The sequence below is a fragment of the Streptomyces sp. BE303 genome, assembly GCF_036290945.1.
GTDB lineage: Bacteria > Actinomycetota > Actinomycetes > Streptomycetales > Streptomycetaceae > Kitasatospora.
In genome coordinates this window covers 1-57,671 of the sequence record NZ_JAQYWZ010000468.1, presented here as the reverse complement: position 1 = coordinate 57,671, position 57,671 = coordinate 1, and the positions used below count along the sequence as shown (strand labels likewise).

Genomic DNA, 57,671 nt, shown 5'->3' with positions numbered 1-57,671 from the left:
TCCGGTCCCCGGCCCGCGCCACCCGCCGGATCGCCGGCACCTCGCCGCCGCCCGCCGTCCCCTGCCCCGCCGGGCGGCCCGCCAGCTCGCCGGCCACCTGCTCGGCCAGGCCGCGGACGGTCGCGCCCTTGAGGAAGTCGGCCACGGTCACCTTGATCCCGAGTCGGCTCTGGACCTCGTTCCTGAGCTCCACCGCCATCAGCGAGTCCAGCCCGAGACCGGACAGCGGCGCGTCGGGATCGACGGTGGCCGCCCTCGAACCCAGGGCCGTCCGCACGCTCGACGACAGCCGCTCGACCAGCGTGCCGACGCGTTCCCCGGCGGGCACCCGCAGCAGCTCCTCGGCCGTGGGGAGCCCGCTCGCCGCGGACCGGCCCGGCGCGCCGGGGACCCGGCGCGGCGCGGGCTGCCGGGCCGGCCGTTCCTCGACGCGCCGTTCCTCGCCGGTCCGTGTCTCGGCGCCCCGGCCGGGGCCTGGCCGCTGACCGCCGGGGCGATCCCCACCGCTGCCGTGGGCTCCGCCGGGGCGGGCCCGGCCGGCCCCGGCCGGAGCACCGCGGTCGGTCATCGGCGCCCCGCCGCCGTCCGGTTCGTGCCAGCAGCGGGTGGCGGCGAAGGGATAGTGCGGCAACGGCGCCCGGGAGCGGGCGTAGTCACGGTCGAAGCCGGCCCAGTCGACCTCGGCGCCGTCGGCGTACAGCCGGCCGAGGCTGCCGAGGAGGACCTCCCAGTCGTCGTACGAGGGCCGCAGGCTGGGCAGCGTCCGCACGTCGTCGCCGGTCAGGACCTCGCGCACCAGGCCCAGCAGGGTCGGCGCCGGACCGATCTCCAGGAAGGTGCGGTACCCCAGGTCGTACAGGGCCCGGACCCCGTCGGCGAAGAGCACCGGCTGCCGGGCGTGACGGAGCCAGTAGCCGGTGTCCAGGGCTTCGTCCCACGGCCACAGCCGGCCGGTCAGGTTGGACAGCAGCGGGATCCGGGGCGCGCCGAAGGAGACCTCGTCCAGGGCCTTGCGCAGCGGTTCCAGGACCGGTTCGACCAGCGGGGAGTGCGACGAGGTGGAGATGCGCAGCCGCTTGACCTCCGCGCCGCGGGCGGTGAACGTCCCGCAGACCGCGTCGACCACCTCCCGCACGCCGGAGACCGTGGTGTTGGCCGGGCCGTTGACGGCGGCGACCGAGATCAGGGCGGCGTCGTACCGGGCGAGCTCCTCGGCGACCTCCTCGACCGGGGCGGAGACGGCCGCCATGGCGCCCGACCCGGCGAGCCGCTGGAGCAGCCGGCCGCGCTCGGCGACCAGCCGCAGGCCGTCCTCCAGGGACATCGCGCCCGCGAAGCAGGCGGCGGTGTACTCGCCGAGGCTGTGGCCGATGACGGCGGCCGGCTCCACCCCCCACGAGCGCCAGAGCTCCGCCAGGGCGTACTCCACGGCGAAGAGGCCGGGCTGGGCGTACTCCATGGTGTTGATCAGGTCGGACTCGGCGGGCGGCCCGGGCCGCTCGGGGTGGAGGACGGAGAGCAACGGCACCGGCAGGACGTCCCGCAGGATCTCGTCACAGCGGTCGAGGGTCCGCCGGAAGGACGGCTGGGTCTCGTACAACTGCCGTGCCATGCCGGCCCGCTGTGGGCCCTGGCCGGTGAAGAGGAAGACCGTGTCACCGGTCGCGGCGCCGGCGCCCCCGGCCGGGCCCGACACCAGACCCTCCGCGGGGTCGTCCCGCACGAAGTCCGCGAGCCGGTCCGCGATCTCCCGGGGCGAGGCCCCGACGGCGGCGAGCCGGTGCGGGAAGTGCGAGCGCCCGGTGTTGGCGGAGAAGCACAGGTCGGCCGCAGCCTCCGGCTCCGCCGTCGCCAGCCGGTCCTGGTAGCGCCGGGCCAGCTTGAGCAGGGAGCTCCCGCTCTTCGCGGACAGGGCCAGCACCGAGAGGGGGCGCCGCCGGTCAGGTCCGGACGCCGGGCGCTCCGGGGCCTGTTCCAGGATCAGGTGCGCGTTGGTGCCGCTGAACCCGAAGCTGCTCACGCCCGCCAGCCGCGGCGTCCCCTCCCCGGTCGGCCACGAGGTGAGGCCGGTCGGCACGGCGAAGGTGGTCCCGTCGAAGGAGATGTGCGGGTTGAGCTCGCCGAAGTGCAGGTTGGGCGGGATCAGACCGCGGTCGAGGCAGAGCGCGGCCTTGATCAGCCCGGCGATCCCGGCCGCCGCCTCCAGGTGGCCGAGGTTGGTCTTCACCGCGCCCAGGTAGAGCGGCGCGCCCTCCGTGCGGCCGTAGACCTCGGCCAGCGCCGCCACCTCGATCGGGTCGCCCAGCTTGGTGCCGGCGCCGTGCGTCTCGATGTAGCCGAGCCGCTGCGGATCGACCCCGCCGGCCGCCAGCGCGCGGCGGAACAGGTCGCGCTGCGCGGCTCCGTTGGGCGCGGTCAGGCCCGAGCTGCGTCCGTCCTGGTTGACCGCGGAGCCGCGGATCACCGCGAGCACCCGGTCCTCGTCCCGCAGCGCGTCCGACAGCCGCTTGAGCACCACCACGCCGCAGCCCTCGCTGCGGACGAAGCCGTTCGCGGCCGCGTCGAAGGTCTTGCAGCGGCCGTCGTCGGCCAGCATCTCGGGGAACTGCGAGAAGGAGATGGCCGCCTCGGGCGACAGCACCGCGTTCACCCCGCCGCTGATCGCCAGGTCGCACTCGCCGAGCCGCAGGTTCTGGCACGCCTGGTGCACGGCGACCAGCGACGACGAGCAGGCGGTGTCCACCGAGACGCTCGGCCCGCGAAGGTCCAGCAGGTAGGACAGGCGGCCGCTGGCGATGCTGTGCGCGATGCCCGTGCTGGCGTGGGCCGTGATGTCCTCCGGCTCCCGGAAGAGCAGGCCGGCGTAGTCGTTGCTGCAGATCCCCAGGAAGACCCCGGTCCGGCTGCCGGCCAGCGCGTGCGGGGCCTGCCCGGCGTCCTCCAGGGCCTCCCAGGCGACCTCCAGCACCAGCCGCTGCTGCGGGTCCATGGACACCGCCTCGCGCCGGGAGATGCCGAAGAACTCGTGGTCGAAGCGGTCGATGCGGTCCAGGAAGCCGCCCCAGCGGGTACTGGTCCGCCCCGGGCGGCGCGGCTCCGGGTCGTAGAACGCGTCCACGTCCCAGCGGTCGGCCGGCACCTCGCCGATCGCGTCGGTGCCGCCGCTCAGCAGCTCCCAGTACGCATCGGTGTCGGTCACCCCGCCGGGGAACCGGCAGCCCACGCCCACGACGGCGATCGGCTCGGACCGGGCCTGCTCGTAGGCGTCGATCCGGTGCTGCATCCGCTCCATCGTCAGATAGGCGCGTTTCATCGCCGTCATCGACGCGGACCCGCCGTCCCGCGTGGTCCCGTCCCGGCCGGTCTCGTCCCGTGTGGTCATCGTCCCTGCCCCCGCTCGATCGGATCGGCACTGGCGTCGAACTGCTCGGTCCTGGCGAGGAGGAGCGCTTCGAGCTCGCGCTCCGAGAGCTCGTCGAGATCGAGCGCCGGGTCCGGACCCGGACGGGGCCCCGTCGTGGCGGCCGGGGTGTTCCCGGGCTCCCGGACCGGTGGCGGTGCCGCCGCGGCGGCCTCCAGCGCGATGCCCATCCGCTCGGCGAGGAAGGGCACCAGCGCGTCGAGCGTGGGGTACTGCCAGCCGAGCGTCGACGGCAGCGCGACCCCGAGCGAGAGCTCCAGCCGCGAGCGCAGCTCCAGGGTGCGCAGCGAGTCGAAGCCGAGGCCGGCCAGCGGCGCCGTGCCGTCGATCGCGGCGGCGTCCGGGGCGGCCCCCTGTTCCCCGAGCACCCGGGCGGCGACGTCCCGGCAGTGCCCGGCCAGCAGGGCCCGGCGGCGCCGGCCCGGCTCGACCGCCAGCAGCTGCCGGCGGATCGCGTCGGCGTCGTCCGGGGCCGGTGCGTCGCCGTCGGGCCGGACCCGGGCCACCACGGCCCGGCTGCCCAGCAGCCGGCCGAGGGCGGCGACGCCCTCGCGGTCGACGCTCAGGGCGGGCAGTCCGAGGGCCCGGCGGTGTGCGGCCAGGGCGTCCAGGAAGGCGCCGACCGCGGCCTCCCGGCCGGGCGGGGCGGTGGGGGAGCACAGCACGAAGAAGTCCAGTTCCCTGGTGGCGGTGGCCAGATGGAGCTGCCACGCGCCGGCGGCCCGGGCCGCGGTGGAGCGCAGGAGCGCCTCGGCCGCCGGCACCGCGCCGTCGTGCGGGCCGTCCGCCGTGCCGTCCGCCGTGCCGTCCGCACCGCCGTCGTCCGTGCCGTCGTCCGGGGCGTCCCCGGTGTGGACGACACCGGCCAGGGGCGGCCCCGAGGCGTCCAGCCCGGCCAGGAGGTCGGCCACCTCCTCGGCGCGGGACAGGTCCACGACCGGCCGTGCGATCTCGACGCCCCGGGACCGCAGTTCGGCCAGTACCCCGGCCGCTCCCGCGGCACCGGCCGAGGCCCGGGCGTCCGGCTCGCCGTCCCCGCCGGGGGAGGGTGCCCCGACCAGCACGATGCGGCGGGCACCACGGTCGGCGAGCTGCCGGGCGGCCTCCAGGGCCGCGGCCGATGCCCCACCGGTGACCAGGTACGACGCCTCCGCCCGGACGGTCCGGGCCGGGGGCACCGCGATCTCCGGTGCCTCGTCCGGCCGGAGCACCAGCTTCCCGGTGTGCCGGGCCCGGGCCATCCGGGCGAAGACCTCCCGGGCCTCGGAGAACGGGTGGACCGTGACCGGGAGCGGCTCGAACTGCCCGCTGTCGAAGCCCCGCACCACCTCGTCGAACAGCTCGGCGAGCAGCGCCGGCTGCTCGTGGAAGGTGTGCTCCAGGTCGACGGCGAACAGCGAGCGGTTCCGCTTGAGGAAGCCGAGGCCGACCGGACTGTCGTCGTGGATGTCGCGCTTGCCGAGCTCCACGAACCTCCCGCCCGGCGCCAGCAGGGCCAGGCTGCGCCGCAGTGCCTCGCCGGTCAGCGAGTTGAGCACAACGTCGACGCCGCGGCCGTCGGTGAACCCGGTGATCTCGTCGGCGAAGGCCAGTGACCGGGAGTCCATCACCCGGGCCACGCCCAGGTCGCGCAGGAACCGCCGCTTCTCCTCGGTCCCGGCCGTGGCGAGGACCTCCGCGCCGCACCGGCGGGCCACCGCCAGCGCGGCCAGGCCCACGCCCCCGGACGCCGAGTGGATCAGCACCTTCTCGCCCGCCCGCAGCCGGGCCAGGTGGCAGAGCCCGTACACGGCGGTGAGGAAGGCGACCGGGGTGGCCGCCGCCTGCTCGTCGTCGAGCGCCGCCGGTCGCGGCGCCACCAGGTGCGCCTCGGTGGTGGTGTACGCCGCGAGCGCGGACGGGACCACCGCCATCACCGGGTCGCCGACCCGCAAGCGGTCGACGCCCTCGCCCACCGCGCTGATCCGGCCGGCGCACTCGACACCCAGCGGGACCGTCCCGGTGGCGCCCGGGTAGGCGCCCATCGCCTTGAGGACGTCGCTGAAGTTGAGCCCGGCCGCCGTGACCTCGATCTCGACCTGGCCCGGCCCCGGCGCGGCCCGTTCCCACCGGGTCGGCGTCAGGCTCTCCAGGATGCCGGGCCGCACGGCCAGGATCCGGTGGTTGGGATCGCGCCGAGGGTCGAACGGCCGCCGCGGCCACGCCGCTTCGGTTCCGTCCGGGGTGACGTGCGGGACCGGGACGGGGGAGTGGCGGGCCGGGCCGCGCAGGGCGGTCCACGGCTCGTCACCGGGGCGGATCAGCAGGTCGAGCAGCAGGTCGAGCAGCCGGGCGGCGTCGTCCCGGGTCGGCTCCGGGTCGAGGTCGACGACGACGGGGCGGAGGCCGCCGAGCGCGGCGGCGGACGCCACGGCCGGTCCCGTCAGCAGCGCCCGGGCGGGCGCGGGAGCCGGGTCACCCTCGACCACCCGCTGGGCGCCCCGGGTCAGCAGCGCGACGCGCGGGCCGCCCGGCAGGCCGTCACGGGCGAACTCCTCGATCAGCCGCAGGGCCGGGAGGGCGACGCCCTCCTGTTCCTCCGACGGCGGGAACGGTCCGGGGCCGCCCGGGGGCGGGCCGCCGGCGGTGTCCAGGCCCCAGGCGTACACCAGCCCGGTCAAGGGCTCGTCCCCGGCGGCGCGCACCTCCTTCAGCAGCGCGGTGAGATCCTCCGGGCGCAGCGGGTCGATCTCGTGGTGGAGCGGGTCCACCAGGTCGTGGTGCGGCCCGGGGGTGACGGTCACGCAGCTGCCGCCGCGGGCGGTGATCTCGGCGCGCAGCGCCTCGCCGACCCCCGTGCCGTCGGCGAACAGCAGCCACCGGCCGGGCGGGCCGGCGGGCGGCGCGCCGGCGTCGTCGTCCCGCCGTGCCCACTCCAGGGTGACGAGGGGAGGGTCGGCCGGCCGCTCCCGCCCGGCCGCCGGGGCGGTCGCCGGGTCGGTGGCCGTCGCCCCTGCGGCGGCCCCGCCGACGGCGGACCCGGCGACCGCCCCGGTGACCGGGAGGGGCCCGTCCGCCGGCTCGGGTGCGTGACGCCGCCGCTGCCAGGGGTAGTTCGGGAGGTCGACGACGGCCCGGGGCAGGGCCCGGGAGCCGTCGTCCGCGCCGTCCGCGTCGTCCCGGCCCGGGTCCCGCTCGGCGAGGACCACGCCGGGCGGCGACCCGCCCTCGGCGAGCCCGTGGAGCGCCCGCAGCGCGGACGCCCGGTCGGGTGCGGTGACCCGCGCCTGCCAGCGGTGCCGTGCACGACCGGCACCCACCGTGTACGCGAACGCCGGGTAGTGGCCGTCGTCCGGCAGCGCCGCGAGGCTCCGGTGGAACCCGGCCGCCAGGGCGCGCACCGCCTCCGGCGTCCGCGCCGAGACCACGAAGCCCCGGACCGGCACCGCCGCGACCGCAGCACCGGCCGGGCCGCCGCCCGCGTTCCCGGCCTTGCCCCCGGCGGTGTTCCCGGCCGTGTCCTCGGCCGCGCCGAGGACGACATGGGCGTTGGTCCCGCCCATCCCGAAGGCACTGACCGCGGCGTGGCGGCCACCGCGCTCCGGCCACGGCCGCAGCGCGGTCGGCAGGGTGATGCCGGTGCCGTCGAGGTCGATCAGCGGGTTCAGCGTGGCGAAGTGCACCAGCGGCGGCACCGCGCGCCGTTGCAGGCACAGCACCGCCTTGACCAGCGCGACGACCCCGGCGGCGGACTCCGGGTGGCCCAGGTTCGCCTTGACCGAACCGACCACCAGCTCGGCCCCGCCGTTGCGGCGGCCCAGCGCGGCGGCGATCGCCTCCATCTCGATGGTGTCCCCGAGCGGGGTGCCGGTGCCGTGCGCCTCCACCAGGCCGATGTCGGCGGGGGCGAGCCCGGCGTCCGCCAGCGCCGTCCCGATCAGCGCGGCCTCCGACAGCACGTTGGGAGCGGTGAAGCCCGTCGAACGGCCGGTCTGGTTCACCGCCGAACCGTGGATCACGGCGTGCACCCGGTCACCGTCGCGCCGCGCGTCCTCCAGCCGCTTCAGGACCAGCACGCCGCAGCCCTCGCCCCGGGTGAAGCCGTTCGCCCGGGCGTCGAAGGGGCTGCACCGCCCGTCCGGGGACAGCGTGCCCGCCAGCCGGTGCAGCCGGGTCGCGCGCGGCGAGAGCACCAGGTTCACCCCGCCGGCCAGCGCCACGTCACACTCCCGGCGGGCCAGCGCCTGCCGCGCCAGGTGGACCGAGACCAGGGACGAGGAGCAGGCGGTGTCCACCGTGACCGCCGGACCGGCCAGCCCCAGTGCGTACGCCAGCCGGCCCACCGTGAAGCAGTGGCCGTTGCCGGCGGCCCAGTGGGTGTCCGGCTCGCCCCGGTTCCAGTCCCAGTACTCCTGACCGGTGATGCCGACGAACAGCCCGGTCCGGGCGGCGTCCAGCCGGTCCGGGGGGAGCGCGGCGTTCTCCAGGGCCTCCCAGGCGACCTCCAGCAGCAGCCGCTGCTGCGGGTCGACCCCGCGGGCCTCCTCGGCGCTCATCCCGAAGAACTCCGCGTCGAAGTCCATGACCTCGTCCAGGAAACCGCCCACGTGGGGCAGCCGCTCCCACTCGGCGGCGAACGGCCCGCGCCGCCCTTCGGGCAGCGGACGCACCAGGTCGCGGCCCTCCGCCAGCGCGCTCCAGTACCCGTCCAGGTCGGCGATGCCGCCCGGGAGCCGCAGGCCGATCCCGACGACGGCCAGCGGGCCGGTGCCGTTCGCGGCGTCGAGCTGCGCCCGCAGCTTCCGGACGGTGTCGAGCGCCCTCGTCAGCGGCGTGGGCGCGGCCGCGGTGATCTCGCGCTGTGCCTCCACGGCCCTCAGCCCTCGCCGTCCGTGGCGGCGTCCTCGCCGGCCGCCGGGTCACCGAGCAGCCGCTCGACCAGCACCGTGGAGAGCGTCCGGGCGGTGCCGTACGTCCACAGCAGGGTCGGCGACAGCCGCAGCCCGAACGCCGCCTCCAGCCGGTTGCGCAGTTCGAGCCCCATCAGCGAATCCAGCCCGAGCGACTTGAACGGCGTGTCCCGGTCGATCGCCCCGGCGTCCAGCCGCAGCACCCGGCCGGCCAGTTCCTGCACCTTGGCCTCCAGGAGTTCCTGCCACCGGTCCTGCGGGACGGACCGCAGCTCGGCGAGGAACGCCGCACCGGCCGTCGTGGTGCTCCCGTGCCGGGCCAGCTCCCGCAGTGCGCCCCAGCTCTCCAGGGTCGCGGTGTCCGGGTACGCCTCCAGGTACTGCCGCAGGTCGATCGGCACGTACGCGACGACCTGCTCGTCCCCGCCGAGGAACCCCTCCAGGGCCCGCCACGCCTCCCCGGTGGTGAAGCCGGCCATCCCGCGTTCCGCCAGCCGGGCACCCCGGTTGTCCTCCCGGGCGGCCAGACCGACATCGGTGAACGGGCCCCACTGCACGCTCAGCGCGGGGAGTCCGCGCCGGCGCCGGGCCACCGCGAGCGCGTCCATGAAGGCGTTGCCCGCCGCGTAGGCCGCCTGCCCGGCGTTGCCGAACAGCGCCGCCGCCGACGAGAACAGCAGGAAGAAGTCCAGCGGGTCGCCCTCGGTGGCCGCGTCCAGGTTGAGCGCGCCGTCCACCTTGGGCGCCAGCACCCGCCGCAGCTGCTCCGGCGTCAGGTTCTGGACGGTGGCGTCGTCCAGCAGACCGGCCGCGTGCACCACCCCGCGGAGCGGCGGCAGCTGCGCCCGGACCCGGCGCACCGCCTCCGGGTCGGCGACGTCGGCCCGGAAGGTCTCCACCTCCACGCCGCGCGCCCGGACGGCCTCGATCCGCGCCACCGCCTCGGCCGACGGGGCCGAGCGCCCGACCAGCGCCAGCCGGCCCGCTCCGCGCTCCGCCAGGAACTCCGCCAGCGACAGGCCGAGGGCGCCGAGGCCACCGGTGAGCAGATAGGTGCCGTCGCCCCGGAAACGGCCGTCCCGCAGCGGTTCCGGGGCCACCGAGGTGACCGTGGCGGGGTCCGACAGCACGAACTTGCCGATGTGGTTGCCGCGTGACATCTCGCGCAGCGCCTCGGGGGCCTGCGCGAAGGTGTACCGCAGCAGCGGGACCGCCCCCAGCTCGCCCGCGCCGACCCGCTCCCACACCTCGGCGAACAGCCGGGTGAACAGCGCGGGACGGCGGGCGATCACACCGGCGAGGTCCAGCGAGGCCAGACCGATGCCCTTGCGGAACGCGCCGAGGCTCAGCGTGCGCCCGCCGTAGATGTCCTGCTTGCCCACCTCGACGAAGCGCCCGCCCTCCGCCAGGACCTCCAGGCCCAGCGGAATCGCCGCGCCGGTCAGCGAGTTGAGGACGACGTCCACGCCGCGTCCGTCGGTGGCCGCGCGCACCTCCTCCGCCCAGGAGAGGTCCCGGGAGTCGAAGACGTGCCGGATGCCGAGCTCCCGGAGCCGGCGGCGCTTCTCCTCGCTGCCCGCCGTCGCGACGACCTCGGCCCCGAGCAGCCGGGCCACCTCGATCGCCGCCAGACCCAGCCCCCCGGCCGCCGAGTGGATCAGCACCGTCTCGCCGGGGGCCAGCCCGGCGAGGTGCCGCAGCCCGTACCAGGCGGTGATGGTCACCGCCGGGATCGCCGCCGCGGTGGCGTCGTCCATCGACTCCGGCACCGGGTGGGCGTGATCGGCCCGCACCGTCTGGTGCGAGGCGAGCGACCCGCCGGCGGTGCACGCGACGACCCGGTCGCCGGGGGCGAAGCGCGACACCCCCTCGCCCGTCCGGGTGACCACGCCCACACCGTCCAGGCCGAGCAGCCGGGCGTCGGCCGTCGGGTCGGGGTAGGTGCCCATCACCTTCATCACGTCGATGAAGTTCAGCGCGGCCGCGCTGACCGCGATCTCGACCTCCCCGGGGCCGGGCGCGCGCCGCTCCAGCGGACGGAACGCCAGCCCGTCCCAGGTGCCCTGGTGAGAGGGCGCGAGCCGGAAGGGCTGCTGCTCCACGGAGCGCCAGGCCGGCCGCGCCGGGTCCTGCCCGGCGTCCTCCGGCGTACCCGCTCCCCGCACCAGCCGGCCGACCAGCCGCTCCCCACCGCGCAGCACCACCTGGTCCGCGCCCTCGGCCGCGAGCAGCTCCGCGGCGCAGTCCGCCGACCAGCCGCCGTCCGCGGACCCGACGTCGACGAGCACGGACCGCAGCTCGGGGTGCTCACGGCGGAGCACCCGGCCGAAGCCCCAGTAGAGGGCCGCCCCGGGGTCGCAGTCACCGGCCACCGCCGGCACGGGCTGCGCGTCGGCCGTGACCACGGCCAGCCGGGGGACCAGCGGGCGGGACGTGCAGGCCCGGACCAGCGCGGCCAGCGCCGCCAGGCCCTCGCGCCGGGCCCGCGGTCCGGCGTCGGCGCGCGGGGCCAGGAAGACCACCCCGCCCAACTCCTCGACCGAGCCCAGCTCCTGCGCCCACGCCTCGGTCCGCGCGGCCTCCTCGCCGGTGACCGTGCGGACCACGGCGCCGCCGCCCCGCGCACCCAGGGCCCCGACCAGCTCCCCGGCCGCCGGGTCACCGGGTGCGCCGGGTGCGCCGACCGTGCAGACCGCCCAGCGGCCGGTGAACCCGGCGGCCCCGCCGCTCTCCGCGCCCGCGCGGGCCTCCGGCCGGTACTCCAGCCGGTGCACCCGGTCGGCGTCCGCGACGGACGGGTCGGCCGTCGCCGCGAGGGTCTGCATCCGGAGCCCCTCCAGCGTCATCAGCGGCCGGCGGTCCGCGTCGAACAGGAACAGGTCGACCCTGCTCCGGTCGCGCCGCACCGCGTGCGACCACAGCGCGGTGACCGGCCCGGCCAGGTCCTGGTGCAGGTGGACGCGGTGCACCCCGACCGGGACGGCCGCCTCCTCGCCCGGGTAGAGCGGGACGGAGGCCTGGAGCGCGCCGTCCCACAGCGCCGGATGGAGCCGGTGCGGGTGGCCGCCGGCCAGGCAGCCGTCCGGCAGCCGGACCTCCGCCAGGCTCTCCTCCGCACCACCGCGCAGCTCCACCACGCCCTGGAACGCCGGACCGTAGTTCAGCCCCCGCGCCGCGCAGTCCGCGTAGAACTCCGCGGCCGGCACGGCGGTCAGACCCAGCAGCTGCCCGGGGAAGGCCGGCTCGCCCGTGGCCGTGTCGTCCGCCAGCACCCGCGCCGAGGCGTGCCGCACCCAGCCGTGCGCGCCCGCCTCCAGCGAGGAGAGGGTGAAGCTGCCGCCGCCGGTGAGGTCGTCCCGCCAGCCCAGACCGACCGTCACCGGTTCCTCGGTGAGCGTCAGATCACTGTGGAAGGAGACGTCCGCGAGCGTGCGGTGCGGGCCGCCGGTCCGCGCCAGCGCCGTCCGCAGCGCCAGCTCCAGCATCCCCGTGCCGGGCAGCACCACCGCGTCGTACACCCGGTGGTCGCGCACCCAGGGGATGTCCGCCGGGGCCAGCTCCAGCGTCCCGTTCCAGGCGCCCTGCTCGGCCATCGAGGGGATCAGCACCAGGTCGTCCCCGGCGCCGTGAGCCGTGCGCCGCCGGACCGTCTCCACCCAGTGGGAGGTGCGCTGCCACGGATACGGCGGCACCGGCGCCCAGGCGTCCCGCGGCAGCCCGTGGAACGGTTCGAGACCGCTGACGTAGGCCCGGGCCAGCGCCTCCCGGACCAGCTCCGACGAGCTCCGGTCGCGCCGCAGGGTCGACAGCACCTGCGGCGGGACCGGACGCTGCGCCGCCAGCTGTTCCAGGGACGGGGCGAGCACCGGGTGCGGGCTGATCTCCACGACGTGGGTGACACCGGTGTCGAAGAGGCGCTCCATCGCGTCGGCGAACATCACCGGCCGGCGCAGGTTGTCCATCCAGTACCGGGCGTCCAGCTCGGGGCCCTCCACCGAGGCCACCCGCACCGTCGACATCAGCTCGACGTCGCCCCGGCCCGGACGCACCGTCCGCAGGGCCGCCAGCAGGTCGTCCTCCAGCTCGTCCATCTGCGGGCTGTGCGAGGCGTAGTCCACGTTGACCAGGCGGCAGAACGTCCCCTCCGCCTCCAGCAACTCCTGGAGCGCCAGGACCAGTTCGGTGTCCCCGGAGAGCACGCAGCTGTTGGGCCCGTTGTTCACGGCGAGGGACACGCCCTCCTCGAACCCGGACAGCGCGGCCTTGGCGGCGTCGAGGTCGAGGTCCACCGCCAGCATCCGGCCCCGGCCCGAGGTGCGCCGGGCGATGGCGCTGCGGCGGGCCACCACCATCGCGCCGTCCTCGTACGACAGGATGCCCGCCGCCGTGGCCGCGGTCACCTCCCCCTGGCTGTGGCCGATCACCACGTCCGGGACGACGCCCGCCGCCCGCCACACCTCGCACAGACCCAGCGAGACCGCCCACAGGGTCGGCTGCAGCATGTCGATCCGCGACAGCCACTCCTCGCCGGCCTCGCCCGACACGACCCGCACCAGGTCCCAGTCGACGTACGGCTCCAGGGCCTCGGCGCAGCGGTGGATCACCGCGGCGAACACCGGGTCGGACGCCAGGAGTTCACGGCCCATGCCGTGCCACTGCGAGCCCTGCCCGGGGAAGACGAAGGCGGTGCGGCCCCGGTCCGCGGCGCGCCCGGTGAACACCTCGGGCCCGGGGGAGCCGGGGTCGGCGGCGAGCCGGTCCAGCTGCGCGACGGCCTCGGCGGCGTCCGCGGCGGTGAAGGCCGCCCGGACCGGGAGCTGGTCGCGCTGCCAGGCCAGCGTGCCGGCGAGCGCCGGGAGCGGGTGGGCGCCGGAGGCCAGCGCGTCCCGGAGCTCCCGGGCCCGCTGCGCCAGCGCCGGTTCCGAGTGTGCCGACAGCGGCAGCAGGACCGGTGCGCCCGGCCCGGGGGAGGAAGCGGAGGAGGCTGACGAGGGCGCGGGGTGCTCGGGGGCGGGTGCGGGGGCGGGCGCCCGGGTCAGCACCACGTGGGCGTTGGTGCCGCCCCACCCGAAGCTGCTCACCCCGATGAAGGCCTGGTCCCGGGCCGGCAGCGGCAGGGGCTCCCGGACGACCCGCAGGTTGAGTTCGTCGAACGCGATCTCGGGGTTGAGCTCGGCGGAGTGCAGGCTCGGCGGCACGACCCCGTGCCGGAGCGAGAGCAGGGCCTTGAACAGCCCCGGGATGCCGGCGGCGGCCTCCAGGTGGCCGATGTTGGTCTTCACCGACCCGATGGGCAGCGGGCCCGCGTCCGCGCTGCGGGCCTGCCCCAGGACCCGGCCGGCCGCACCGGCCTCGATGGGGTCGCCGAGTGCGGTGCCGGTGCCGTGCGCCTCCAGGTACGCCACCCGGTCGGCCGGGATGCCCCAGTGCCGGTAGGCGTCGCGGAGCAGCTGCTCCTGACCCCCCGGGCTCGGCGAGACGACGCTCTGCCCGCCCCCGTCGTTGTTGACGGCGGTGCCCGCGATGACACCGTGGATCCGGTCGCCGTCCGCCAGCGCGCGGGCGACGGTCTTCACGTACAGGGCGCCGACGCCCTCGCCGCGCACGAAGCCGTTCGCCCCGGCGCCGAAGGCCTTGCAGCGGCCGTCCGGCGACAGCCCGCCGAAGTGGGTGAGGCCGATCGACGCGGTCGGATCGAGCATCAGGGCGACGCCGCCCACGATCGCGGCGTCGACCTCGCCGGCGCGGAGCGCCTGGGCGGCGAGGTGCGCCGCCACGAGCGCGGAGGAGCATCCGGTCTCGACGACCAGGCTGGGCCCGGTGAGCCCGAGGAAGTAGGAGACCCGGGCGGCGATCATGTCGAGCGCGTAGCCGGGGGCGGTGTGCTGGGTGACGCCGCTGCCGCTCTTCCGGCCGACGTGCTCGTAGTCGTGCCACCCCGCGCCCACGTAGACGCCGGTCCGGGTGCCGGCCAGCGTGCGGGCGGGTGTCCCGGCGTCCTCCAGGGCCCGCCACGCGGCCTCCAGCATCAGCCGCTGCTGGGGGTCGAGCATCTCGGCCTCCCGGGGGGAGATGCCGAAGAAGGTGGCGTCGAACCGGTCGACGTCGTCGAGGAATCCGCCGACGGCCTGGATCTCCCGCTGCGGGTCGAGTTGCGCGGTGGCGTCCCAGCGGGTGGCGGGGACGGGGCGGATGGCGTCGCCCTCTTCCAGCAGCAGGCGCCAGAAGCTCTCGACGTCCGGGGCTCCGGGGAACCGTCCTGCCATGCCGATGACGGCCAGGGCCTGGGTCGGGTCCTGGACCACGTGATCTGCGTGCATGTCCTCTTCCTCGGCATCCGTGGTGAGCCGGCTCGGTCGGGAGCCGGCTCCCCGGGCGGCAGGTGCGCGGGCGGGCAGGTGCGTGGGCGAGCGGGGTGCGTGGGCACGGAGGCGTCCGTCGGACGGGTGTCCGGGCGGGCACGTGTCGGCTCGCTCCGGGGGCGATGGGCCGGGGACGGGCCGGGGACGGTGAGGTCGCCCGGCCCGGGCGGGTGAGGCCCGGAGCGCGTGCGGCGGGTGAGGGTCGTCGCGTGCGGGGAGAGGCGGCCCGGTCGGGCCGGTCGTGCGGTGCCTGGGGGGCGGACGCCGGGGGGCCGGCGTACCCGTGCGGGGCGATGCGGACGGCGGTGAGGGGTCACGGGGCGGACGACGGACCGGCGTCGGCGCGGACGCACACCGCGACGGCCGTCGATCACCAGTGCGCATGGTGGTCCGGGCCGGTTGCGGCGGACAAGGCTTTGACCTGCTTTTACTGACACTTGTCACGTCCATGCGCCGGGAAGGTCGGGTCGGCGGGGGAGCCGGGATACGTTGAAGGGTCACCAGTGACACGCGTAGACCCGCAAAGGTCCAGCAGGCAGGCCCCGGATCCGCCAGTCCTGCTGAGGACATGTCCGCTCGCGGACGTCCGGATCCGTCGACGGGGCCGGAGGGCCGGCCACACACTGGGCGCGGACCGGATCGATCACCATGAGTTCCGTTCACGGGATCCCAGGGGGGACCTAGTGATGACCATCCGTGTGTTGATAGCCGACGAGCACCTGCTTCCCCTGGAGGCGATCGCCGAGGTGCTCGCGGCCGTGTCCGACTTCGAGGTCGTCGGCGCGGTGAGCAGGAGCTCGCTGATCGTCCCGATGGCGGTGCGCCGGCGGCCCGACGTGGCCGTGCTGGGGATGGGCACCGCGCAGGGCGGCTTCCGTCTGGTGCGGGAGCTGGGCAAGCGGCTGCCCGATTGCCGGGTCGTCATCATGACGGCACGGCCCACCAGGGCTCTGGTGGACCGTGCCGTGTCGGCGGGGGTCCTCGGGGTCATCCCGAAGCAGACGAGGATCCCCCGCCTGGTCGACGCCATCCGGGCCGCCGCCGCGGGCGGCCGGGCGACCGCGTCCGCGCAGCCGTCCCCCCGGGCGCCGGTCGCCGATCAGGTCCTGAGCAACCGCGAGCGCGAGATACTCCGGCTCACCGCGACGGGCGCCTCGGTGAAGGAGGTGGCCCGCGAGCTCTATCTGGCGACGGGAACGGTTCGCAACCTCACCTCGTGCGCGATGAGGAAGCTCGACGGGAGGAATCGGTTCGACGCCGCGCGGATCGCCTTCGAACGGGGACTTCTCTGAGGGCGTTCGTCTCCGGAACGTCCGTCTCCGGAACGCCCCTCCCGGGGCCGGACTTTTCCGGAACGGCTTTTTCCGGAAGGGGGATTTCCGGAAGGGAACTTTCCGGAACGGGAGTTTCCGCCGAATGGCGACTGCCGCGGCCGGAAGCGGGGAGGCACCCGGATTTCACGGCGCCATTGCTTCCTGTTCGAGGAGTCCGAGTCGGGTGGCCCGCACCATGCCCGTGAGTCTGTTGTCGGTCTCCAGAACGCGGAGGATGTCGGCGACGAAACGCCGCACCGTCCGGTCGGAGTACCCGAGATGACGGGCGATGGACTTGTCGGTGGCCCCGGCGGCCATCATGCGCAGCACCAGTCTGTGGGTGTCGGTGAGGACCGGCGCCGAACCGGTGGTCCTGCGCCGGCGGGTGTACGGTGCGGCGGTGGACCAGCTGTGCTCGAAGACCCGGGTGAAGATCTGGGCCAGCAGGCCGCCGTTGATCACCACGTTCCGGCGCAGCCCTTCGAGGTGCGACTGGGTGGCGACCTTCTCCCGGTCGAGGATGACCAGGCGCAGCGGCAGCGACTCGGCGGTCCTGATCTCGGCGCCGGACTCCTGGAGTGCACTCACGTACGCGGTGGCGGCCGGGCTGTCGAGGGCCGAGGACGGCGCGATGAGCCGGTAGCGGACTCCCCGTCTGAGCAGTTCGACGTCTTCGCGGAGGCAGAGTTCCAGGGACTCCTGTTCGGTCAGCGTCGGCAGCATCAGCGACACCTCGTACCTGCTGGACGCGTGCAGGTCCCCCAGTCTTCGGCGCAGTTGGTCCCTGGACGCGATGACCTCGACCGCCAGGCCCTCCCGCTCGGACGCCGGCATGGTCAGGAACCCGTTCGTCAGGTCGGCGATCAGGTCGTTGGTGCGGGTGAGCTCGGTGATGCGTTCCTGCTGATCGGCGAACAGGCGTCTCAGGACGCTCTGCGGGGTGGCGACCGGGGTGGTCGAGTCCCGGTCGAGGAGGCCGTTCCCGGTCAGCCACTCCACGGCTTCGTGGACCTGGTCGAGTTCGAGGCCGAGGTTATCGGCAATTTCTTCGTGGCATATGCCGCCGTTCTCGGTGCGGAGAAGTGAGTGGTAGACGCGGTACGCGAAGCGAGCGCCGATCTCGGTTGCCGCGGTCATCGCCGTGTACTCCAGCCGTAGATGCGGATCATGAGCGGGGACGCGTGGTTGAGCACGAAAGAAATCCGGAGCGCCTGGCCCCGGCTGGCGACATTACTTGAACCACTTGACCGCCGGTCAAGGGGGCGCGGACGCGGTACCGGTCGTGCGACGGGCGACAGAAAGGTCGCCCGTCGGGAGGGGCCCCAGGTCAGTGGCGGCCCGCGGGGGACGGTGCCGGAATCAACAGGGTGTTGTTCGTGCGCCGCCGGAAACCGCGAGGGGTCGCGGTGGCCGGATCCTTCGACGGGCCCCGTGCGGTCCGTCCCCGCCGGGGATGCCCGGCGGGCCCGTCGGGGCCCTGGGTCGACGGCTGGTGCGGCCGGCCGCCCGAACCCCGCGAGGTCGGGGCCGCGATGCCGCCCCTCGTTCCTGCCGCTGCCGCTCGTGCACCGCCTCCGGGCCCACCCTCGCCTGCGGACGACCCTCATGGTGGGACGCCTCCGGCGAACGGTCCGGCCGCCTCGCGGGCGGGCGTCGGGGTGGCCTGGTCCGTCGGGCCGAATCAATCCGTCGTCTACGAACTCTCGTGCCGGATGCGGATCTTTTCGGGGCGCGCCCGCCGAAGCCCTCCGCATGGTCCACCGTGGAATTTCGGCCGGCCGGTGCAAATGTCCCGGTGCCTCGCGGCGGCCCCTTCCTCGCCCGGTTTCCCCGCCGTGCTCCCCGCGGATCCATGAGCGCGTCATCGACGTCGTCCGTGTCCCGGCGCCGCACCGGTTCCCGCCTCACGACACCCGGACCGGGCCGGATCCGGGGGCTGTCGGCCGCACGGCCTGCGCCTGTTCCGGGAGGCCCGACCGGACGATCCGTCGCGGCCGTGAGCCCGTGCGACGGAATTCGTGCACCGGGCGGACCCGGATGCGCCCTTGTCGGAGTAACCTGGAAGGTGCCGGAGAACTTACCGGAAGGACGCAATCGCGAGGAGGATCATGTGCAGACTAGTGGAGCAGGAGCCCTGATTCTGCGACTCGTGATCGCGAAATCCCAGCCCAGCCGTTCGGCCGGGAGATGACGGGATTACCGAGATGTCGGGGGGCGCAGGTGACAAATCCTGTTGTTCAGCGTAAAGGCAGGGTGTGGGCCGTTTTCGCAGAGATGCGAAGGCGGCCTTTTTGTCGTCCGTCCTCCGGTGGGCGCAGCGGGACCCAGCACGCAGCGGGACCCAGCAGGGGGAGCCGGGAGAACGTCGCCTGCTCCGAGGGGCCCCCACCGAGGTCGAGGCCGTCGGCCGACTCCGGGGACACGGCAACGCCGGCATCGCGCTGTTCGGCGGCGCGGGTGTCCGGCCCGGGCCGGCGCTGACGGTCACCGGTCGCGGTGGGCCTCGGAGGGCTCACCGACCGCGGTGCGCACCCAGTCGTGAGCACGGCCGGGGTCGAGGGTGGCGAGAAACTCCGTGAGAGATCCGGCCCAGCAGTCCTTCGCGCGTTCGGCGGCCGCCGCGGCGATCAGGCCCCGCGTCTCCGCGTCCTTGCAGCGCACCAGCGCGATGGCGGCGCGGGGACCGGCCTCCACGAGGATGCTGTGGATCCTCTGCGCGTCGGATCCGACGTGCCTCTGGCGCACTCCGGCCGCGTGGGCCCCGACCTTCGCCCCTTTCAGGGTGGAGACCAGACCCATGAACCCGACCGTCCAGGCGAGGGCGACGCGGAACAGCGCGTCCGTGAGGCCGCCGGCCGTCAGCACGCGGGACTGGTTCAGCCTCAGCGAGCCGTCGGCGTTCCCCCGGATGACCACCGCCGTCGTGCCCACCCCTGCGGCCTTCTTGCGGAAGCCCCGCCCGAGCGAGGCCAGCATGCGTTCGGCGTGCTGGTGGGTGTCGAAGCTGGCGACGACCACCGAGTCCTGCCCGGATGGCGCGACCGAGGCGGTCTCCGACGTCATGGGGTGCCCTTCGAAGCCGGGTGACCGAGATCAGGACCGACCGGCAGCACAGCCGGACCAGCTCGTGGGTGTGCTGTCCCATTTTAGCCGTGCAGGGGCCCGCTACTCCGTCGGCCGGTCTCCCGCCCTCAGCTCGGTGGCGATCTGACGCCGGCCGGACACGAACGCCTCCAGGACCACCCCCGCACAGATCAGCAGGGCCAGGCCCGCGGTGGGCAGCAGCACCGGCATCAGGAGCGGGGTGAGCGAGCCGCGGGCCTCGGAGCCGACCAGCAGCGACAGGTCGAACGCCGGGCCGAGGAGTCCGACCGCCGCCGCCGCGACCACCCCGCCGCAGACCGCCGCCGCCAGGGTCTGCGGGATCGTCTCGGTGATGATCAGTGCCAGCCCCTGGCGGGGGCGCAGGCCCATGGTGCGCAGCCGGGCGAGCAGCCCGGCGCGGTCGGGGGACGCCCGCAGCAGCGTCAGCAGGACGGCGAGCAGCGCGAATCCGGCCCCGGCGGCGACCGCGGACCGGAACAGCCGCGCGGCGGAGCGCTGGAGCGGGTCGGCGGCGAGTTCGGCGTCCACCTCGCCGCTGGTGCGCACCGTGTACCCGGCGGGCACCTTGTCCGGGTCCTCGCTGACGGCCCGGGCCTCCTCGCGCAGGAGTCCGGCCACGCCGGTCACCTCGGTGAGGCCGCGCTCCATGACCAGGGACCTGAGCCGGCCCGGGTCGATGTCGCCGGCGGCGAGCCAGCTGGTGGCCCCCGCGAGCGCGGGAACCCGTGCGACGGAGGGTCCCGCGGGCACGACGACGAACGCGCGGACGGCGTCCGGGATCGCGGGAGTGGCGTCGACGCGACCCGCGACGCCGGTGAGCAGTTCGCCGCCGGGGACGCGCAACCGCTGCGGGCCGTCGGACAGTTCCCCGGCGAGGCCCGTGCTGATCAGCGCGGGCACCGGGGTGTCGGGGCCGCCGTGCGGGCCGGCCAGCACGGCGGGGTCGAAGGTGCCGGTGCCGGTCGTCCGGGCGATCTCGGCGTACGCGGTTGGCTCGGCCACCACCAGGGTGACCTGGAGGGCGGTCCGGCCGGTGCGCAGGACGTAGGTCTGCCCCTCGACCCGGACCGCGGTCGAGGCCCGCACGCCCGGCATGGCCGAGGCGGCCGAGGTGAACGCCGCCGGGAGGGTGGCGTCGAGCGGGACGGACACCGCGGCATCGCCGCCCACGGCCGTCCGGGCCGCCTGCAGCCGGACGCCGTCGAGGGTGGCGAGCACGGTGGTTCCGAAACCGGCGGTGCTGACGGCCAGCAGCAGGGCGAGGGGTGCCAGCACCGCCGGCCGGTGGCGGCCCGAGGCGTCGCGGGTGGCCCGGGCGAGGCCGAGGAAGCCGGTCAGGCCGCGGCCGTGCCGGGCGAGCAGGGCCAGCCGGCCGGCCACGAGCGGTTGGACGCGGGCCAGCAGCAGGCCGCCGGTGAGCGCGAGCAGCAGGGGCGCGGTCACCAGCAGCGGGTCGGTGCCGGTTCCGGGGGCGAGGCCGCGCCGGCGGACCTCGACCACGGCCGCGACGGTGACGGCCAGGACGGCGAGTTCGCCGACGATCCGCCGCCGACCGTTCCCGCCGGCGGCGGTGCGGGCCCGGCCCGGGGGGAGGACGGCCCGGACCGGGAAGGCCAGGACCGCGAGCAGGGTGGCGGTCACGGCCGCGAGTACGGCCGCGCCCCACCGGGGGGTGGGCAGCAGCGTCAGCGCGAGTGCGGTGGCGACGGCGGCGGCGGGCAGGACGGTCACCGCGCCCTCGCCCAGCAGCCGGAGCAGGATGCCCGGGCGTGAAGCGCCGCGGGCCCGGAGCAGCCGGATCTCGGCGGCGCGCCGGTCGGCGGCGAGGGCGGCGGCCAGGCAGAGCACCACGGTGGCGACGCCCGCGACGCCGGCCGGGCCGATCGCCGCGAGCGGGGCGGCGGCCTCGTACCGGGTGGTGGCGCCGGCGAGGACCTCGGTCAGGAAGGTGCTGAACTGGAGCTCGGGCCGGTCGGTCACCTCGGCGACCTTGAGGGAGCCGGGCCCGGACAGGTACGAGGCGAGCGCGGAGCGCGTCTCGGCGAGCCGGTCCGCGCGCAGGGCGTGGGGGTCGATGGGCAGGCGCCAGAAGTTCTCCCCGCCCTCGCCCCAGGCGGCCAGCGCGGACAGGTTCTCGCCACCGGTGAACCCGCTGGTCACCCACCGGATGCTGCCGTCCTCCCGGATCTTCAGGCAGGCGCGTTCCGGGCAGGTGAGGACCTCCCAGAAACGGTCGTCGGGGTCGTCGGCGCGGTAGAGCCCGACGATCCGGGCGCGGGCCGGGCCGCCGTTGTCGACGAGGTCGCCGATCCCGGCGTGGACGGTCTCGGCGGCGGCCCGGCTGAGGACGACGGGCAGGGGCTCGCCCGGTGCCGAGGGGCCGGGCCAGACGCCCTCGGTCAGGGTCGCGTGCTCGGCCAGGCCGTGCAGGTAGAGCACGGAGAGCACGGGGGCGTCGCCGTGCGGGCGGTCGTACCCCTCGTTCAGCATCGGCCGGTCGATCCGGGCGCGGGTGCCGTAGTTCTCGCCGTCCCGGGTGAGCGGGAGGTTCGGGGTGATCTGTTCGACCAACCGGTCGCGCAGGGCGTCGAGTCGGGCGCCGTCCTCGCCGGGCCGCGGAGCGACGCCGGCCTGCAGGGTGGTCCCGTTGACGCCGCGGTCCAGGACGAACTGCCGCAGCGCGCCGTCCGCGCCCCGGTCGGCGGCGCGCGGGAGGGCCACCGCGAGGAAGACGGTGAGGAGCGTGAGCACGCCCGTGAGCAGGGAGGCGACGGGGGCCGAGCGCAGCCGGGTGCGGACCCAGGGCGCGGGCCGGTGGGCGTCGGTCGGGACGGGCGCGGTGGCGCCGGCCTTGGTGGTCACATCTCCTCCACGGGGCGCCGCCGGGCGGCCACGTTGCGACGGCGGCGGCCCCGTCCGGCAGGGGCGCACGGCACAGCGGTCACCGGATAGCGGACGATCTTTTCAGACGCGGTCCGGGAACGGAAGGCGTGTGCGTGAAGGGGTAGGCAGGTCTGAATTCCCCGCACGGGCGCGGCTGCACCTTCGGGCATCGGGCATCGGGCGTCCGGTACGTCGCGCGAGGACGCCGGACGCCGGACGCCGGACGCCGGACGCCGGTCGCCTCACGCCGGGCCCGGGCGGCGGCCTCGGCGCCTGGCCCTGGTCCGCGTCCGACCCCACCGCGCACCCCGGCGCACCCCCGTGCGGTGCCTCCGGTGCGTCCCCGCTCCTGCCCACGGCCCCGCGGGCAGCCACTACCGCCCCGCGCGCGGATCCGGGATGATCGGCGAAGGCGAACCGACGGGGGGCGGCGGCGCACATGGCACGGCGACGGCACACGGGCGGGCGTCCCGGCGCAGTGGACCTCGACGGCCCCAGGCCCTGGGCCCGACCGGTGGAGACCGGCGCGGAATCGGTGACGCCGGAGGAGCGGGCCGGGACCGACACCCAGCGACACACCGGCACCGAGCGGCGCGCCGCGGACGGGGCCGACGCCCCCGACGCGGGGATCCTGTACCCCGTCGTCGGTGTGATCGTCACCGACCCGGACGGACGGATCCTGCTCGTCCGCCGCTCCCCGGACGAGATCCCGGCCGGGATCTGGGAGATCCCCGGCGGCAGCGTCGACGAGGGCGAGGACGTCGAGGACGGCGCCCGGCGCGAACTCGCCGAGGAGACGGGCATCGCCGGTGCCGAGTTCACGGGATACGCCGGGGCCGTCGACTTCACGACCGTCCACGGCCTCCGTGCGCGCCGGCACGTCTTCACCGCCCGGGTCCCCGCCGGGCAGCCGGTCGCCCTCAGCGACGAGCACGACCGCTTCACCTGGGCGGCACCGGGCGACGAACGGGTCGCCGCGCTCCGCACCCCGCGCCCCTGACCGGCGGCGGCGCACCCGTCCGCGCCGCCGGGCGTCAGGAAGGCGTCAAGGACGGGCCGGTGGGCGTAGACCGTGCGTCAAGGGGGCGGCGCCCGGCCCGCGGCGGGTCTCCACTGGAACTGCGGGCGCCCGACCGGTGCCCGCGACCCCACCGGAAGGACGCCCCCCATGAGTGAGATCCAGGCCGTCGCCACCGCCGTCACCGTCGCGAGGCCGCCGTACGGGACCGGCCGGAACGTCCCGGCGCGCCGTGCCGACCGGGCTCCGGTCCGTGAGATCCGCCCGGTCCGGGGCGAGGGCGAGGGCGCGGACACGGGCGCGGGGCCGACGTCGGGTCCGGGCGCGGACGAGGCCGTGGACGCCGACCGGCGGCCGCGCGGGCGTGCGGCGCACTGCCGGATCGCCATGTGGTACGTCGACTGACGCCGTCCGCAGCCCCCCGCGAGGCCCGCCCCGCCGCACCCCGAGACCCTGACAGCAGGAGCCGCACGCCATGACGAAGCAGGTCACCGCCCCGTTCACCGCCCCTGCCACCGCCCCGTTCGCGGTCCCGCTCGCGGCCCTCCCCGCGCCCGGCGCCGCTCCGGCCGCCGCTTCCGTCCGACCCTCCGGCCCCTCGGCGGTCGGCCGGACGGGAGCGGCCGAAGCGGTCGGCACCGGACCCTGGCCGGCCTCGGCGCGCCCGGGACGCGGCGGGGACCTGACGGTCGGGGGCGTGTCCCTGGCCGAGGCCGCCGACCGCTTCGGCACCCCCCTCTACGTCCTGGACGAGGCCGAGGTGCGTGCCCGTGCCCGCGCCTTCCGGCAGGCCCTGCCGCAGGCCGACGTGCTCTACGCGGCCAAGGCCTTCCTGTGCAGCGCGATGGCCGACTGGGTCTCCGAGGAGGGGCTCGGGCTGGACGTCTGCTCGGCCGGTGAGCTCCGGCTGGCGGTCGCGGCGGGCTTCCCGGCCCGGCGGATCGTGCTGCACGGCAACGCCAAGACCCCGGAGGAGCTGAGGCTCGCCCGCCGCCTCCGGGTCGGCCGGATCGTCATCGACGGGCCCTCGGAGATCTCCCGGCTGGCGGCCCTGGTGGCGGCGGACACCCCGCAGCGGGTGCTGGTCCGCGTGGTCCCCGGGATCGCCGCCGGTCACCACGAGGCCGTGCGCACGGGCGTCGGCGGCCAGAAGTTCGGCTTCCCGATCGACGGCGGCGACGCGGCGGACGCCGTCGCCCGGGTGCTGGCCCAGCCCGGCCTCGACCTCGCCGGCCTCCACTGCCACCTGGGTTCCCAGATCACCGAGGTCGAGCCCTACCTCGCCGCCGTGGACACCGTCGTGCGGTTCCTGGCCGGGGTACGGGCCCGCCACGGCGTCGAACTGCCCGAGCTGGACCTCGGCGGCGGCCACGGCATCCGGTACCTGCCGGGGGACGACGAGCTCGACCCCGCGGACTTCGCCGACCGGGTGACCGCCCGGCTGGCCGCCCGCTGCGCCGAGTCCGGCCTCGCCGTGCCGCGTCTGGTGGTCGAGCCGGGCCGCGCGATCGTCGGGCCGGCCGGGGTGGCGGTCTACCGCGTGCTGTCGGTGAAGCACACCGCCGACGGCCGGGTCTTCGCCGCCGTCGACGGCGGCATGAGCGACAACCCGCGGCCCTCGCTCTACGGCTCGCGCTACACCGTCCGTCTGGTGGGCCGGTCCTCCGACGCCCCGCCGGCCCGGGCCGACGTGGTCGGTCGGCACTGCGAGGCGGGCGACGTCCTGGTCCGGGACGCCCGGCTGCCCGCCGACCTGCGCGCCGGTGACCTGCTGGCCGTCCCGGCGGCCGGCGCGTACCAGCTCTCGATGGCCTCCGGCTACAACCTGGTCGGCCGCCCGGCCGTCGCCGCGGTCCGTGACGGCCGGGCCCGCCTGCTGATCCGCCGGGAGACGGTCGAGGACTTCCGGGCCCGTGAGGTCGGCCGCTGACCTGCGGGCCGCGTGCCTCCGCCGCCGTCCCGGGACCCCCCGTCTCCCGGGCGGGAGCGGCCCGCTGCCGTCGCCGCCCGGGCCGGTCCGGTCGGGCGACATCGGATTCGTCTGATTACCAGCCCGATCAGCGGGCAGGCGCTCCGACGGTACGGAACTGCTGTGCCGCTCGATTCGGAAGGAGACTGTTGTGAGCACCGTGAAGGAGTCCATCGACGTGGACGTCCCGCTGCACAACGCCTACAACCAGTGGACGCAGTTCGAGGAGTTCCCGCGCTTCATGGACGGAGTCGAGGAGGTCCGCCAGACGGACGACCGGCACTGCCACTGGACGACGAAGGTCGCAGGCGCCCGCCGCGAGTTCGACACCGAGATCGTCGACCAGCTCCCCGACGAGCGGATCGCATGGCGCACGGTGGGCGGTGACGTCCAGCAGATGGGCGTCGTGACGTTCCACCGCATCGACGACTCGCACACCACGGTGAGTCTGGCCATGGAGTTCGAGCCGCACGGCATGGCCGAGAAGGCCGGCGCGATGCTCGGCGTCCTGGACCGGCAGGTCAAGGGCGACCTGAAGCGCTTCAAGGGCTTCATCGAGGAGCGGGGCCGGGAGACCGGCGGCTGGCGCGGCCGGCTGGCGCCGGACGGCAGCGGCGGCCCGGTCGGCGGCGCGGACACCCCGGCCGCCGGTGGCGGCCCGGTCGGCGGGATCGGCGACGCGCCCGTGCGGGAGACGCCTCAGGCCCGGATGACCGGCGAGGGCGCACCGCCCGCCCCCGCGCCCGACGGCCGGGACGACCCCCGCCGGGGCTGACGCCGGCGGCGTCAGGACACCCGCGCCCGCACGACCACGTTTCCAAGGATGGACGGGCGGCCACCGATCGGTGGCCGCCCGTCCCGGAAGGACCGGTGGAGGATGACCGAGTTCGGCGCCGCCCGCTCCGGTGAGGAGTGCGCCCCGGCCCGGAGCACGGCAGGGACTGCGGCAGGGACCCGGCGGGCGCCGCGCGGCGCCCGCCGGGTCCGCTCGCGGTGGACGGGAGGGCGAGGGACATGACGCTCTCCCACCCCGCCACCCGAGGTGAGGACGGCGAGCGCGGCCGGTTCGAGCGGCTCGCCGAGAACGCCTCCAACCTGACCGGCTCGCCGGCGTTCTCCGTGTTCTGCGTCGTGCTGGTGGCCGCCTTCTTCGCGGTCCACGCGGCGGGTCTGTCGACGGAGTGGCAGATCCTCGTCGGCGACACGATGGCCGCGGTCACGCTGCTGTTGCTGGCGCTGCTCAAGAACGCCGAGCGGCGCGCCGAGCACGCCGTCCAGCGCAAGCTCGACGCGATCGCCGCCGCCCTCCTCGAACAGCACGAGGGCCACGAGGGGGAGGCCCACCGGCAGCTCCGGAAGGCGATCCGCATGGAGGAACGCCTCTGACGCCCGCTCCGCCGACCCCTCCGGACAGCCGACGTCGCCGGACGTCGGTGCCGTCGGTGCCGGTGCCCCCGCAGTCGGGGGCACCGGCATCCGGCGTTCCCGCGCGTCAGCCCCGGGCGGTCAGCGGCGCGTAGGCGTCCGGGCGGCGGGTGGAGTTGAACGGGAAGAGTTCGAGCCAGTCGTGGCGCTGGTCGAGGTCGAGGTCGGCGACCAGGACGGCGGCCTCGTCGCGCGGGGCCTGCGCGAGAACGCGGCCGTAGGGGTCCACGATGAAGGAGCTGCCGTAGAAGGTGAGCTCGCCCTCGACGCCGGTGCGGTTGGGGACGATCATGAACGTGGCGTTGGCGATGGCGTTGCCGGTGATGACCTTCTGCCACAGCGGCTGGGTGTCGAAGCCGGGGTGGCCGGGCTCGGAGCCGATGGCGGTGGGGTAGATGAGGGCGTCGGCGCCGGCGAGGGAGTAGGCGCGGGCGAGCTCGGGGAACCACTGGTCCCAGCAGGTGGGCATGCCCACGGCGGCGCCGCCGACCTCGGCCAGCGGGAACGCGTCGTCGCCGGCGGGGCCCTGGCGGAACCAGGTGTCCTCGTAGTAGCCCTCGGTCACGGGGATGTGGAGCTTGCGGGTGCGCTGCACCAGGGTGCCGTCGGGTGCCACCAGGATCGCGGTGTTGTAGCCGAGGCCGTCGGGGCCCTCCGGGCCGTCGGCCTTCTCGAACAGCGAGGCGTGGACGTGCAGGCCGTGCTCGCGGGCCGCGGCCGCGGCGAAGGCGAAGGTCGGACCGGTCAGCAGGTCCTCGGGCTCGACGGCCTGCGGGTGGTCCGCCTGGCGCAGGACGGCGAAGTACGGGGAGAGCGTCAGCTCCTGGAGCGCGACCAGGCTCGCGCCCTGCTCGGCGGCCAGGCGGATGCCCTCCAGCAGACCGGCGCGGTGCTGTTCCGGGTCCTGGTGCCAGCGCTGCTGGACGACGGCCACCCGCAGGGCGGCGCGCTGCGGGGCGCGGGTGCGGGCCGGGGAGGCCGGCGGCCTCGTCGCCGCCGTGCCGGAACGTTCCGGCACGGGGAAGAGTAGCCATGCCGGAACGTTCCGGCAATACGCGCCGGAGACCGCCCGCCGTGCCCCGGCCGGCGAACGGGATCGAGGGCGGGCCCGAGGTGGGGAGCGCGCCCCGAGGCGGTGTCTAGACTTCCGGGCTGTGACCAGCCAACCTGTGACCCTGTTCGACGTGGCCCGGGCGGCCGGGGTGTCCAAGAGCACGGCCTCCGACGCGCTGCAGGGCTCCGGCAGGGTCGCGGAGGCCACCCGTGAACGCGTCCGGGCGGCGGCCCGCGAGCTCGGCTACCGCCCCAACTCGGCCGCTCGCAGCCTCCGCCGCTCCAGCACCGGGGCGATCGGCCTGCACCTGCCGCGGACGGCGACGCGCCTGGAGTACTACATGAACCTGGCGTTCGGCGCGGTCGAGCGGGCCAGGGAGGACGGACTGGACCTCGTCCTGCTGGCCCCGGGGACGGCGTCCGGCGGCGGACTCGCCGCGCGGGTGGACGGCCTGCTGGTGATCGACCCCGAGGTCGACGACCCGGAGGTCCCGTACCTGCTGGGCTCCGGCGTGCCGGTGGTGACGGGGGAGCGCTACCTGGGCGGCGGCGTCGCCCCCAGCGGCGCGGTGGTGTGCGACAACGCCGCCTCGCTCGCCTCGCTGCTCGATCACCTCGCGGCGCGCGGAGCACGCCGCCCGGCGCTGCTGGCCCCCGGCCCGGGGTCCGACTGGGCCGCGGCGCTGCGGGCCGCCGCCGCCGACTGGACCCGGCAGCAGGGCGTCGAGGTCACGGTGCGGACGGTCCCGTTCGCGGCCACGCCCGCCGAGGCGGAGGCCGCCACCGCGGAGCTGCTCGCCGGCACCCCGGGCCTGGACGCGGTGGTGTGCGCCCCCGACGGCGCGGTGCCCGGCGTGCTGACGGCCGCGGCCCGGGCGGGCCTGCGGGTCGGCGCGGACCTGCTGGTGGCCGCGTGCGTCGACGGCCCCGCGGCGCGGGGGGCGAGCCCGCAGGTGACGGCGGTGGACCTGCGCGCGGCGCAGTACGGACGCGCGTGCGCGGAGCTGCTGAGCGATCTGCTGGCGGGAGCGGCGGTCCCCGGCGTGGTGCGCCGGCACGACTGGGCACTGCGCGTCCGGGCGTCCACCGCCGGCCACGGCTGACCGGCCGCCCCCAGCCGGCACCGACCGGACCTACCGCTCCGTCGTGGTGCCGGGGCGGGCGGGGAGCGGCCGGGGGACCGTGCGCAGCCAGGCGCGGGCGGCCCGGGCCGAGGTGAGGTGGACCAGCGTCAGCCCGGGGTTGGCGGCGAGGCGGTCCAGGGTCCGTCGGCGGTACGCGGAGTGCTGGCTCCAGGCCCGGCGGATCGGGTGCTCCGGGTCGCGCCACTCCCGGAAGTGCTCCCGGTTGCCGTTCCACAGCTCGCGGCGGGTGAGCGCACGGGCGAGCGAGCGGCGCAGGACGCGGTGCATGACGGTGTACCGGGGCAGGTCGAGCCAGACGTAGGTGTCGGCCCGGGTGGTCAGCAGATCCCCGAGCAGCCCGGTGTACTGGTCCTCGGTGACCCAGCGGGCGGTGTGCGCGAACGCCTCGACGTCGGAGCGGAACGCGGGCCGCGGGGTCCAGTTCGGCCCGTGGTGCAGGGCGTCCAGTTCGTACTGCGGCAGGCCGAGCCGCGCGGCCAGCCGCCCCGCCGCCGTCGTCTTGCCCGCACCCGGGATGCCCGCGACCAGTACCCGCTCCACGGCCGTCACCCTAGTCCGTGGAGCGCGGACCCCGTACACTGCCGGGCCCGGCGGCCTGGTCGGCGGAGCGCCCCGAAGGGCAGGATTCGCGTCACGGTGCTGCACCGTGCGAATCGCGTTCGATAGGTTGGGGCCGGCGTGCGCAACCGAGTCCGCGGAGGGGTTCTCTCGATGACCGATCAGACGGTCCACCACCTGTTCTCCTACGGGACGCTCCAGCTCCCCGGGGTCCAGCTCGCCCGGTTCGGCCGGCGCCTCGACGGGCGGCCGGACGCGCTGCCGGGCTTCCGCCTGACCTCCATCGCGATCACGGACCCGGAGGTGATCGCGGCCAGCGGCACCGACCGCCACCCCCTGGTGGTGGCCTCCGCCGAGGGCGGCGACGCGGTGGAGGGCAGCGTCTTCGCCCTCACCGACGCCGAGCTCGCCGCGGCGGACGACTACGAGGTCGACGACTACGCCAGGACCGAGGTCGTCCTGCGGTCCGGCACCAGGGCCTGGGCCTACCTCGACGCCGGCCCCCGGGACCTCACGGCCCCCTGAGCGGGGACCGCACGCCGAGGATGTCGCCCCGGACGGGGCGCGGACCGGCCGCCGCTGCGCTCACGGCGGCCCGGAGCACGTGTGCGATCCGGTTAACTCCCCGATCCACGGGCCGTGACAAGGCGGTAACGCGGCCTTCCTAGGGTCACGATCGTGGGAGTTTCCCACCGCTTGGTCCTTCGGGAGGGAGTCTCGGTGACGACGCCAGGTTCGAAGGCGGACAGCGTGCGGACGGTCTGCTCGTACTGCGGCGTCGGCTGCGGCATCGTGCTCGACATCGGCCGGGACGCCGTCAGCGGCCGGCGCACCGTCGTGAAGGCGGTCGGGGACCGGAAGCACCCGGCGAACCGCGGGCGGCTCTGCACGAAGGGCGCGACCGGCGCCGAGCTGATGGCCGCCTCCGGGCGGGCCACCAGGGCCCTGGTCCGTGCCGAGCGCGGCGCCGAGCCGGCCGAGGCGGACGTCGACGAGGCGATCACGGCGGTGGCCGGACGCCTGCGGGCGATCCTGGACCGGCACGGCCCCGACGCGCTCGCCTTCTACGTCTCCGGGCAGATGTCCCTGGAGGCGCAGTACCTGGCGAACAAGCTCGCCAAGGGGTTCGTGCGGACCCACCGGATCGAGTCGAACTCCCGGCTCTGCATGGCCTCGGCCGGCACCGGTTACAAGCTGTCGCTCGGCGCGGACGGCCCGCCCGGCTCGTACCAGGACTTCGACCACGCGGACGTGTTCCTCGTCATCGGCTCGAACATGGCCGACTGCCACCCGATCCTGTTCCTGCGGATGATGGACCGGATCAGGTCGGCCGGGGCGAAGCTCGTCGTCGTCGACCCGCGGCGCAACGCCACCGCCGACAAGGCCGACCTGTTCCTGCAGATCCGGCCGGGGACCGACCTCGCCCTGCTGAACGGACTGCTGCACCTGCTGGTGGCGAACGGCCACACCGACGAGGCGTTCATCGCGGAGTTCACCGACGGCTGGGAGGCGATGCCCGCCTTCCTGGCGGACTACCCGCCGGCGAGGGTCGCCGAGATCACCGGGATACCGGAGACCGACATCCGGCAGGCCGCGCAGTGGATCGGTGCGGCGGGGGAGTGGACGAGCTGCTGGACGATGGGCCTCAACCAGTCCACCCACGGCACCTGGAACACCAACGCCCTGGTCAACCTGCACCTGGCGACCGGTGCGATCTGCCGCCCCGGCAGCGGCCCGTTCTCGCTGACCGGCCAGCCCAACGCGATGGGCGGCCGGGAGATGGGGTACATGGGCCCGGGCCTGCCCGGCCAGCGATCGGTTCTCGTGGACGCCGAGCGGGCCTTCGTCGAGGACCTGTGGGGGATCGGGGCGGGCACCCTGCGCACCGACGTCGGGCGCGGCACGGTCGAGATGTTCGAGCAGATGGCCGCCGGTGACGTCAAGGCGTGCTGGATCATCTGCACCAATCCGGTGGCCTCCGTCGCCAACCGCAGGACCGTCATCGCCGCCCTGGAGGCCGCGGAACTGGTCATCACCCAGGACGTGTTCACGGAGACCGAGACCAACGCGTACGCGGACGTGGTGCTGCCCGCCACGCTGTGGGCCGAGTCCGACGGCGTCATGATCAACTCGGAGCGGAACCTCACCCTCGTCCAGGGCGTCGTCGACCCGCCCGGGCAGGCCCTGCCCGACTGGCAGCTGATCGCCCGGGTGGCCTGCGAGATGGGCTTCGCCGACGCCTTCACCTACGCGAGCGCCGAGGAGGTCTTCGAGGAGCTCAAGCGGGCCTGGAACCCGGCGACCGGCTGGGACCTGCGCGGCGTCGACTACCGGCGGCTGCGCGAGACCCCGGTGCAGTGGCCGGCGCCGTCCCCGGACGGCAGCGACCGCAACCCGATCCGCTACCTCAACGACGGCGTCAGCCAGACCCTGCTGGAGCGGGCGGACGGCACCCGCCCCCGGTTGGCGTTCCCCACCGCCGACGGCCGGGCCCGGTTCTTCGGCCGCCCGCACCTGCCCGCCGCCGAACTCCCCGACGACGACTACCCGTTCGTCCTCAACACCGGCCGCCTCCAGCACCAGTGGCACACCCTCACCAAGACCGGAAGGGTCGGCAAGCTCAACCGGCTGAACCCCGGTCCCTTCGTCGAGCTCCACCCGGAGGACGCCGCCGCGATGGGCGCGGAGGAGGGGGACCACGTCGAGGTCGCCTCCCGGCGGGGCCGCGCCGTCCTGCCCGCCGTCGTCACCGACCGGGTCCGCCCCGGCAACTGCTTCGCGCCGTTCCACTGGAACGACCTCTTCGGCGAGTACCTCGGCATCAACGCCGTCACCAACGACGCCGTCGACCCGGTCTCCTTCCAGCCCGGGTTCAAGGCCTGCGCCGTGGCGCTGCGGGTGGTACCGGCCCCGGTGCCCGCGGACTCCGTTCCGGGGACGGCGGTGTCGGGGCCCGCCGTCCCGCCGCAGGCCCCGGCCGCCCCGCCGCCGGGTGTCGGCGCCGTCCCGGGCGTCGACGCGGGGCCGGGGGCGGCGGTGGAGGGGGACAGGGCCGGTGCCCTGCCCGCCCTGGCCGCGCTGCTCGGCATCGAGCACCTCGCGCCGCCGGTGCTCACCGAACCGGAGCGCCGCTACCTGTCCGGCTTCCTCGCCGGGGTCGCGCTGGCGCCGCCCGGCGGCGTGCCGGTGCTGCCGGCCGACGCGCCGTTCGCCCCGGAGACGGCGCGGTGGGTGGACGGCCTGCTGGCCGGGGCGTTCTCCCGGACGGCGACTCCCGCCGCGCCCGCCCCCGCCGCCCCGCTCCGCGGGCCGGCCGGCGCCGCCCCCGAACCCGTCCGGGCCCGGGAACTGCTCGTCCTGTGGGCCTCGCAGACCGGCACCGCCGAGGAGTTCGCCGCCGGGGCCGCCGCCCGGCTGGCCGAGGCGGGCCGCCCCCCGGCCCTGCTCGCCATGGCCGACACCACGCCCGGACGGCTCACCGCGGGCACCGACCTGCTCATCGTCACCAGCACCTTCGGCGACGGTGACGCACCCGACAACGGCGCCGACTTCTGGCAGGCGCTGGCCGACGGCGGCGCGGCCCGGCTGGACGGCGTGCGGTACTCCGTCCTCGCCTTCGGCGACTCCAGCTACGACGACTTCTGCGGCCACGGGCGGCGCCTCGACGAACGGCTCGCGGAGCTCGGCGCCACCCGCCTGCACCCGCGGACCGACTGCGAGGCGGACGACGACGAGGCCGCCGGGACGTGGCTGGAGCAGGTCACCGGCGTGCTCGCCGCTCCCCCCGCCGCTCCCCCCGTCGGCCCCCTTCCCGGCTCCGTCGCCGACGCGGGCGGCCGGCCGGCCCCCGCCGGGCCGTCCGCCGCCGGGCCGTCCGTCACGGCGGGCGGCGCACCGGAGCCTCCCGCGCCCGCCGCCGCGACGGCCCCCGCCGTACCGCCCGCAGCCGCGTCCGCCGCCCTGCTCTCCACGGACCGGGCCGCCGCGCCGGCCGGCCCCTCGAAGGCGTCCCCCTTCACCACCCTCCTGATCGGCAACCGGGTGCTGAGCCTGCCCGGGGCGCAGAAGGAGGTGCGGCAGTTCGCGTTCGACACCCACGGCGGCAGGCTCGCCTACGAGGCCGGTGACGCCCTCGGGGTGTGGCCGGCCAACGGGTCCGGGCTGGTCGCGGAGTGGCTCGCGCTGACGGGCCTCGACGCGGAGCGGGGCGTGACCCTGCCCGGGGTCGGCGACCTCCCCCTCGGCGAGGCCCTGCGGACCCGGCTCGACATCACCCGCATCACCCCGGACCTGCTCGGCTTCGTCGCCGAGCGCACCGGCGACCGCGACCTCAAGCGGCTGCTGCGGCCGGACAACAAGGGCGAGCTGGCGCGGTGGAGCTGGGGCCGGCAGGCCGCCGACGTGGTCGCGGCCTTCCCGGTCCGGGCGAGCGCCGCCGAGTGGGCCGGCGTGCTCCGGCGGCTCCAGCCCCGGCTGTACTCCGTCTCCTCCAGCCCGCTGGCGCACCCCGGCGAGGTGCGCCTCACGGTGTCCGTGGTCCGCTACACCAACGACCTCGGCCGCGACCGCAACGGCGTCTGCTCGACCTACCTCGCCGACTGCGCCGACGACGGCCCGGTGCAGGTGTTCGTCCAGCGCTCCCCGCACTTCCGCCCGCCGGTCTCCTCCACGACGCCGATGATCATGGTGGGTCCCGGCACCGGCGTCGCGCCGTTCGTCGGCTTCCTGGAGGATCGGCGGGCCCGGGGCCACACCGGCGCGAACTGGCTGTTCTTCGGCGAGCAGCGCGAAGCCACCGACTTCTACTACCGGGAGGAGCTGGAGGCGTTCCGCGCCTCCGGTCACCTGGACCGCCTCGACGTCGCCTTCTCGCGCGACCAGCGCAACAAGGTCTACGTCCAGGACCGGATGCGCGAGCACGGGCCGCGCCTGTGGCGGTGGCTCCAGGACGGTGCCCACGTCTACGTCTGCGGCGACGCCGGCCGGATGGCCAAGGACGTCGACCGGGCGTTGCGGGAGATCGTCGCCGCCCACGGCGGGATGGACGAGGAGTCGGCCGCCGGGTACGTCCGGCAGCTGGCGGGCGACAAGCGCTACGTCCGGGACGTCTACTGATCCCCGCTCGGCCGGTAGGGGCTGTGCATGGTGAGGAAGCGGATGTCGAGGTCGGTCTCCAGGTAGTCCATCCGCCGCTCCCAGAAGGCCCGCATGTGGGGCAGGGCGAGGTGGGCGTCGAGGTCGGCCTCGGAGCGCCAGGCCTCGTAGAAGACGAAGACGCCGGGCTCCTGGCGGTCCTCGTGGAAGTGGTACTCCAGGCAGCCGGACTCCTGCCGGGTGGGTTCGACGAACGAGAGCAGGAGCTCCTTCAGCTCCTCGGCGCGTTCGGGCCTGGGGCGGGCGGTGCCGACGAGCGTGAACGGCTGGGACATGCGGGGTTCCCCCTCCGGGAGGTCCTGGGACAGGCATAGGTACAGGAAATCTCGTACCTGGGCGACGCTAGCCGACCCGCAGGTACGATGCAATCCATACCTGGAGGGAGGTGTCCCGGATGCCCGACGACGAAGGCCACCCGAGCGTCGAGGAGATCGAGCTCGGCCCCGTGCTCTCCGCACTGGCGGATCCGCTGCGCCGCCGCGTGGTGCGCGAGCTGGCCACCGGACCCGACGGCGCCGCGCGGACGTGCAGCTCGTTCGCGCTGCCGGTCTCGAAGGCGACCGTCACGTACCACTTCCGCGCCCTGCGCGAGGCCGGGCTGATCCGGCAGGTCGACCGGGGCAACAGCCGGATGGCCTGCCTGCGCCGGGCCGACATCGAGCAGCGCTTCCCCGGGCTGCTGGGCATCGTGGCGGCCGAGCCGGAGGGGTGAGCGCGGGCGCGGGGAAGTCCCGTCCGGGCCGGCGCGCGTGACGTACGCTCACGCCGGGCCCGCGCCCGGGGCTCACACGAGGCGCGGCCGGGTCAGCGGGACGCCGTGGCGCGCCGGCGGGGGCGGACCATGACCCGTCGCAGGTCGCAGAGTTCGACGTCGAAGTTCTTCGCGGTGGTGCGCAGCCGGGAGAGCATCGCGTCCGGGCCGGTGATCCAGAGCCGGTCGACGCCCAGTTCGCGCAGCGACCGCGCGGTGTCCACCCAGCGGATCGGGCTGACGAACCCGTCGAGCAGCGCGGTCCGCAGCTCCGCGGGCCCGGTCAGGACGGCCCCGTCGTAGTAGGAGACGATCGGGATCCTGGGCGCCGCCAGGGTGTACCGCGCGTACACCTCCTCCATCCGGGCCCGGACCCCGGTGAACAGGGACGTGTGGGCGGGCGGGCGCATCGTGTAGAGCGAGTAGCCGCCGGCTTCGCTGATCGCCGACTTGAAGGCGGCCAGTTCCGCCTCGCGCAGCGACACCATGTGGAAGTCGGTGTCCATCCGGCCGGAGACGTCGTGCCACTCCAGGCCGCCCAGCAGCGGGTCGAGCCGCTCCTCGGGCACCCGGACGAACGAGTGGGTGACGATGTCGCGGTGCTCGGTGGCGAAGTACTCGCGCTCGACCCGGGCGATCTCGTCGACCAGCCGGACGGTGTCGGCGAACGGCAGCGCGCCCGTGTAGGCCAGGGCGGTCCGCTCCCCGAAGCTCGGGCCGGCGCAGTACTCGGGTGCGGCGCCGAGCCGCTGCTCCGCCCACTCCGCCAGGGCCAGGCACGCGACGAGCACCGCCACCTGGACCGGTTCGGCGTAGTCGTCGTCGGCCGGTGCGTCGGCCAGCGCGTCGGCGAGGCGGTAGCCGAGCGCCTCGTCGGCCTCGGCGAGCCGCCGGCGCGCGAGCGGATGGATCATCAGGAATGTGCCGAGCTCCTCGCGGCGGACCGGGGAGAGGGCCGGGAAGACGATCGCGGCGGTCATCGGGAGGCCTCCGTGGGTGCTCCGCCCCGCGGGGCGGAGCGGGAGCGGTCGACTGCGGTGCGGGGGAGGGGGAGCCGGTCCGACGCCCGCGCGGCGCCGCCGGAGGGAGCACCGCCGAGCGGCGCGCCGCCGGTCGGTGCCGCGCCCTCCGGGGCGGCGTGCGGGCCGCGGCTCACGAGTGGACCGGCTTCTGGGCGGCGGGCGGGGCGGCCAGCCTCTCCAGCGCCTTCCGGTCGGGCTTCCCGTTGCGGTTGAGCGGCAGCCGGTCCAGGACGACGACCCGGTTGGGCTGCTCGTAGGCCGGCAGGACCGCGCAGATCCGCTCCCGCCAGTGCGCGGCGTCCGCGCCGGTCTCGTCCTCGACGAAGAACACCAGGGAGCTGCCGCGCCGTTCGTCCGGGACCGCGATCACCTTGGCCGAGCAGCCCGCCTCGGCGATCCGCGCCTCGATCCGCTCGGGGTAGAGCGTGTAGCCCATCCGGTGCACGGCCAGCTTGCGACCGAGGACGGAGAGGTTGCCGTGCTCGTCCAGGCGCCCGAAGTCGCCGGTGCGCCGCCAGCCGCGGGCGACCGGGGCGAGGTCGCCGTCCGGGCCGAGGTAGCCCTCCATGAGCTCCGGCGAGTCGACCTCGATCTCGCCCGCCTCGAACGGGCCGAGCACCGCGCCCGCGTCGTCGACGATCCGCACGCCCATGCCGACGACGGGCCGGCCGGTGGCCACGGGGTTGTCCGCGGTCGCGAAGGCGACGTTGCCCAGCTCGGTGCTGCCGTAGCTGTCCAGCAGGGGCTTGCCGCACAGGTCGACGTACCGGTCGACCAGGGTGGGGTCCAGCGGGGCCGCGCCGCTGCAGAACAGCCGCACGCCGCGCAGGTCGGCCGTCGGGTCGGGGCGCCGGCTGACGATGTTCCAGATGCTGCGGTAGGTGGCCGGCGTCGCGTCGAGCACGGTGGCGCCGGTCCGGCCGGCCATGGCGACCGCCTGGTCGACCCGGCGGTACGGGGCGACCACCAGGGAGCAGCGGACCAGCCAGGCGATGAACACCATGGAGAGCCCGTACTGGTGGGAGAACGGCAGCAGCGGCAGCAGGACGTCGTCCGGGCGGTGGCCGATCTGGGCGGCGTTGCGCTCCAGGTTCCGCAGGAACCGCGCGCCGGTCTTCACCACGCCCTTCGGGACGCCGGTCGACCCGGAGGACCACATGATCAGCCCGTCCGGCAGCCCGCGCCAGAGGCCGAGGTCGAGCGGGCCGTCCAGCTCGGCGGGCGGCCGGGACCCGGCGGCGGCCAGCAGGTCCTGGACGAGGACGGTCCGGTCCCCGGCGGGCGGCAGCGCGCTGCCGTCCACGACGGTCAGCGAGGCCCGGGTCAGCCGGTGGATGCGGGTGGTCTCCTCGGCGGTGTCCTGGTGGTCGAGGAGCACGATCGAGGCGCCGGCGTGGGCGAGGCCGAGCAGCACGGTGATCCAGGCGGCCGAGTTGTCCGCCTTGAACAGCACGCGGGTTCCCGGCCGGACGCCGAGGTCGGCCAGGACCGCGGCGACGCCGACGGCCGATCGCTCCACGTCGGTCAGGGACTGGGCGGAGTCGGGTGCGAACACAGTGGCGGTCATCGGCGGATGCCGTCCTTCCGCGGGTGTCGGATGCAGGCGGGGTCAGATCAGCGGGAACTTCAGCTGGCCCGACGCGATCGGATTGACGTAGTCGGCGCTGGTCATCCCGGCCTTCTTCATCGCCAGGCCGGTCAGGCCCTCGAAGATGGCCCGGCGGGCGTTCATGGTGGTGGAGTAGCCGGGGTCGAGGTGCGGCGCGATCTCGACGACGTCCATCCCGATGACGTTGGTCTCCGCGCACAGCCGCCGGAAGGCCGGGAACAGCTCACGCGGGGTCAGTCCACCGGGCTCCGGCGTGCCGGTGCCGGGCGCGTAGGCGGGGTCGAGGACGTCGATGTCGAGCGACAGGTAGATGAACTCCGGGCCGTCGTGCACCTCTTCGATGACCTTGTCGAGCACCGCGTTGAAGCCCAGCCGCTCGATCTCGACCATGAAGTGGGTTCGCATGCCGTTGCGGCGCATCCAGTTGAACAGCGCGTCGTCCGGGCCGGTCGGCGTGCGCAGGCCGATCTGCACGAAGTTCTTGCCGGGGATCCGCTTCTCGTCGATCAGGCGCCGGAGCGGGGTGCCGTGGGTGACGCGGTGGCCGAAGATGTGCTCGTGGCAGTCGGGGTGGGCGTCGAAGTGCACCACGCCGATCTTGTCCGGTCCGTACAGGTCGGCGAGCGCGCCGACGCTGGCGATCATGAGCGAGTGGTCGCCGCCCAGGATGACCGGCACGGCCCCGACGTCCGCGACCTCGCGGACCGTCGCGGCGATCGACGGCAGCGACTTCTCGACACTGAAGATGTCGATCGCCGCGTCCCCGTAGTCGACCACCTTGAGGAGGTTGAACGGGCTCACCCGGGTGCTGGCGTTGACCAGGAGCTCGGGGGTGTTGAAGAGGTAGCGCTCGTCGGAGCGCAGTGCGCGCGGGCCGTAGGCGGCGCCGCGGTGGCCGGACGAGGAGTCCAGCGGGACGCCGAACACGGCGACGTCGACGCCGCCGGCGCGCAGGTCCTCCTGGTCGAGGCAGACCGGGACCCCCATGAAGGTGGGGATGCCGGTGTAGGCCGGCTGGAGGAAGTTGCGCCGGAGGTCGATCGGGCCGGGTGCGCGGGAGGGAGCCTGCGACCGGTCGATCGGAATGCGCCAGGAGTCTTCGGCATCGTTTTCCGTCACGCTGATTCCTTACCGTGGCCTGACCGTCAATTGGCTTTACGGCGATATCGTCAACACGCTCGCGGCGGCTTCCCAACGCCGACGGAAGGCTATTGAGCGGTGTTTAGCGGGCCAACCCCAGCGGATCCCCTATCGGGCGGAGGGTGGCAGGGGGTCGATTCGCCCGCAAGGCCCGAAGGGACAGGGTATGCCCCGATTTGCACCGGAGGCGCGGCCGCGGGGATCAGGGGCCCCGCGGAGCGGTGGTCCGCGGTTCGTCCAGGGAGCGTCGGAGGTGGTGGCGCGCCTGCGGAGGCGGCGCGACCGACCCCGTGAGCACCGCAACTCCCGTGCGGGGCAGGCCCAAACATCTGATGCCCTTTCGGGCACATGATTTTTTGTTCACATCGCGTACTCCATCGATTCAATGGGGGATCACCTTCCGAGGGGCATACTGAGGCCGTCGCACGAAGAGATCAAATGCATTTTTTACGGTGATAGCGGCGAAACATATCGATGCCACGTTCATTCGGCCGAATGTCGCGCCGTCTTTCTCGGGTGCGGCGGAGAGCCGCGGGCATCGGCGGATCGCCGGACCAATGGATGTGCCCTCGGGGAGGACCACGCAGGTGTTTGTCGAACGTCAGGAGCAGCTCGCCGGTTTCACGGCCGCGCTGGAGGATTGCCGAGCCGGAAACGGCCGGCTGCTGTCAGTCGTCGGCCCCATGGCCAGCGGGAAGACCACGCTGCTGCGCGCGTTCACGGAGCACGCCGAAGCGGCGGGGTTCCACGTCCTGTGGGCCACCGGCTCCCGGACCGAGCGGGAGCTGCCGCTGAGCCTGGTCAACCAGTTCTGCCACGGCTTCCCGTCCCCGACCGACCACACCGACCGGGCCGGACTGATCCGCGAGGTGCACAACGCGTCCGCGGCGCTGCTGGCCAACAGCGAGCGGGCGCCGCTGGTCGTCGCCGTCGACGACCTGCACCACGTCGACCCCCTCTCCCTGCACTGCCTGCTCTACCTGGTCCGGCGCATCCGCAACGCGCGGGTCCTCGTGGTGGTCAGCGGCCGCGACCTGACGGAGCCGACCGATCCGCAGCTGTACGCCGAGCTGATGGTGCTGGCGGCCGACAACCACATCGAGATCCCGCCGCTCTCCCGGCACGGCGTCGGCGAACTGCTCGCCGAGGCCTTCGGGACCCACCCGGCCGACCCGCTCGTCGACGCCTGTACCCGGGCGTCCGGGGGGAACCCGCTGCTGGCCCGGACGCTGATCGCGGACCTCCGCAGCGCCGGCGGGCCCGGCCTGGACCGGGACGGGCAGGTCGTCCCCGGCCGCGCCTACACCGCCGCGGCCCGCAGGTACGTCGAACGCTGCGAACCGGCGACGCGGCGCGTCCTCGCCGCCGCCGCCCTGCTGGACGGCCGCCCGCCGGCCGGCCTGCTCACCCTCGCCCGGCTGGCCGAGGTCGACACCGCGGCGGCCCGGCGGGAACTGTCCGGCCTGGAGAACGCGGGCCTGATCAGCGACGGCCGGCTCCCGCACCCGCAGGCCCGCCAGGCGGTGCTCGACCAGCTGCCGCCCGAAGCCCTGACCGACCTCCACCTGAGGGCGGCCCGGATCCAGTACGAGGGAGGGGCGGCGCCGCTCCCGGTCGCCCGCCACCTGCTGGCGGCCGGCCGGACACCGGCCTGGGCCGGCCCCGTCCTCGGCGCCGCCGCGGAGGAACTGCTCGGCAGCGGCGACGCGGACCTCGCCACCGCCCTGCTGCGGCTCGCGCACGACGGCGCGACCGACGAGGCGGAGCGCGTCGCGTTCAAGGTCGCGCTGCTCCGGGCGGAGTGGTGTACCGACCCGGCCTCCGCCGGGCACCGACTGGGACAGCTCACCGACGCCGTCCGGACCGGCCGGGTCGACGTCGCCGCACGCGTCACCACCGCGTACTGCCTGCTCTGGCTGGGGCGCACGGCCGAGACGGTCGAGGTGCTCGACGGCCTCGCCACGCTGGAGGCCGACACGGAGGAGCGCGCCAGGATCCGGCTCCTCACCGCATGGACCCGGTTCACCCACCCCGGCCTGCTCCGCGACGACCCGGCCGAACCCTGGGCACCGCAGCGCGCCGCCGAGACCGTGGTCAACACCAAGGAGGCGCTGGCCCAGGCCCTGGAGACCGTCCTGGTCAAGGGCCCGAACAGCGCGGCGGTGATCACGGCCGAACAGGCACTGCCCCGCTCGTCGGCCCGCGGCGACGCCCTGACCATGCACGTCGCGGCGCTCACCATCCTCATCTACGCCGACCAGCTCGAAACCGCGACCCAGTGGACCGACCGCCTGCTGACCCAGGCCCGCGAACGCGGCGTGTCGTCCATGGAGGGCATCCTGACGGCGATCCGCGCCGACATCGCGTACCGCTCCGGCCGGCTCGCCGACGCGCAGCGCCACGCCGAGGCCGCGCTCGCCACCATGTGCCGCGAGAGCTGGTCGACCGCGGTCGGCGGCCCGCTGGGCACCCTGCTGCTGGCGCTCACCGCACGCGGCCGGCTCGCCGAAGCCGCCCGCTACCTCGACGAGCCGGTCCCGGACGCGATGTTCGAGACCGTCTGGGGCCTGCACTACCTGCGGGCACGCGGCACCTACTACCTGGCGGCCGGTCAGCCGGAGGCCGCCCTGGACGACTTCACCACCTGCGGGGACCTGATGGCCCGCTGGAACCTCGACCTGCCGGCGCTCGCGCCCTGGCGCATCCACGCGGCCCGCGCGCACCTGGCCCTCGGCCGGCCGCAGCAGGCCCGTATGCTGGCCGAGAGCCAGCTGACCCAGCTGGGCCAGGAACCGAGCCGGACCAAGGCGGCGGCCCTGCGCGTGCTGGCCGCGGTCTCCCCGCTCGCCCAGCGCCCCACGCTGCTGCGCGAGGCCGCCGAGATGCTCCGCGGCTGCGGCGACCTGCTGGAGCTGGCCCACACGCTGGCCGACCTCAGCCAGGCCCAGCGCTCGCTCGGCGACTTCCACCGCGCCCGGATGACCGTCCGGCGGGCCTACGGCCTGGCCGGCGACTGCCAGGCCGACGGCCTGCGCCAGCGGCTGCTCCCCGACGTCGACGACGCGGCGCCGGAGGAGGCCGAGGAGTCCTACACGGAGGCCCTCAACTCGCTCAGCGACGCGGAGCGGAGGGTCGCCGTCCTGGCGGCCCAGGGCAACACCAACCGGCAGATCGCCAACCGGCTGCTGGTCACCCTGAGCACCGTCGAGCAGCACCTGACCAAGGTCTACCGCAAGCTCAGCGTGACCCGGCGGGCCGACCTCCTGGCGAAACTCGGGCCGAGGGTCAGCAACGTCGCGTGAGCTCCGCCGGCGGGCGGGCGGCCCGGTGGGCGGCCCGCCCGCCGGCCGGCTCCCGGGCTCGGCGAGGTGCCCGGCGGAGCACCCGCGTCGGGGTGCTCCGCCGGGCACCCACGAGGGGTCGACCGGCCGACGGGTGTCCACGCTCGGAGGCTAGACCCGGCGCCCACCGGGCCGAACCCCTAGCGGACCCCGGTCGGTCGGTGCCCGGACGGTCCGCGCACGACGTCCGCCGACCGGTGTCGTCCGATCGACGGACAACTGTCGGTCCACCGGCCGTCGCGGCCCACCGGCCCGGCGGCCGAAGCTGGCACGGTGACAGAAGCGGTGCAGGTACGCGGCCTACGCAAGGCCTATCAAGGGGCTCCCGCCGTCGACGGCGTGGACCTGGACATCGGGGACGGCGAGATCTTCGCGCTGCTGGGCCCCAACGGAGCGGGCAAGACGACGACCGTCGAGATCCTCGAAGGGTTCCGCAAGCGCGACGCCGGCAGCGTCCGGGTGCTCGGCGAGGACCCGGAACGCGCGCCCCGGCGCTGGCGGTACGGCATCGGACTGGTGCTGCAGAACGCCTCCGACATGGCCGACATGACCGTCACGGAGACCGTGCGCCACTTCGCCGGGTACTACCCCGCCCCCCGCCCGGTCGACGAGGTGATCGAACTCGTCGGCCTGACCGGCAAGGCCGGGAGCAAGGTGCGGACGCTCTCCGGCGGGCAACGGCGGCGGGTCGACGTCGCGATCGGCGTCGTCGGCCGGCCCCGGCTGCTGTTCCTCGACGAGCCCACGACCGGATTCGACCCGGAGGCGCGCCGCCAGTTCTGGTCGCTGATCCGCCGGCTCTCCGAGGAGGACGGCACCACGATCCTGCTGACCACCCACTACCTGGACGAGGCCGAGGCACTCGCGCACCGGGTGGGCGTCATCGCCGCCGGCCGGATCCTCGCCGTCGACACCCCGGCCGACCTCGGCGGGCGCGCGTCGGCCGAGGCCACCGTGAGCTGGTCCGAGAACGGCGAGCCGCGTCAGCTGCGCACCGCCGGCCCCACCGCCGCCGTGGCGGAGCTCTCCGCCCGGTTCGACGGCGAGGTCCCCGGACTGGTCGTCACCCGGCCTTCGCTGGAGGACGTCTACCTCGACCTGATCGGAGGCTCCCGATGACCACCGCGTCCACCGCGTCCACCGCGCCCACCGAAACCACCGCGCCCACCGGGCGCCCGGCCCCGGGCACCGCCCGGGAACCGTCGGTCCTCGGCCTCTGCCTGGCCCGCGGCGGGGTCGAGCTCCGCCAGTTCTTCCGCGAACGCACCGCCGTGATCTTCACGTTCGCACTTCCGGTCGTGCTGCTGACCCTGCTCGGCTCGATCTTCGACCGGCAGCTCGGTGCCTCCGGCATCCCCTCCAGCCAGCTGCTCGCCGCCGGCATGATCGCCGGCGGGATCGGCTCGACCTGCTTCGTCAACCTCGCCGTCAGCATCACCAGCGACCGCGAGGACGGCACGCTCAAGCGGCTGCGGGGCGTACCGATGCCGCCGATCGCCTACTTCGTCGGGAAGATCGTGCTGGTCCTGGTGACCGCCGTGGCCGAGATGGTGATCGTCCTGGCCGTCGGCGTGCTCTTCTACGACCTGCCGTTGCCCACCGACGTCACGCGCTGGGCGACGTTCGCCTGGGTCTTCCTGCTGGGCGTGACCGGCTGCGCGCTGCTCGGCACCGCGATGAGCAGCGTTCCGCGCTCGGTGCGCGGCGCGGCACCCATCGTCAACCTGCCGTTCCTCGTCCTGCAGTTCGTCTCGGGTATCTTCATCGTGCCGCTGACCACGCTGCCGACGGCGTTGCAGCACATCGGCGCCGTGTTCCCGCTCAAGTGGATGGCACAGGGCTTCCGCTCGGTGTTCCTCCCCGACTCGGCGGCCGGTGCGGAACCGGCCGGCGCCTGGGAGCACGGACGCATCGCCCTGGTGCTGGCGGCCTGGTGCCTCGGAGGTCTGATCCTGTGCCTGACCACGTTCCGCTGGCAGGGAAGGAAGGACGGTTGAGTCGCGCCCCCGACGAGTGGCTGCGCTGGCAGCCGGTCTGGGACGCGTACTTCGTCCTGGTCAGCGCGGCCGGCCTGGGCGGCGTCCTGCTCACCGGCGGCCCCGGCCCCGCCCGGCGGGCCGGGGCCGCCGCGCTGCTGGTCCTGCTGGTCGCCGCGCACCTGGTGCTCGGCCGGCGGCTGATCCGCACCGGCCGGGGCACCCGGCAGGCCCTGCTCTACCAGCTGGGCGTGGTCCTGGTGTTCGCCGCCGCGGTCGGACTGACGACCAGCAGCGCGCTCGTCCTGTTCGCGCTGTGCGCGCCGGCGTTCATGACCACCGGCCCGGTCGCCGGCACGCTCGCCGTGCTGGCGATGAACCTGGTCTGGCTCGGGGTCGCGCTGGCCGGGGACACCTTCCCCGGCTCCGGCGGGCTGCCGGCCGTCCTCGGGACGACGGTCGCGGCGCTCTCGGTCGTCCTCGGCGTCTGGGTGAGCCAGATCATCCGGCAGAGCACCGAACGGGCCGTGCTGATCAGGGAACTGGAGGCCGCCCGGGCCGAGCTCGGCCGGGTGTCCTACGAAGCCGGACGGGCCGCCGAACGCGAGCAGGTCGCCGACGTCGTCCACGACACCCTCGCCCAGGGCCTGTCCAGCACGATCATGCTGCTGCAGGCCGCCGGCTCGGCGCTGGAGGCCGACCCCGCACGGGCCCGCCACTACCTGGAGGTCGCCGAGGCCACCAGCCGCGACAACCTGGCCGACGCCCGGGCGCTGATCACCGCCCGCCCCCTGCCCGAGGCCACCTCCGCCTCCCTCGTCGACGGGCTCCGCCGCGAGGTCGACCGCCTCCGGGACGTGCACGGCATCGACGCCACCCTCCAGGTGGACGGCGCCCCCGATCCGGCGGACACCGCGCTCAACGTCGACCTGCTCCGGCACGCGCAGGAGGCACTGAGCAACGTCCGCAAGCACGCCGCGGCCGGCCGCGTCGAGGTCGTCCTCGCCACCGACGCCGGCGGCGTCCGGCTGGAGGTGCACGACGACGGCGGCGGGTTCGCCGCCGACACCGCCACGGCCGGCCACGGCCTCCCGCTGATGCGGCGGCGGCTGCGCCAGGCCGGCGGCGAGCTGGAGGTCGACTCGGCGCCCGGCGAAGGCACCTCCCTCCGGATCCGGGTGCCCGCATGACGATCACCGTCCTGCTGGTCGACGACCACCCGGTGATCCGGGCCGGCATCCGCGCGATGCTCCACGACCAGCCCGAACTGACCATCGTCGGCGAGGCGGTGTCCGGCTCCGCCGCCCTGGCCGCCGCCCGCGAACTGACGCCCGACGTCGTCCTGATGGACCTGCGGATGCCCGACGGCGACGGGGTCGGCGCCACCGAGGCCATCCTCGCCGAGCTCCCCGCGACCCGCGTGGTGATCCTCACGACCTACCGGACCGACGGTGACATCCTCCGCGCGGTCGAGGCGGGGGCCGTCGGCTACCTGCTGAAGGACACCTCGCCGGCCGAACTCGCCCAGGCCGTCCGGGCCGCCGCGCGCGGCGAGACCGTGCTCTCCCCGGCGGTCGCCGCCACGCTCCTCGGCCGGGTCCGCCAGCCCCGCACGGAGACGCTGTCCCGCCGGGAGGCCGAAGTCCTGCGCCTGGTCGCCGAAGGGCTGACCAACGCCGCCGTCGGGCGCGCCCTGCACATCACCGAGGCCACCGTGAAGACCTACGTCGTACGGATCTTCACCAAGCTGGGCGTGTCCGACCGCACCGCCGCCGTCATGGCGGCGGTTCAGGCCGGAATCCTCTGAACGGGACGGCGGACCGCCGCCCGGTGCCCTCCCGACCGGCGGGCCGTCCCGTTCAGGAGGGCAGCTCGATCGGCGCGAGCGCGGGGAAGTCGTCCCCCGGGCCCGGGTTGCCGGCGGGCGTCCGGCCGCCGAGGTGGTGCAGGACGCCCCAGACGGCGTTGAGCGCGGTGGTCACCGCCCCCTCGGCGAACCCGCCGGTCCACGACACGTCGTCACCGGCGAGGAAGACCCCGCGCTGGTGCGCGGGAAGCGCGTCCTGCACGAAGTGCGTGAACAGGCGCCGCTGGTAGCGGTACTGGCCGGGCAGGTTGCTCTTGAACGCGCCCATGAAGTGCGGCTCGGTCTCCCACGTCACCGCGACCGGCGGCGCGATGATCCGGCTGCGGACGTCCACGTCCGGATAGATCCTGCGCAGGTGCCGGAGCATGACGTCCAACCGCTCCTCGGCCGACAGCGCGGCGGTCTTCAAGGAGTCGTCGTTCCAGGTGTACGACAGACACATCACCCCCGGCGCGTCCGGGCCGTCGTCGAACAGGTAGACGCCCCGCGGCGCCCGGTCGGTGAGCGTCATCCCCATCACCGGACGCCCCGTCCGGTCGTCCACGTCCTGCCAGAACGGCCGGTCCACCAGCGCGAACAGCTTCGAGGCGCCCATGTAGTGGGTGCGCTCGACCGCGGTCCACACGTCGTTCGGGAACAGGTCCTCGGCCGTGTCGATCCCGGACAGCAGCAGCCGCACCTGCGGAGTCAGCACGGCCGCCGCGAACTCGGCGGTCCCCTCGGCCGTCTCCACCACGATCCCGCCGTCGCTCCGGGAGAGCCTGGTGACCGCGGGCCGCGGCCCGTCGGGGTGCAGATCCGCCAGCGAGGTGCCGGCCGGCCAGTACGCCGACCGGGCCGGCGCGTGCCGCCACAGCCGCAGGGGGAGCTGCTGGGCGCCGCCGGTCAGCTCCCGGTGACCCTCGTCGGCCCCGGTGTAGACGACCCGCAGGATCTCCAGCATCGAGTTGGGGAAGTCGGTGTCCCAGCCGCCGGAACCGAAACCGACCTGACCGAAGATCTCCCGGTGCCGGAACGACGCGAACGCCGACGAGGACGCCAGGAAGCCGTAGAAGGACTGGTCGTCCAGGAGCGGCACCAGCCGGTTCCAGATCGCCTTGATCATGGCCGTGTCCCGGCGGCGGATCGCCGAGTCCATCGCGCTGAAGTCGGCGCCCTCCTCCAGCACCTTGGTCCAGGCGTCGTAGACCTCCTGGTACGCCGACGGCAGGTCCTCCGGCACCCGGGCGAAGTGCCGGTCGCCGTTCACGTCGACGACGGTGTGCGGCGTCGCCGCGGCCATCGGGTTCGGGAACGGCCGGGTCTCCAGCCCCACCAGGCCGATGTAGTGGAACAGCGTCGTGGCCGAGGCCGGGAACCGCATCGCGCCCAGCTCCGCGACCGTCCCGGGATGCCCCGGGAAACTCGCGGTCCGCATCCGGCCGCCGAGCTCCCCCGCCTCGAACACCACCGGACGCAGACCCAGACGCATCAGTTCGTACGCGGCGACCAACCCGGAGATCCCGCCGCCGACCACCGCGACCGGCGTACCCAGCCGCCCGGGCGGAACCGACCCCAGACCGTCGGCGTGACGCACCCACCGGTCGTGGGCGAAGGGGAAGTCGGGGCCGAGCATGGTGACCGGCGGCGCCGACAGGTCCGCCGCGAAGGCGGTCACTGCGCAGCGCCGTACAGTTCGGGCCGCCGGTTCAGCAGGTACGGGGTGGCCCGCCGGCTCGCGTCGATCGCCGCGCGGTCCACCTCGGCGACGAACAGCGCCTCGGCGTCCCCGGGCCCCTCGGCGCGGAGCACCCCGTCCGGGCCGACCACCCGGCCGAGCCCGCAGTAGCCGTGCGGCCCCGCGCCGTACCAGTTGACGTAGGCCACGAAGAGCTGGCTCTCGAAGGCCCGCGCCGCGACCAGCGTCCGGGGGACGAACTCCCACGGGCGGACCAGCGCCGTCGGCACGACCAGCAACTCGGTGCCGGCCAGCGCGTGCGCCCGCACGGTCTCCGGGAACTCCACGTCGTAGCAGATCAGCAGACCGACCGTGAGCGAGCCCAGCTTCGCCTGGACCACCAGCCGGTCACCGGGCGCGAACACCGAGCGGTCGAACTCGCCGTACAGGTGGGTCTTGCGGTACCGGGCCGCCACCGCGCCGTCGGAGCCGACGAGCTGGACGCTGTTGTAGACGCCCCCGTCGGCCAGTTCGGGCCAGCCGTACACGATCGCCAGACGGTTGCGCACGGCGATCTCGCGCACGCCGTCGGCGAGCGCCCCGTCGGCCGGCTCCGCCAGCTCCACCGTGCGGGCCAGGCCCAACTGGTAGCCGGTCGCCGACATCTCCGGCGTGACCAGCAGCTCCGCACCGCCGTCCGCCGCCGCCGCGGCGGCCCGGGCCAGCCGCTCCAGGAAGTCGTCACGGCCCGACTCCCCGCCGATCCAAGCGGGTTGCCAGCACGCGACGCGCGTCGCCTTCGCTGTTTCCGAAGAAGTCATCGTTCGTTCGTCCCGAAATTCGAGGGCGTGATGAGGTGACGGAGAACTGATATCCGGGCCCGACCCGGCCGACAACCCCTAATCGCCTCGGATACCCCAGTGCCCCCGGCGGAGGTTGTCCGTGAATTGGATCGGCCTTTAGAGTGACGAGGTGTCCCGCCGCGAAGTACCGCGCCTCCGACCCCCCCGACACCGGCTCGAACGCCGCGCCCTGGGCTGGTGGAGCGCCCAGGCCGCCCTCGTCGCACTGCCCCCCGTCCTGGTGCTGGCGCTGCTGACCGCGCTGATCCCGCCCGCCCGCACCTGGCTCGGACTCGCCCTCGCGATCGTCTCCGCCGCCGCGCTCGCCTACCTGCTGGTGATGCCCGCCTGGCGGTACCGCGTCCACCGCTGGGAAGCCACCGACGACGCGGTCTACGCGGTGTCCGGCTGGTTCTGGCAGCGGGCCCGGATCGCCCCGCTGGCCCGGATCCAGACCGTCGACACCGCCAGCGGGCCCGTCCAGCGACTGTTCGGACTGGCGGGCCTCGTGGTGACCACCGCGTCGGCCGCCGGCCCGGTCCGCATCCAGGGCCTGGACCGCCAGGTCGCCGCCGACCTGGCCGAGACCCTGGCCGCCCGCGCCCAGGCCCTGCCCGGAGACGGCCAGTGACCGCAGAGCGCTGGCAGCGGCTGGACCCGCGCATGCCGGCGACCTGCCTCACCTGGCTGGTCCCGCCGCTCTGCTCCACCCTGCTGACCCTGCTGATCACCGGCGGCACCCTCGACCTCGCCGCCGCCATCACGCTGGGCTCCATCGGCGTCACCTGCCTGATCATCGCGACACTCTTCGGTGTCCGGCTCCTGACCACCCGCTACCGGATCACCGACGAGCGCGTCGAACTGCGCAGCGGCCTGCTCTTCCGGCGGCACCGCGCGGTGCCCCGCGACCGGATCCGCAGCGTCGACATCACCGCGAGCCCGCTCCACCGGCTGCTCGGACTGCGCACCGTCCGGATCAGCACCGGCACGCACGTCGCCGCCGACGACCGGCAACTCGCCCTCGACGGGGTGTCCCGGACCTCCGCCGAACACGTCCGGCGCCGACTCGCACCCGACGGGGCGACCGCGGACACCACCCTCGCCGTCCTGCGCCTGAGCTGGCTCCGGTACGCGCCGCTGACCGTCTGGGGCCTCGCCTGGATCGGATTCGTCGCCGGCGGATTCGCCCGCCTCCTCGACTCGCTGCGGATCAACCCCGCCGACGTCGGCTTCCTGCGCGCAGCCTGGACCGGACTCACCGCCCTGCCGCTCTGGGCCGCCGTCACCGTGCCGGTCCTGGCCGTCCTCCTGCTCGGCGCGCTCACCTCCCTGGTGACCTTCGTCGAGACCTGGTGGGACTACCGGCTCGACGAGGTCGACGACGGCACCCTCCGGCTGCGCCGCGGCCTGTTCAGCACCCGCTCGCTCTGGCTGGAACGCCGCCGGCTGCGCGGCATCCAGATCGCCGAGCCCCAACCCCTGCGGCTCGCCCGCGGCGCCCGGCTCAACGCGATCGCCACCGGGCTCGGCACCGCCGACGACCGGTCGACGTCCACCAAGAGCGCGCTGCTCCCGCCGACGTCACGGCAGGAGACCGACCGGGTCGCCACCGCCGTCCTCGGCGAGGACCCGGACTTCCTGGCCGCCCTGCGGCTGGCCCCGGCACCCCGGGCGGCGCTGCGCCGCCGGATCACCTGGGCCCTGGCGGCGGTCGCCCTCGTCGAGACGCCCCTGGTGGTCCTCGGCGTGCTCCTGACCGACGTGCTGCTCCACATCGCCTGGATCTCGGCCCTCGTGCTGCTGCCGTCGGCGCTGGCCGCCGCCGTCGACGCCTACCGCAGCCTCGGCTGCGGCCTGCACGGCAGGTACGTGGTCACCCGCTACGGCACCTACGCCCGGCGCACCGTCCTGCTCGACCGGTCGGGAATCCTCGGCTGGGCCGTCCACCAGTCGGCGTCCCAGCGCAGGGCCGGCCTGGCCACGCTGGTCGCGGTGGTCGCCGCCGGCCGCGGCGGCTACCGGATCCGCGACGTCGCCCTCGCCGACGGTCTCGCGCTGGTCCGCGAGGCGACGCCCGGAATCCTCGACGAGTTCCTTGAGGCGGCACCTGACGGAACGCCCGGTCGGCCCGGGATCCCGGCCCCCGCCGCCGACGACGCCCCCGCCGCCGCCGACGACGCCGCCGATGACCCAGTCCCCGCCGCCGCCGGTGATGCCGCCCCCGAGGACACGCGGCACGGGGCGCTCCGGGCCCGCCCGGACGAGCGGTCCCCCTCCGCCTGAACCCGGATCCGCCACCGGGCCCTCCCGCCGCGGGGACACCGGGCACCGACCCGGCGGGCGGGCGCGCCCGCCCGCACCGGCCGCGCCCCCCGACCCCCGGGACAGACCCCCTGCTCCCTAGGGGTGCGGTAGGAGCTGTGCCCCGGGAACCGGCTGGTTAGCCTCGCCGAACGGTGTGGGCTATCCACGGTTCTTCTCGCCGAAGGTGAGCGCTTGATGATGAGTTCGTCCGGGGACTTCGGAGCATCCGTGCCGAGCGGCAGTGCCGGAACGGGCACCGGGGCGGGGCCGGAGCTGCGGTCGCGCCTGGCCGCCCTGCCGGCGCCCGAGGCGCAGCAGGTGCTCACCGGCCTGGTGACCGAGCTCGCCGCCGCCGCGCTGCGCCGCCCGGCCGACGAGCCGGTCGCCGCCCACGGCACCTTCTTCGAGACCGGCTTCGACTCGCTGACCGCGGTGGAGCTGCACAGCCGGCTGACCGCCGCGACCGGACTCGCGCTCCCCGTGACGCTGGCGTTCGACTACCCGACGCCCGCCGCGCTCGCCCGCCACCTCTACGCCGAACTGCTCGGCCTCGCCCCGGAACGGGCCGACGGCGACACCGCCGAAGGACACGCCGACGAGCCGATCGCGATCGTCGGCATGGCCTGCCGCTTCCCCGGCGGGGTCGGCTCGGCCGACGACCTCTGGCACCTCGTGGAGTCGGGGACCGACGCGATCGGGGAGTTCCCGACCGACCGCGGATGGGACCTCGACGCGCTCTACTCCGCCGACCCCGACGAGCCGGGCACCAGCTACACCCGCCAGGGCGGATTCCTCTACGAAGCGGCCGGGTTCGACGCCGACTTCTTCGGGATCAACCCGCGCGAAGCGCTCGCCATGGACGCCCAGCAGCGCCTCGTCCTGGAGACCTCGTGGGAGGCGCTGGAGGGCGCCGGCATCCCGCCGGAGACGCTGCGCGAACAGCGCGTCGGCGTCTTCGTCGGCGCCGAGGCGCAGGAGTACGGGCCGCGGCTCCAGGACGCCACCGACGCCCTGGAGGGCTACCTGGTCACCGGCAACGCGGCAAGCGTCGCGTCCGGCCGCGTCTCCTACACCCTCGGCCTCCAGGGCCCGGCGCTCACCGTCGACACGGCCTGCTCGTCCTCGCTGGTCGCACTCCACCTGGCCGCGCAGGCGCTGCGCCAGGGCGAGTGCACCATGGCGCTCGCCGGCGGCGTCGCCGTGATGGCGAGCCCGGCGTCGTTCGTGGCGTTCTCCCGGCAGCGCGGGCTCGCCGCCGACGGCCGGTGCAAGCCGTTCGCTGCCGCGGCCGACGGGACCGCCTGGGCCGAGGGTGTCGGCATGCTGCTGGTCGAGCGGCTCTCCTCCGCGCAGGCCGCCGGCAGGCGGGTGCTCGCCGTGATCCGGGGCTCCGCCGTCAACCAGGACGGCGCGTCCAACGGACTCACCGCGCCGAACGGCCCGTCCCAGCAGCGGGTGATCCGGCAGGCCCTGGCCAACGCGCGGCTGGAGCCGACCGACGTCGACGCCGTCGAGGCGCACGGCACCGGTACCACGCTCGGCGACCCGATCGAGGCCCAGGCGCTGCTGGCCACCTACGGCCGCGACCGGGACGGGGCCGCACCGCTCTGGCTCGGCTCCCTGAAGTCGAACATCGGGCACGCCCAGGCCGCGGCCGGGGTGGGCGGCGTCATCAAGATGGTGCAGGCCTTCCGCCACGACCTGCTCCCGAAGACCCTGCACGTGGACGAGCCGACGCCGCACGTGGACTGGACCACGGGCGCCGTGCGGCTGCTCACCGAGGCCCAGGGGTGGCCCGAGACCGACCGGCCCCGCCGGGCGGCGGTCTCCTCGTTCGGCATGAGCGGCACCAACGCCCACCTGATCCTCGAAGCACCGCCGGCGCAGGACCCCGCGCCCGCAGCGGCCCCGGCGCCCGGCTCGGCCCCCGCACAGGGCGCACCGGACCGGGACACCGCGGACCGGGACACCACGGCGGCCCGGACGTTCGCGCTGCCGGTCTCGGGACGGACCCCGGAGGCGCTCGCCGGGCAGGCGGCACAGCTGCTGTCGCGGCTGGACGGGCCGGACGCCGGCCTCGCCGACCTGGGCCTGTCCCTGGCCACCACGCGCACCCACTTCGCCCACCGCGCCGTCGTCCTCGGCACGGACCGCGAGCAGCTGGCCGAGGGCCTCGCCGCGCTCGTCGCCGGGAACCCGTCCGCCCGGGTGGTCACCGGGACCGCCGCGGGCCCGGGCCGGACCGCCTTCCTGTTCACCGGCCAGGGCTCGCAGCGGACGGCGATGGGCCGTGAACTGTACGCCACCGAACCGGTGTTCGCCGCAGCCTTCGACGAGGCAGCCTGGTACCTCGACCTGCAACTCGACCGGCCGCTGGCCGACGCGCTCACCGACGGCGACCTGCTCGGCCGGACCGAGTACGCCCAGCCGGCGATCTTCGCCGTCGAGGTGGCCCTGTTCGCGCTGCTCCGGCACTGGGGCGTCACCCCGGACGTCCTGGTCGGCCACTCGATCGGCGAGATCGCGGCCGCCCACGCCGCCGGAGTGCTGTCGATCGCCGACGCCGCCGCCCTGGTCGGCGCACGCGGCCGGCTGATGCAGGAACTGCCGCCCGGCGGCGCGATGCTGGCCGTCCGCGCGACCGAGACCGACGTGCGCGCGGCGTTCCCGGAGATCGACGTCGCGGCGGTCAACGGACCGACTGCCGTCGTGCTCTCGGGAGCCGCGGGCGACATCGACCGGGCCGAGGCGGCGGCGGCCGAGCTGGGCTGGAGGACCACCCGGCTGCGGACCGGCCACGCGTTCCACTCGCGGCTGATGGAACCGGTGCTCGCCGAGTTCCGCCGTGTCCTGCGCTTCCTGACGTTCCACGAGCCGAAGCTGCCGGTCGTCTCCACCGTGACCGGACGGCCCGTCGAGCCGGGGCAGTGGAACGACCCCGCGTACTGGGTCGAGCAGGTCCGCGAGCCGGTCCGCTTCGCCGACGCGCTGGCCGCGCTGGACGGTGTCACGGTGCACGTGGAGCTCGGGCCGGACGCCGTCCTCACCGCGCTCGCACAGCAGGCCGCCCCGGAGACGCTCTGCGTCCCGCTGCTGCGGCGCGACCGGGACGAAGCCGCCACCGCGGCCGCGGCCCTGGCCGCACTGCACGCCAACGGCACGGCGGTGGACTGGCCCGCCCTCTTCCCGCACGCCCGGGTGGTGGACCTGCCGACCTACGCGTTCCAGCGACAGCGCTTCTGGCTGGAGAGCGCTCCGGCGCGCTCCGGTCCGACCGACCCGACCGACCCGGGCGACGCCGGCTTCTGGGCCGCGGTCGACCGCGCCGACCTCCCCGCGCTCGCCGCGGAGCTCGGCGTCGACACCGCGGCCGTGGCCGAGGTCCTGCCGGCGCTCGCCTCCTGGCGGACCCGCAGCCGCGAACGCTCGCTCGTCGACGGCTGGCGGTACCGCGTCACGTGGCAGCCGGCGGCCGAGGCAGGCACCCCGGCCGTGGGCGCAGCGGCGACCGCGACCGCGACGGCGGTGGCGGTGGCGGCGACCGAGGCCGGGAGGGCCGGCCTCACCGGCACCTGGGCACTCGTGGGCGACGACGCCCACGGCCTCGGCGCGCTGCTCGCGGAGCTCGGGGCGACCGTCGTGCCGCTGACCGACGCGGCGGCCGCGGCGGACCTCGACCTCACCGGCGTGGTGGCCTCCCCGTCCTCCGTGGGCGAAGCACTGCGACACGTCCGGGCGCTGGCCGACACCGGCTGCCGCGCCCCGCTGTGGCTGGTGACGCGCGGCGCCGTCTCGACCGGCCGCTCGGACGGCGCCGTGGACGTCGACCAGGCCGCGCTGTGGGGCTTCGGCCGCGTCGTCGGCCTGGAGCACCCCGAGTTCTGGGGCGGCCTGCTGGACCTGCCCGAGGCCGTCGACTCCCGTGCGGCAGCCCGGATCGCCGCCGTCCTCGGCGGCGCGCTGGGCACGGAGGACCAGATCGCGGTGCGCACCGGCGGCGTGCTGGTACGCCGGCTGGAACACGCGCCGGCGAGCACGGCGGCCCCCGCCTGGCGCCCGCGCGGCACGGTGCTGATCACCGGCGGCACGAGCGGCCTCGGGGCCGAGGTCGCCCGGTGGGCGGCCGACGGCGCCGAACGGCTGGTGCTGGTGTCGCGGCGCGGAGCGCGGGCGCCCGGCGCGGCGGAGCTGCTGGCCGAGCTGCCGACCGCGGAGATCCACGCCTGCGACCTGGCCGACCGGTCCGCGGTCGAAGCCCTGCTGACGGCGGTCGGCCCGATCGACTCCGTCGTGCACGCGGCAGGCGTCGGCGAGGACGCGACGCTGGTCGAGGCCGACGACGCCCACCTGGACCGCGTGCTGTCCGGCAAGGTCGACGGGGCGTTGCACCTGGACGCGCTGGTCGGTACGCGACTCGACGCGTTCGTGGTCTTCTCCTCCATCTCCGGAGTCTGGGGCAGCCGCGGCCAGGCCGCGTACGCGGCGGCCAACGCCGCCCTGGACGCCCTCGTCACCCGCCGCCGCGCCCACGGACTGCCGGGCACCGCGATCGCCTGGGGCCCCTGGGCGCGGATCGGCATGGCCGCCGACCAGGGCGAGACCGAGCTGCTGCGCCGCCAGGGCCTCCTCCCGCTGGCGCCCGCCCAGGCGATCACCGCCCTGGCCGCCGCGGTAGGCGGCGGGGACGGCGCCGTCACCGTCGCCGACGTCCGCTGGGCCGAGTTCGTCCCGCTGTTCGCCTCGGCCCGCCCGCGCCCGCTGTTCGACGCTCTGCCCGAGGTCGCGGCGCCGACCGTCGGCGGCACCGTGTTCTCCACCCTGGGCCAGCGCCTCGCGGGCCTCGCCGCAGGGGAACGGGCGCGGTTCGTCGCGGACCTGGTGCGCACGCACGTCGCCGTGGTCCTGGGCCACACGTCCGACGAGGCGGTGGCGCTCGACCGCGCGTTCAAGGAGCTGGGCTTCGACTCGCTCACCGCCGTCGAGCTGCGCAACCGGCTGCAGGCCGCGACCGGCCTGGCGCTGCCGGCGACCCTGGTCTTCGACCACCCCAGCGTCGAGCGGCTGGCCACCCACCTCCTCGAAGAACTCGGCGGCTCCGTCGACGCGGTCGACGCCGTCGGCGTCCCGCGGACGGCCGCGGCCGACGACGACCCGATCGTCGTGGTGGGGATGGCCTGCCGGTTCCCGGGCGGCGCGGACACCCCCGAGGCGTTCTGGAACCTCGTGGCCTCCGGCGCCGAGGCGATCGGCGGCTTCCCGACCGACCGCGGCTGGGACCTGGACGGCCTGTACCACCCCGACCCGGACCGCGCGGGCACCTCCTACGCCCGGGAGGGCGGATTCCTCTACGGCGCGGGCGAGTTCGACGCCGACCTGTTCGGGATCTCGCCGCGCGAGGCGCTCGCGACGGACCCGCAGCAGCGGTTGCTGCTGGAGACCACGTGGGAAGCGCTGGAGAGCGGCGGCTTCGACCCGACGGCTCTGCGCGGTGCCCAGATCGGCGTGTTCGCCGGCTCCAACGGCCAGGACTACGCCAGCCAGCGGCACGACGTCCCCACCGACCTGGAGGGGTACCTCGGCACCGGAACGGCCGGCAGCGTCGTCTCCGGGCGGCTCTCCTACACGTTCGGGCTCGAAGGCCCGGCGGTGACGGTGGACACGGCCTGCTCCTCGTCGCTGGTGGCCCTCCACCTGGCGGTGCAGGCGCTGCGGTCGGGTGAGTGCTCGATGGCCCTGGCCGGTGGTGTGACGGTGATGTCCACGCCGGACGCGTTCATCGACTTCTCCCGCCAGCGGGGACTCGCCCCTGACGGCCGGTGCAAGCCGTTCGGCGCAGGCGCCGACGGCACCGCCTGGGGCGAGGGTGTCGGCATGCTGCTCGTGGAGCGGCTGTCGTCGGCGCGGGCTGCGGGTCGTCGGGTGCTGGCGGTGGTGCGGGGTACGGCGGTGAACCAGGACGGTGCGTCGAACGGTCTGACGGCGCCGAACGGTCCGTCGCAGCAGCGGGTGATCCGGGCGGCGTTGGCGCAGGCGGGTCTTTCCCCGCAGGACGTCGACGCGGTGGAGGCACACGGCACGGGTACGGCGCTGGGTGACCCGATCGAGGCCCAGGCGCTCCTGGCGACGTACGGCCAGGACCGGGACGGCGGCGAGCCGTTGTGGCTGGGGTCGGTGAAGTCCAACATCGGTCACACGCAGGCCGCGGCCGGTGTCGCGGGCATCATCAAGATGATTCTCGCGATGCGGCACGGTGTGCTGCCCGCGACGCTGAACGCCGACGAGCCGTCCCCGCACGTGGAATGGGCGTCCGGCGCGGTGTCGCTGTTGACGGAGCCGCGTCCGTGGAGCGCCGGGGACCGGCCTCGTCGGGCGGGTGTGTCGGCGTTCGGTGTGAGCGGGACGAACGCGCACGTGATCGTGGAGGAGCCCCCGGCGGTCGAGCCCGCTGCCGTGGCGGCGGCGGAACTGCCTTTGGTGCCGGTGCTGTTGTCCGGCCGGACCCCGGACGCGCTGCGGGCCCAGGCCGAGCGGCTGGGGGCGGTGGCGGGCGAGGACCTGCCCGGAATCGGCCTCGCGTCGCTCTCCCGTGGGGCATTGGCTCACCGGGCGGTGGTCCTCGCCGGTGGGACCGGTGAGTTGATCGGTGGTCTGGGCGCGGTAGCTTCCGGGTCGGGTGGTCTGACGGGTGTTGCGGGTTCTGGTCGGGTGGCGTTCCTGTTCACGGGTCAGGGTGCGCAGCGTGCGTCGATGGGCCGGGGGTTGTACGAGGCGTTCCCGGTGTTCGCGGACGCGTTCGACCAGGTGGCGTTGCACGTGGATGCTCACTTGGACCGGCCGTTGGCGGAGGTGCTGGCGGACGAGGAGCTG

At 75.2% G+C, this 57,671-nt stretch carries 31 protein-coding genes and 1 pseudogene (1 of these 32 running past the window's edge); 18 read left to right on the top strand and 14 right to left on the bottom strand.

Annotation, left to right across the window (positions count from 1 at the left end; translation table 11 throughout):
• The 3 genes in view from PUR56_RS09080 to PUR56_RS09070 are tightly spaced (at most 5 nt apart) and all read right to left on the bottom strand, a layout consistent with a single transcriptional unit that may run on beyond the window.
• A protein-coding gene (locus tag PUR56_RS09080; RefSeq protein ID WP_329948496.1) for a type I polyketide synthase crosses the window boundary here: on the bottom strand, positions 1–3,382 show its 5' portion. It extends 113 nt beyond the left edge of the window; the window shows 3,382 of its 3,495 coding nt (coding positions 1–3,382); the start codon lies at positions 3,380–3,382; its stop codon lies beyond the left edge, outside the window.
• Positions 3,379–8,271 (bottom strand): beta-ketoacyl synthase N-terminal-like domain-containing protein, encoded by a 4,893-nt coding sequence (locus PUR56_RS09075; protein ID WP_329948495.1) that lies wholly within the window; start codon positions 8,269–8,271, stop codon positions 3,379–3,381. The genes PUR56_RS09080 and PUR56_RS09075 overlap by 4 nt, the downstream gene beginning before the upstream one ends.
• Before the next feature lie 5 nt (positions 8,272–8,276).
• A complete protein-coding gene (locus PUR56_RS09070; RefSeq protein ID WP_329948494.1) occupies positions 8,277–14,630 on the bottom strand; it encodes a type I polyketide synthase in 6,354 nt (2,117 codons plus the stop codon).
• A 728-nt stretch (positions 14,631–15,358) separates the two neighbouring features.
• Between PUR56_RS09070 and PUR56_RS09065 the strand changes: the two genes are divergently transcribed.
• Positions 15,359–15,964 (top strand): response regulator transcription factor, encoded by a 606-nt coding sequence (locus PUR56_RS09065; RefSeq protein WP_329881444.1) that lies wholly within the window; start codon positions 15,359–15,361, stop codon positions 15,962–15,964.
• Between the two features lie 165 nt (positions 15,965–16,129).
• Here PUR56_RS09065 and PUR56_RS09060 read toward each other — a convergent pair whose 3' ends face one another.
• From PUR56_RS09060 to PUR56_RS09050, 3 genes are all read right to left on the bottom strand, one after another.
• The gene (locus PUR56_RS09060) at positions 16,130–17,122 is read right to left on the bottom strand and encodes a LuxR C-terminal-related transcriptional regulator (protein WP_329881443.1); all 993 of its coding nucleotides are present in this window, start codon (positions 17,120–17,122) and stop codon (positions 16,130–16,132) included.
• 1,347 nt (positions 17,123–18,469) lie between these two features.
• On the bottom strand, positions 18,470–19,048 hold the full coding sequence (locus PUR56_RS09055) for a hypothetical protein (protein WP_329948493.1): 579 nt from the start codon (positions 19,046–19,048) through the stop codon (positions 18,470–18,472).
• A gap of 102 nt (positions 19,049–19,150) precedes the next feature.
• The gene (locus PUR56_RS09050; RefSeq protein ID WP_329948492.1) at positions 19,151–21,952 is read right to left on the bottom strand and encodes a hypothetical protein; all 2,802 of its coding nucleotides are present in this window, start codon (positions 21,950–21,952) and stop codon (positions 19,151–19,153) included.
• A gap of 460 nt (positions 21,953–22,412) precedes the next feature.
• Between PUR56_RS09050 and PUR56_RS09045 the strand changes: the two genes are divergently transcribed.
• The 5 genes and pseudogenes from PUR56_RS09045 to PUR56_RS09025 all read left to right on the top strand — a co-directional run bounded on the left by PUR56_RS09045 (position 22,413) and on the right by PUR56_RS09025 (position 26,346).
• Positions 22,413–22,973 carry an NUDIX hydrolase gene (locus tag PUR56_RS09045; RefSeq protein ID WP_329948491.1) on the top strand — a complete coding sequence of 187 codons (561 nt, stop codon included), beginning with the start codon at positions 22,413–22,415 and terminating at the stop codon, positions 22,971–22,973.
• A 168-nt stretch (positions 22,974–23,141) separates the two neighbouring features.
• Entirely contained in the window at positions 23,142–23,396 is a 255-nt protein-coding gene (locus PUR56_RS09040) for a hypothetical protein (RefSeq protein ID WP_329948490.1), read from the top strand.
• Positions 23,397–23,466: 70 nt separating this feature from the next.
• Positions 23,467–24,921, top strand: coding sequence for a diaminopimelate decarboxylase (gene lysA, locus PUR56_RS09035; protein ID WP_329948489.1), 1,455 nt, complete (start codon positions 23,467–23,469; stop codon positions 24,919–24,921).
• A 190-nt stretch (positions 24,922–25,111) separates the two neighbouring features.
• Positions 25,112–25,564: pseudogene (locus PUR56_RS09030) on the top strand (SRPBCC family protein); the annotation flags it as partial.
• 410 nt (positions 25,565–25,974) lie between these two features.
• Positions 25,975–26,346, top strand: a complete 372-nt coding sequence (locus PUR56_RS09025) for a low affinity iron permease family protein (protein WP_329881439.1) — start codon at positions 25,975–25,977, stop codon at positions 26,344–26,346.
• A 106-nt stretch (positions 26,347–26,452) separates the two neighbouring features.
• Here the strand turns inward: PUR56_RS09025 and PUR56_RS09020 are convergent, their stop codons facing one another.
• Positions 26,453–27,403 carry a nitrilase-related carbon-nitrogen hydrolase gene (locus PUR56_RS09020; RefSeq protein ID WP_329948488.1) on the bottom strand — a complete coding sequence of 317 codons (951 nt, stop codon included), beginning with the start codon at positions 27,401–27,403 and terminating at the stop codon, positions 26,453–26,455.
• A 136-nt stretch (positions 27,404–27,539) separates the two neighbouring features.
• On the opposite strand from PUR56_RS09020, the gene PUR56_RS09015 reads away from it, so the two are divergent.
• Positions 27,540–28,541, top strand: a complete 1,002-nt coding sequence (locus PUR56_RS09015; RefSeq protein ID WP_329881437.1) for a LacI family DNA-binding transcriptional regulator — start codon at positions 27,540–27,542, stop codon at positions 28,539–28,541.
• Positions 28,542–28,571: 30 nt separating this feature from the next.
• Here the strand turns inward: PUR56_RS09015 and PUR56_RS09010 are convergent, their stop codons facing one another.
• Entirely contained in the window at positions 28,572–29,123 is a 552-nt protein-coding gene (locus PUR56_RS09010; RefSeq protein WP_329881436.1) for an adenylate kinase, read from the bottom strand.
• A 171-nt stretch (positions 29,124–29,294) separates the two neighbouring features.
• Between PUR56_RS09010 and PUR56_RS09005 the strand changes: the two genes are divergently transcribed.
• Both PUR56_RS09005 and PUR56_RS09000 read left to right on the top strand, forming a co-directional pair.
• Positions 29,295–29,666 (top strand): gamma-glutamylcyclotransferase family protein, encoded by a 372-nt coding sequence (locus PUR56_RS09005; protein ID WP_329948487.1) that lies wholly within the window; start codon positions 29,295–29,297, stop codon positions 29,664–29,666.
• Positions 29,667–29,861: 195 nt separating this feature from the next.
• Positions 29,862–34,256 (top strand): molybdopterin-dependent oxidoreductase, encoded by a 4,395-nt coding sequence (locus tag PUR56_RS09000; protein ID WP_329948486.1) that lies wholly within the window; start codon positions 29,862–29,864, stop codon positions 34,254–34,256.
• On the opposite strand, the gene PUR56_RS08995 is transcribed toward PUR56_RS09000, so the two are convergent.
• Positions 34,250–34,570, bottom strand: coding sequence for a putative quinol monooxygenase (locus PUR56_RS08995; RefSeq protein WP_329881433.1), 321 nt, complete (start codon positions 34,568–34,570; stop codon positions 34,250–34,252). The two genes, PUR56_RS09000 and PUR56_RS08995, sit on opposite strands and share 7 nt — an antisense overlap.
• A 119-nt stretch (positions 34,571–34,689) precedes the next feature.
• Here PUR56_RS08995 and PUR56_RS08990 point away from each other — a divergent pair, with 119 nt between their 5' ends.
• Positions 34,690–35,007, top strand: a complete 318-nt coding sequence (locus tag PUR56_RS08990; protein WP_329881432.1) for an ArsR/SmtB family transcription factor — start codon at positions 34,690–34,692, stop codon at positions 35,005–35,007.
• A gap of 92 nt (positions 35,008–35,099) precedes the next feature.
• On the opposite strand, the gene PUR56_RS08985 is transcribed toward PUR56_RS08990, so the two are convergent.
• The 3 genes from PUR56_RS08985 to PUR56_RS08975 form a co-directional block, all read right to left on the bottom strand.
• The gene (locus PUR56_RS08985) at positions 35,100–36,026 is read right to left on the bottom strand and encodes an ACP S-malonyltransferase (protein ID WP_329881431.1); all 927 of its coding nucleotides are present in this window, start codon (positions 36,024–36,026) and stop codon (positions 35,100–35,102) included.
• A gap of 172 nt (positions 36,027–36,198) precedes the next feature.
• The gene (locus PUR56_RS08980) at positions 36,199–37,635 is read right to left on the bottom strand and encodes a class I adenylate-forming enzyme family protein (RefSeq protein WP_329948485.1); all 1,437 of its coding nucleotides are present in this window, start codon (positions 37,633–37,635) and stop codon (positions 36,199–36,201) included.
• Between the two features lie 42 nt (positions 37,636–37,677).
• Positions 37,678–38,796 carry an agmatinase family protein gene (locus PUR56_RS08975; RefSeq protein WP_329881429.1) on the bottom strand — a complete coding sequence of 373 codons (1,119 nt, stop codon included), beginning with the start codon at positions 38,794–38,796 and terminating at the stop codon, positions 37,678–37,680.
• A gap of 608 nt (positions 38,797–39,404) precedes the next feature.
• On the opposite strand from PUR56_RS08975, the gene PUR56_RS08970 reads away from it, so the two are divergent.
• The 5 genes from PUR56_RS08970 to PUR56_RS08950 all read left to right on the top strand — a co-directional run bounded on the left by PUR56_RS08970 (position 39,405) and on the right by PUR56_RS08950 (position 45,941).
• A complete protein-coding gene (locus PUR56_RS08970; protein WP_329948484.1) occupies positions 39,405–42,119 on the top strand; it encodes an ATP-binding protein in 2,715 nt (904 codons plus the stop codon).
• A gap of 312 nt (positions 42,120–42,431) precedes the next feature.
• On the top strand, positions 42,432–43,277 hold the full coding sequence (locus tag PUR56_RS08965; protein WP_329948483.1) for an ABC transporter ATP-binding protein: 846 nt from the start codon (positions 42,432–42,434) through the stop codon (positions 43,275–43,277).
• On the top strand, positions 43,274–44,155 hold the full coding sequence (locus PUR56_RS08960) for an ABC transporter permease (RefSeq protein WP_329948482.1): 882 nt from the start codon (positions 43,274–43,276) through the stop codon (positions 44,153–44,155). Before PUR56_RS08965 ends, PUR56_RS08960 begins: the two co-directional genes overlap by 4 nt.
• A complete protein-coding gene (locus PUR56_RS08955) occupies positions 44,152–45,324 on the top strand; it encodes a sensor histidine kinase (protein ID WP_329948481.1) in 1,173 nt (390 codons plus the stop codon). Before PUR56_RS08960 ends, PUR56_RS08955 begins: the two co-directional genes overlap by 4 nt.
• Positions 45,321–45,941: a response regulator transcription factor gene (locus tag PUR56_RS08950; protein ID WP_329881424.1), complete on the top strand. Its 621-nt coding sequence runs from the start codon at positions 45,321–45,323 to the stop codon at positions 45,939–45,941. The genes PUR56_RS08955 and PUR56_RS08950 overlap by 4 nt, the downstream gene beginning before the upstream one ends.
• Before the next feature lie 52 nt (positions 45,942–45,993).
• Here PUR56_RS08950 and PUR56_RS08945 read toward each other — a convergent pair whose 3' ends face one another.
• Together PUR56_RS08945 and PUR56_RS08940 are read right to left on the bottom strand one after the other, a co-directional pair.
• Positions 45,994–47,616 (bottom strand): flavin monoamine oxidase family protein, encoded by a 1,623-nt coding sequence (locus PUR56_RS08945; protein ID WP_329948526.1) that lies wholly within the window; start codon positions 47,614–47,616, stop codon positions 45,994–45,996.
• 38 nt (positions 47,617–47,654) lie between these two features.
• On the bottom strand, positions 47,655–48,479 hold the full coding sequence (locus tag PUR56_RS08940; protein WP_329948480.1) for a carbon-nitrogen hydrolase family protein: 825 nt from the start codon (positions 48,477–48,479) through the stop codon (positions 47,655–47,657).
• Between the two features lie 151 nt (positions 48,480–48,630).
• Between PUR56_RS08940 and PUR56_RS08935 the strand changes: the two genes are divergently transcribed.
• The 3 genes from PUR56_RS08935 to PUR56_RS08925 all read left to right on the top strand — a co-directional run.
• A complete protein-coding gene (locus PUR56_RS08935; RefSeq protein WP_329948479.1) occupies positions 48,631–49,131 on the top strand; it encodes a PH domain-containing protein in 501 nt (166 codons plus the stop codon).
• Positions 49,128–50,783 (top strand): PH domain-containing protein, encoded by a 1,656-nt coding sequence (locus PUR56_RS08930; RefSeq protein ID WP_329948478.1) that lies wholly within the window; start codon positions 49,128–49,130, stop codon positions 50,781–50,783. Before PUR56_RS08935 ends, PUR56_RS08930 begins: the two co-directional genes overlap by 4 nt.
• Positions 50,784–50,999: 216 nt before the next feature.
• On the top strand, positions 51,000–57,671 hold a 6,672-nt coding region (locus PUR56_RS08925), incomplete at its 3' end, for a type I polyketide synthase (RefSeq protein WP_329948477.1).

Coding starts and splice junctions, on each gene's coding strand:
- PUR56_RS09070 (WP_329948494.1), bottom strand. CDS start 14,630: ATGCACGCAGATCACGTGGTCCAGGACCCGACCCAGGCCCTGGCCGTC.
- PUR56_RS09065 (WP_329881444.1), top strand. CDS start 15,359: ATGACCATCCGTGTGTTGATAGCCGACGAGCACCTGCTTCCCCTGGAG.
- PUR56_RS09060 (WP_329881443.1), bottom strand. CDS start 17,122: ATGACCGCGGCAACCGAGATCGGCGCTCGCTTCGCGTACCGCGTCTAC.
- PUR56_RS09055 (WP_329948493.1), bottom strand. CDS start 19,048: ATGACGTCGGAGACCGCCTCGGTCGCGCCATCCGGGCAGGACTCGGTG.
- PUR56_RS09045 (WP_329948491.1), top strand. CDS start 22,413: ATGGCACGGCGACGGCACACGGGCGGGCGTCCCGGCGCAGTGGACCTC.
- PUR56_RS09040 (WP_329948490.1), top strand. CDS start 23,142: ATGAGTGAGATCCAGGCCGTCGCCACCGCCGTCACCGTCGCGAGGCCG.
- lysA (WP_329948489.1), top strand. CDS start 23,467: ATGACGAAGCAGGTCACCGCCCCGTTCACCGCCCCTGCCACCGCCCCG.
- PUR56_RS09025 (WP_329881439.1), top strand. CDS start 25,975: ATGACGCTCTCCCACCCCGCCACCCGAGGTGAGGACGGCGAGCGCGGC.
- PUR56_RS09005 (WP_329948487.1), top strand. CDS start 29,295: ATGACCGATCAGACGGTCCACCACCTGTTCTCCTACGGGACGCTCCAG.
- PUR56_RS08995 (WP_329881433.1), bottom strand. CDS start 34,570: ATGTCCCAGCCGTTCACGCTCGTCGGCACCGCCCGCCCCAGGCCCGAA.
- PUR56_RS08990 (WP_329881432.1), top strand. CDS start 34,690: ATGCCCGACGACGAAGGCCACCCGAGCGTCGAGGAGATCGAGCTCGGC.
- PUR56_RS08985 (WP_329881431.1), bottom strand. CDS start 36,026: ATGACCGCCGCGATCGTCTTCCCGGCCCTCTCCCCGGTCCGCCGCGAG.
- PUR56_RS08980 (WP_329948485.1), bottom strand. CDS start 37,635: ATGACCGCCACTGTGTTCGCACCCGACTCCGCCCAGTCCCTGACCGAC.
- PUR56_RS08960 (WP_329948482.1), top strand. CDS start 43,274: ATGACCACCGCGTCCACCGCGTCCACCGCGCCCACCGAAACCACCGCG.
- PUR56_RS08950 (WP_329881424.1), top strand. CDS start 45,321: ATGACGATCACCGTCCTGCTGGTCGACGACCACCCGGTGATCCGGGCC.
- PUR56_RS08945 (WP_329948526.1), bottom strand. CDS start 47,616: ATGCTCGGCCCCGACTTCCCCTTCGCCCACGACCGGTGGGTGCGTCAC.
- PUR56_RS08940 (WP_329948480.1), bottom strand. CDS start 48,479: ATGACTTCTTCGGAAACAGCGAAGGCGACGCGCGTCGCGTGCTGGCAA.